Below are 55,961 nucleotides of genomic sequence, written 5' to 3' on the forward strand. Positions count from 1 at the left end.
CGCCTGGGCTGCTCGCTATGGAAGGCCCTGCGCGTGCGCTCCAAGTCCGATCTGGACCAGGCCCTGACCTACGTCGGCGCCGTTGATGCCTTGGTGCTCGATGCCTGGGCGCCGGATCAGCTGGGGGGCACGGGCCAGGCGATTCCGTTGGCCTGGCTGCGGGACTTCGCCCCGCCGTTGCCCTGGTGGTTGGCGGGGGGGGTTTCACCGGAGCGGCTGCCTGGGCTCCTGCGGGAGCTGCGACCCGACGGCTTCGATGCCTCCAGCGGCGTGGAGCGCTCCCCTGGGGACAAAGATCTATCCAGAGTGAAACTGTTGGTCAGCGGCCTGAGAGATGATGGAGGGTCAGGTTCGGGCGAAGATCAGCCCGGTTGACCCTCAAGCGATGATTGCCTTCCGCTTCCTGTCCGCTGGCGCCGTCGCTGGCTTCATGCTGCTGGCGTGCTCAGGCCATGCAGTTAGTGCCCAGACCATGCTTCCTGGCTGTCAATTGGTGGACGGAACGCTCCAGTGTGTGCCCGGTCTCACCGCTGATCCCCAACAGCAGATCAATGTGCTGCGCAAGACGATTGCCAGCGATCAGAAGCTGGAAGGAGCGATCCAACAGACGGTCACCGGGCTTGATGGGCTGGTGCTGACCGGTCAAGCGGTTGAGGGGAATTTGATCTGGGCGAGCCTGCGGGCCAGCTCGCTCGCGGGCCTTCCCCCCAGCGCCTACCACTGGTATCGGATCGCCCCAGGTGAGAGCCGTTGGAGCCTGATCCCTGGGGCCACCGGGACCGCCTACACCCCCGGCTCCGCCGATGTGGGACGTCAACTGATGGTGGTGGTCGTCGTTCCTCAGGACGGCGGCGTCAGACGGGTCTCCGCGGCTCCGATTGGGCCGGTGCTCAAGACCAACTGAGGGGAGCAGGCCGCCATCTCAATGGCGGAGTCTTCATGTTGCAGCGCCTTCGCCGCTATCTGAGTTAATCGAGGCGGGTGAGTCTCAGGTGGTGAGCAGGGCTTCCTGCTGGCGTACGAGCTCGAAAAACTCCTGCTTGAGGCTGGGGTCGTGGCGGAAATCGCCGCGCATCACCGAATTCACCATGCTCGTCTGGGGTTCTTTCACCCCTCGCCACTTCATACAGTAGTGCTGAGCCTTCACCAGGATCGCCAGACCCTGGGGCTGGCACAGGCGCTCGATCTCATCGGCCAGAATCATCACGGCCTCTTCCTGGATGTGGGGGCGGGAGAACACCCAGTCGGCCACCCGGGCAAACTTGGAGAGGCCAATCACCCGATCACCGGGCTTGATGCCGATCCAGCAATTTCCCAAGATCGGGACCAGGTGGTGCGAGCAGGCGGAGCGGACGCTGATGGGGCCAACGGTATAGATCTCATCGAGCTGTTTGACGTTGGGGAAACTGGCGATCTTGGGCTGCTTGTGGTAGCGGCCCTTGAACACCTCATGGAGGTACATGCGGGCCACCCGCTCCGCTGTCTCCTCGGTGTTGTGGTCGTTGTCAATGTCAATCACAAGGCTGCGCAGGAGCTCGCGCACCTTGCCGGCCACCTCGATTTCCAACTGATCGAGTTCACCGTCTTGGAGGTAATCGGCGACGTTGTCGTTGGCGAGATAGGGAACGCCTGCCCCATCAAGCCGTTGGCGGATGCGCAGGCTGATCGGAGCAGCTACTGAGCCCGGGGAACTGACCGGCTGGGGCGCGGCAGTTTTGAGACTCCTGCTGGAGGGAAGGGTGGACGTCATGGAGATCAAAGAGTTCCGGTGGCGGGCATGAGGGTGATGTCTTCCACCACCTGGGACGGAGGCTGTTGGGCCAGAAACAACAGGGCTTCTGCCGCTTGATCTACTGAAAGCATGGCATGGCGATCGAAGTCAGCTTGGACGGTTTCCGTCCCCCAAAGAGGGGTGTCGACCGCCCCCAAGGTGAGCGTGCTGACGCGGATGCCGTGGCTGCGTTCCTCTTCGGCCAGACAACGGCTGAACGATTCAAGGGCGGCTTTGCTGGCGCAGTAGGCCCCCCATTCAGGGAAGGCCTTACGGGAGGCGTGACTGTTCACATTGATGATCAGCCCATTGACCGTCCGCAAGCGGGGGAGGAGCGCCTGGGTGACCTGGAACACACTGGTGACATTGAGCTGAAAGAGCCATTGCCAGTGGCTCAGCGTCATGTCGGCAAGAGTTCCATTGTAAGCAGCGCCGGCATTGTTGATGAGCACCGAGGGCAGTAGACCCCTGCCGAGCAGATCATCGAGAGCGGGTTGCACCGTCTCTGGATGGCTGAGGTCAACGGTGATCGTTTCCACCCTGCGACCTAGGGCGGAACTGGCTTGGGCCACCGCTTCGAGGTCAGAAGAGGTGCGGGCAAGGAGCATGAGATCGAAACCGGCTTGGGCGAAGCGGTGGGCGGCTGCGGCTCCGATTCCCCTTGATGCGCCTGTGATGAGTACGGCAGGCAAAGGTCACTGTGACTGTCTTGAAAGACTAGGCAGGGAACGGGATTTCCGTGGCGTCGGCATCGTTGACCCAAGCCTGGGAGCTGCTTGGTCGCGCCGCTGGCTCCAACGTTGACGATCGACTCAAGACCCAGCGTCGCTGGCGCCGAGTGAGATGTCCCCCAGGGCAGGATCAGCCCCCGAGGGCTGTGCGTCGGAGGCGTCAGCGGCCGACTCCGGCACGGACGATCCCGCTGATTCCAGGAAACGGCCCATTCGCCTGAACTTCGTGTAGCGCTCCTCAAGGAGCTGGCTCTGGCTGCGCGCCTTGAGCTCGTCCAGGTTCTGGAGCAAGGCCTGCTGAAGGGCGCCTGCGGCCTCCAGGGGTGCCCAGTGGTTGCCGCCGGAGGGTTCACGGATCACCGCATCGATCACCCCGAGCTTGAGCAGGTCGGGGGCCGTGATCTTGAGGGCGGCGGCGGCAGCAGGGGCCTTGGCGGCGTCGCGCCAGAGGATTGAGGCGCAGGCTTCTGGACTGGCCACGGTGTAGACGCTGTGCTCGAACATCAATAGTCGGTCGGCCACACCGATGCCCAGGGCGCCGCCGGAGCCCCCCTCGCCAATGACCGTGGCGATGATCGGCACGCGAAGCCGGAACATCTCACGCAGGTTCACGGCGATGGCTTCCCCTTGCCCCTGCTCCTCTGCCAGCACCCCGGCGTAGGCGCCGGGGGTGTCGATGAAGCTCAGGATGGGCAAGCGAAAGCGGTCGGCGTGTTCCATCAGGCGGAGGGCCTTGCGGTAGCCCCCTGGTGAGGCCATGCCGAAATTGCGCGCCACATTTTCCTTGGTGTCGCGTCCCTTCTGGTGGCCGATCAGCACCACGGCCTGATCGCCGAGGCGCCCCACGCCACCGATCAGGGCTTGGTCGTCGGAGCCCCGCCGGTCGCCATGGAGCTCGTACCACTCCTCGGTGATCAGCTGGATGTAGTCGAGGGTGCTGGGCCGCTGAGGATGGCGCGCGACCTGGATCTTCTGGGCTGGGGTCAGGGCACTGAAGATGTCCTCGCGGCGGCGGGCCGCCAGGGTTTCCAGCTGCACCAGTTGCTGGCTCACATCCACTTCAGAATCCTTCGCCAGTTGTCGGATCTGCTCGATCTGCTCCTCGAGCTCCACCAGGGGTTTCTCGAACGCGAGCAGGGGGCGGCGGGCCATGGGTCGGGGGAGAGAGAACGGCGCTGGGCGAGACGGTTGGCGAAACGGAATCAGACGGTCGCCAGGGAACCAAGTTGGGCGGGAGTGAGTCCCAGGGCCTGGAAGCCGTGGCGCACCGAGGCCTTGCCGATCTTCTCCATGTTGGCCAGGGTGATGTTGTTGCGGCCCCAGCTGAAGTTGGTGTGCCAGTTTTCGAAGTCAAGCAACATCGCTTCGGCGAAGCACGCGAAGAGTTGGCGCTGGGGATTGGCCATTTCGGCCACTTCCATCATCTGCCAGCCGATGTCCTGCCAGAACTCGACGATGCCACCCTTGAGCACGTGCACCCCGTTGCCGGCCACCTTGGTGTCCAGGTTCTTGGGGTAGCCGCCGTCGATCATCAGGCAGGGTTTCGGCAGGCGGGCGGCGTCGATTTCCAGGGTCTGGGGCAGGCTGGCCACCCACACCACCACATCGGCTTCGGCAAGGGCCGGTGCCAGCTCGAGGATGCGGCCGCCACCGAGCTCGCCCTGCAGATCCAGAAGGGGTAGAGCCTGACGCGCCACCAGCAGAAGTTCCGCCACCCCGGTGTGCTGTTGCAGCCAGCGGCAGACGGCGCTGCCGATGTCACCGGTGGCACCGACCACGGCCACCTTGGCGCGGTTGAGCTCAATGCCCACCAGGGGAGCGTTGGTTTCGACCTGGCGGCAGATCACCCAGGCGGTGTGGGTGTTGCCGGTGGTGAAGCGCGACCACTCAAGCATCGTGGAGCGAATCTGCTGGAACTGAAGCAGCTTGAAATTCTCAAAGATGATCGAGGTGAAGCCCCCCAGGGCAGTGATGTCGATGCCGCTTTTCTGGGCCAGCTCCATGGCGTTGAGGACCTTGCGCCGAGCCGTTTTGAAGCGGCTGAGCATCTCCGGCACGAAGCAGGAGTCGATGTAGGAGCCTTGGATCGTGGCGCCCGTGGGGCTGGTGACCTGGATGGTTTCCAGCAGCTGGGGCGGGGCACTGCACCACATGTCCAGATCGCCATCGGCATAGTCGTCGTAGCCGAGGGTGCGGGCCTTGTGGCGTGCTTCCTCAAAACTGCTGGAGTGACCGATCAGACCAAACATGCGCGGCGAATGAACGGAGGCGGGACATGGAACCAGTGGAGCATGCGGCGTTACCGACCTCGCCTGGGGGCAAGGATCCATTCGGCCGGGGAGCTCAGACCAGGGCCGCCGCTGCCATCCGGGCAATTTCGCGGGTGCTGAACCCGATGTGGGTGAGCGCTTCTTGGTAGGCGATCAGGAAATCTTCGATGAGGTCTTCCTTGTCCATCTGAAGCACGGCCGCGTCGGAGGCCACGCGATCGAGCATCGTGCGAACCAGGGGCAGGTTGGCCCGATTGGCCTGCTCAAGTTCAGCGCGGCTGGCCTCGAAATTGGCCTTCAACCACTCCTGGCCGTAGTTGAGATGGGTGTATTCGTCCTTGACGACCCCTTCTGTGATTTTGCGGGCGAAGGGATCGGCGACGGGAATGTAGATATGATAAGCCGCGATGGCGAAGGCCTCGATCAGCAAGGCCTGGATCAGCAGGCACGTAACCACTTTGCCTTCGCTGAGGGCACTCTGAAAATTGTTGCGCAGGGGTGAGAAGAATTCCCGGCCGAAGTCCATGTCTGCTTCCACCGCAAGGTTCTTGCCGCAGGCGGTGAAGCCCTTCATGTGCTTGAGCTCCATGCGTGCCAGACGATCGAGCTCTTCGGCCTGATCGGGGAGCAAGGTGCCGAGGGAGATGTAGTTGTCGTGGGCTTCCTGTTCGCCCTCGATCACGATGGCGTTAATCCGGCTGTAGGCGTCCTTGTAGGAGGCACTGCCGAAATCTGGCAAATTCGTGCCGGAAACCCCGAGGGAGGCGGTATCCAGGCCCGCGTCTGATTCGAGGATCGGCATGGCGTCCTTGCATCGCTAGAGAAGTCTCGACTTTAGCCATCACCGCCAGGCCCCGCCTGACGGGTCTCCACCTGACTCAGGGGGCAGGGGCCTCCGCTGATGGGGCCGACGGACCTCCGCTCGGCCGTGGCGGCCAGGTGCTGGTCAGCAGATTGGTGAGCAGGCGGCTCCAGCCCTCCACCAAAGCCTCGTTCAAGGACGCTCCCAGGGCCTGGCTGGCGCCGGAGGCATCGCCAACAACGCCAGAGTTGGAGAGATCGCCCGTGAGCCAGGCCTCGGGTACTGGCCCCTCCAGGCTCCAACCGGGGGGGGGCGGGCTGCTGAGCTGACCGTCCCGTGGTCGGTCGGGCCCAACGTGTTTCGGGTCCAGATGGAGCATCAGGCTGGTTTCCGCCAGGCCCGCATGCAGGCCTTCGCTGCGCTCGGGTTCCGGGAGCTGGGCGCTGACACCCTCTGGGCCACTCCACAGAAAGCAAGGCAGCACCGCCAGCTCAGGATGCAAGGCCCGCAGTTGCCGGGCCGCCGCCTGCAGCAGGCCGATCTGGCCGCCATGGCCGTTGAACAGCACCAGACGCTCGAAGCCCGTTCGCGCCAGATCCGCTCCCACCTGCAGCACCAGCGCGATCAGCAGCTCCGCCGGCAGGCTCACGGTGCCGGGGAAAGCCTGGTGTTCGGGGGAGAAGCCGAACGGGCAAAGGGGCAGCCGCCAGATCGGCAACTGCGGTTCCAGCCGTTCCAGCACGGCGCTGGCGATCCGCTCGGCGAACAGCCCGTCGGTGCCAAGCGGCAGATGGGGGCCGTGCTGCTCGAAGGCGCCCAGGGGCCAGAGCACCGTGCTGCCCTCCCGGCGGGCGGCCCCCTGCACATCGGGCCAGGCCATGTGAGCCAGGGAGCGTTTCATCCGAGGGGTCGTCTCTAGAGTGGAAGGCTGTCACCTTTTCCAGGCCATGGCCGGATCCGGCAACCCGCAGCCGCCTCAACCGGCCCGTTCACCCCGGCCCCTCCCGCCCCAGGCGGCCCGGCCGCCGGCCGCTCCACCCGTGGCGGGAGCCCCCTCCCGTCAACCCCTTCAGGTGCTGCACATCAGCAAGCGCGAAGAGCAGCAACAGCTTGAGCAACAGGCCGCTGCCGCCCGGGCCGAAGCCGAGGTGGCCCTCCAGCGCGCTGCCGACCTTGAGAACGCTGCCCGGGTGGCCCGCGGTGAGGCGCCTCTGCAGGCCCCCGTTCGGCCAGCTGCCTCCACCAGGTCGGTGGCAAGAAAGCTCGACTCCCCCGGTGATGACGCCCTGTTCGATCTGGGTGAGCTTGAGGGGCTCACGATGGCCGACCTGCTGGGTCCCGCCGACAAGCGCTCGAAGGGGGGGCGTTCCGCCCCCGCCTCGGCGCCCGCCCCAGCGGTCAGCACCGCCCGCAGTGTCGATGATTTCGACTTCGACGAGGAGGCCTTCCTGGCCGCCCTCGACGAGAACGAGCCCGTGGGGACCACCGGAGAGGTGGTCAGCGGTGTCGTGATCGGCCCGGAGAGTGATGGGGTCTACGTGGACATCGGAGGCAAGGCCCCTGCGTTCATGCCCAAGGGCGAATGCGGTCTCGGGGTGATCACCAACCTCAAGGAGCGTTTCCCCAAGGGACTGACGATCGAGGTGTTGGTCACGCGTGAGCAGAACGCTGACGGGATGGTCACGGTCAGTTGCCGGGCCCTGGCGCTTCGACAGAGCTGGGACAAGGTCAAGCAGCTGGAAAAGGACGGCAAGGTTGTGCAGGTGAAGATCACCGGCTTCAACAGGGGTGGTGTCACCGGCGATCTCGAGGGCCTACGGGCCTTCATTCCCCGCTCCCAGCTGCAGGAGGGGGAGAACCACGAAGCCCTGGTGGGCCGAACGCTCGGCCTGGCCTTCCTCGAGGTCAACGGTGACACCCGCAAGCTGGTCCTCTCGGAAAAGCGCGCCGCCATTTCCGCCCGCTTCTCCGATCTGGAAGTGGGTCAGTTGGTGGAGGGCCAGGTGGTTTCGGTGAAGCCCTACGGCTTCTTCGTCGATCTGGGCGGAGTGAGCGGACTGTTGCACCACTCCGCTGTCACCGGCGGAAGCCTGCGGGAGCTGCGGGAGGTGTTCGACCAAGGGGATCGGGTCAAGGCCCTGATCACCGAGCTGGATCCTGGCCGCGGACGCATCGCTTTGAACACCGCCCTGCTGGAGGGCCAACCTGGAGAACTGCTGGTCGAGAAGGAGAAGGTGATGGCTGAAGCGGTCGATCGGGCCAACCGAGCCCGCAGCGTGCTGCGCCAGCAGGAGCAGAACGCCGGATGATCACGGCCGTCCTCGCCGACTGGGAACTCGATTACTACTCCAGGCCGGTGCTTGAGCCGGATGGAAAAAAGCGCTGGGAGCTGTTGATCTGCTCAAGCCCCGCCCTGGATCGAGCTGAACCGTTTTTTCGCTGGCACCTCACCTGCCCCGCCGGCAGCGTTAACTCGGCCTGGCTCAAGGGGGCCCTCGATCAGGCCCTGGCCGAGGCCAGCGCCCAGGGCTTTGCTCCCCCCCGCCGCCTGCGCTGCTGGCGCGGTTCGATGCGCACCATGGTGCAGCGGGCTGCGGAGCAACTGGGCCTCGATGTGATTCCCTCCCGCCGCTGCTATGCCCTGGTGGAGTGGCTGCAGGAGCGCCAGCGCTCGGTGTATCCCCAGGAGCCTGGTTTCCTGGCCGGGCCCCTGGCGCCGCCCCCCACCGCCATTCAGCCCCTGGCGTTGCCCCTGCCCGAGACGGTGCGCGGGGACAGTTGGGATTGGGCCACGATTCCCCTGGGCGATCTGCGCGACGCCGCCCAGTGGCCGATCGGATTCTCTGGTTTGGTGGCCCTGCCGGAAGGGCTTGATCCCGCCGCCCCCGTCCAGGGGGTGCGCCTGTTCAGCCGCACCCGAGCCCTGGCCATCGCCGGTTGGCTGGCGGGGTTGGAGCCGGTGCGACTGGAGATCACGGGAGAACAGCTGGTGCTGGAGGCGGGGATCGAATCCCGCTGGCTGCTGGCCAACCTTGGGGCCGATGAGGCTGCGGCAGCGACGCAGGCCTTTCGTTCCGCCCGCGAGCAGGCTGGCGGGGTGCAGTTCATCGCTGTGCAGGCCAGCGTCAGCGAGCCGCGGTTGGAGGGGTTCTGGCTGCTGCGGGACCTGCCCGATCCCTGAGTTCAGCCATGGCTGAGGCCATCGATCCTCCCTTTGATCGCCCCGATGTGGGCTTCAACGCCCTGGAGGGCTGGAGCTGGATTGGCTGTTATGGGGGCTACTACCTGCAGTGCGATCGGCTCGCTGAATTCGAGCACGGCTTCTTCACCCGCCAGTGGTCGGGCAGGGGACCCGAGGTCCTCGCCGGTGTCATCAGTGCCGGCGTGAGTGTGCACCGACCCAGCCAGATCCATGGCGCCGTGGTTCTTCCGGCCTCCCAGGCCCCTTCAGCCCCCTGGCCGGAGGCGGATGGGCTGGTGAGTGATCAAGGCGGCCAGAGTCTTTGGGTTTGTGGCGCCGACTGTCCGCCGGTGCTGATCGCTGATCCCGCCAGTGGCCGGGTGGCGGCTTGCCACGCCGGTTGGCGGGGGATGGCCGCGCGGATTCTCCCAGCGGCGATCGAGCAGTTGGTGCGCTCAGGCAGCCTCCGCGAGCACCTGCAGGTGGCCTTGGGTCCGGCGATCAGCGGCACCAACTACCAGGTGGAGCGACGGGTCAGCGAGCAGGTGGCCCTGGCCCTCGGCGGTGATGACCTTTCCGAGCGGTTCGCGGCCCTCGAAGCGGTTTCTGCAATTGTCCCTGACGGGGAACCAGGTCGCGATCGGCTCGATCTTCGTTTGGCGATTCGGCTGCAACTGGAGCGCGAGGGGATTACCGCGGACGCGATCAGTGCCTGTCCGCTCTGCACGTTTGAGGAGCCTCTGCTGTTCCATTCCTGGCGGCGGGATCAGGTCAAGGCCGTTCAGTGGAGTGGCATCGTTGCCCAGTCTTAATAGTCCAATATTGGGTCAAGGTGTTCCATGCGAACGTATGGCCGTTGTGGGCAGGCCCCCAGGGGAGAGGGGGAGAATGTTGATCCGCCGAGTATCACCTTTGGACGCAACGCAAGCTGCCGATGAGGTGAGAAGATGGGGCTGTTCGCACACATTCGACCATGCTCACAGGTGCTGATCTTCTGGCAAAGGTCAAGGAATTAGGAGACTCTGGCAAATCGGAGATCGTGCGGGCCTGCGGTTACGTCTCTAGCAAGAAAGACGGCAGTGAGCGGCTGAATTTCACGGCCTTCTATGAAGCGCTTCTGGCAGCGAAAGGCGTTGATTTTGCCGCAGGGAGCAAGACCTCCAAAGGGGGGCGCAAGCTCAGCTACACCACCAAGGTTCAATTCAACGGTAACCTCATGGTTGGTAAGGCCTACACCTCCATCCTCGATCTTTCCCCCGGCGATGAGTTCGAGATCAAGCTGGGTCGCAAGCAGATTCGTCTGGTGCCCCTGGGAAGTGACGACGATGAAGAGTGAGCGCCACGGCCTCGGCCACCTCGATCCCATCGATCGCCGCTGAGAGGATGCCGCCGGCATAGCCTGCTCCCTCACCCGCTGGATAGAGCCCGGCAGTGTTGGTGCTCTCGAATGTCTCACTCCGCGGCAAGCGCAGCGGTGACGAGGTGCGGGTTTCCACGCCTGTCAGCACGGCACCAGCCATGGCGAATCCTGGGATCCTTCGCTCGAAGGCAGGCAAGGCCTCCCGGATCGCCGTGATCACTTCGCCCGGCAAGCTTGCACCCAGATCCGTGAACCGCACCCCAGGGGCATAGGAGGGTCGCACCGCTCCGCAGCCCTCCGAGGGCTGGCCGGCGAGGAAATCCTCAAGCCGCTGGCCCGGTGCCTGGTAGGTACCTCCACCCAGGGCAAAGGCTTTGGCTTCCCAATGGCGCTGAAACGCCACTCCCGCCAGGGGGTCCCCGGGACCGATGCCGAAGGGAGCCACGTCGTCTGGGGTGATGCCCACCACGATGGCGCTGTTGGCGTTGCGCTCGTTGCGGGAGTGCTGGCTCATCCCGTTGGTCACCACACCCCCGGCTTCGGAGGCGGCCCCCACCACCAGTCCCCCCGGGCACATGCAAAAGCTGTAGGCCGTTCGGCCATTGCTGGCGTGGTGCACGAGCTTGTACTCCGCTGCCCCAAGCAGCGGATGGCCGGCGCGGGCCCCCCAGCGGGCCTGATCGATCAGGGACTGGGGATGCTCAATGCGCAGCCCCACCGCAAACGGTTTGAGCTCCATGGCCACCCCCTGGCTGTGGAGGCCAGCGAAGGTGTCCCGGGCGCTGTGACCGATCGCCAGAACCACCTGTTCCGCCTCCAGGGAACGGCCATCGACGAGCTTCACGCCCACGACCCGGCGTCCGCTGCCCGCGCCCTCGATCAACAGCCGCTCCACCCGACTCGAGAAGCGCACCTCACCTCCGAGCGCTTCGATGCGGGCGCGCAGATTGCGCACCACCGTGGCCAGCTTGAAGGTGCCGATGTGGGGCCTGTGCAGGCTCAGGATCTCCGGGTTGGCTCCGCTAGCCACCAATTCCTCCAGCACCTTGCGGCCGATGTGGCGCGGATCACGCACCTGGCTGTAGAGCTTGCCGTCGGAAAAGGTGCCTGCTCCGCCCTCGCCGAACTGGGCATTGGATTCGGGGTCGAAGGGGCTGGTGCCGCGCCAGAACCCGAAGGTGTCCGCGCTGCGCTCCTTCACAGCTTTGCCGCGCTCCAGCAGCACCGGCCGAAAGCCCATCTGGGCCAGCAGCAGGGCAGCGAAGTAGCCGCAGGGACCGGCCCCGACCACGATCGGCCGCCGTTCGCCGCCTGATCCCCAGTGTTCCGGGGCCCTGGCGACGGGCCTGTAGCGCGTGTCGGGACTCGGCTGGATCTGGGGGTCGCCACTGAAGCGCCGCAGCACTGCCGCCTCACCCTTCACTTCAAGATCCAGCCCGTAGCTCAGCTGAATGGCCTGACGCTTGCGCGCGTCGATGCTGCGCTTGACGACCGTGTGGCTGAGCAGATCGGCGGCGGGGAGGCGCAGGCGCCGCAACACAGCCGCCACCAGGGCGTCCTCGTCATGGTCGAGGGGCAGCCTCAGCGCGTTCAGCCGCAGCACCTGAGCCCCTGGAGCGCAAGGGAACATTCCAGCATCCAACGGAACACCGGCGACGCCAGGGGATCGATGCCACCCTTGGGCCACGGTCCTCCCTTGTCATGTCGCTGACCCACTGCCCGCTCTGTGTTGCCCTGGCGGTGCTCAGCCTTCTGCGCTCGGGGGCCCATCTGCTCCTGCTGTGGCAGCGCTACCAGCCAGCTCCGCTTCAATCGCCGCCACCGACAGGCGCGTGGCCAGGAGCACATCCGGGTTGAGGCTGATCGAGTCGATGCCCTCCTCGATCAAGAAGCGCGCGAACTCCGGGTAGTCGCTCGGAGCCTGGCCGCAGATGCCGATTTTGCGGCCGTTGCGCTTTGCCCCGCGGATCGCCAGGCGGATCAGCTCGGTGACGGCCTCCTGGCGTTCATCGAACAGCTCGGCCACCAGGGCCGAATCCCGATCCAGGCCGAGGGTCAGCTGGGTAAGGTCGTTGGAGCCGATCGAGAAACCATCGAAGCGCTGGGCAAAAGCATCGATCGCGATCACATTGCTGGGCAGTTCGCACATCACGTACACCTGCAGGCCGGCTCGGCCACGCTCCAGCCCGTGGCAGGCCATTTCCGCCAGCACCCGATCGGCCTCCTCGGGGGTGCGGCAGAAGGGCACCATCGGGATCACCTGATCGAGCCCCATCGTTTCGCGCACCCGCCGCAGGGCCTGGCATTCGAGGGCGAAGGCTTCTTTGAACCCGGGGGAGCCGTAGCGCGAGGCCCCCCGCCAGCCGAGCATCGGATTTTCCTCACTCGGCTCGAACCAGCGGCCCCCCAGCAGGTTGGCGTACTCGTTGCTCTTGAAGTCGGAGAAGCGCAGGATCACCGGCCGGGGGTGGAAGGCGGCGGCGATGCGGCCCATGCCCTGGCTGAGCAGATCGACGTAGTAGTCGGCGGGGTGGTCGTAGCCGACCGTGAGCTCAGCGATCGCCTGCCGTTCGCCTGGATCCTCCACCTGCTCCGGGGCCAGCAGCGCCATCGGATGAACGCGGATGTGGTTGGCGATGATGAATTCCAGCCGCGCCAGGCCCACGCCATCGCAGGGGATGGCCGCCAGCTTCAGGGCCTCCTCGGGGTTGCCCACGTTCATCAGGATCTGGGTGCGGGTTGCGGGTAGATCGTTCAGCGCCGTTTCCTCAAGCCGAAAATCAAGCGCCCCGCGGTAGATCTGGCCCTCATCCCCTTCGCAGCAGCTGGCGGTGATCGTTGCGCCGTCGGGGATGGTCCTGCTGCCGTCGCCGGTGCCGACGATGGCGGTGATCCCCATCTCCCGGGCGATGATCGCGGCATGGCACGTGCGGCCCCCCTGGTCGGTGATCACGCCGCTGGCACGCTTGAGAATTGGCTCCCAGTCGGGGTCGGTGCGGACAGTGACGAGCAGATCGCCGCTCTCGAACTGATCGATCTGGCTGGGGTTGTCGATCACCTTGGCGCGGCCGCTGCTCACGGAGGCGCCGATGGCGCGGCCATGGCTGAGGCGCTCTGCGTGGTGCGGCTCCAGGTGCCAGCGACGCAGCACCGCCCCTGAGCGGCGCGACTCGACGGTTTCCGGCCTGGCCTGGAGGATGAACAACTCGCCGGTGAGGCCGTCTTTGCCCCACTCGATGTCCATGGGAGTGGCGGTGCCGTGCACTTCGGAGTAGTGGGCCTCGATGCGGCAGGCCCAGGTCGCCAGGGTGAGGGCCTCATCGTCGCTGAGGGCAAAGCACAGGCGCTCCGCCTCAGGCACGCTCCTGTTGAGGGTGGTGGCAGCTTCCAGGGCTGAACTGTGGCCTTGGTCGGTGGAGGTGGCGTAGACCATGCGAATAGCCTTGCTGCCCAGCCGGCGGCTGAGGATCGGCCGGTGCCCCGTCAGCAGGGTGGGCTTGAAGATCAGCCATTCATCGGGGTTCACAGCCCCTTGCACCACGTTTTCCCCCAGGCCGTAGGCGGCGGTGAGCAGCACCGCGTCCCGGAAGCCGGTTTCGGTGTCGAGGGTGAAGAGCACGCCGGAGCTGGCCAGGTCGGAGCGCACCATGCGCTGAACACCGATCGAGAGGGCCACCTCGTCGTGGCGGTAGCCGTGCAGTTGGCGGTACGAGATCGCCCGGTCCGTGAACAGGGAGGCGAAGCAGCGGTGGCAGGCCTTCAGCAGGGCCTCCTCCCCCTGGATGTTCAGGTACGTCTCCTGCTGGCCGGCAAAGCTGGCCTCGGGCAGGTCTTCGGCCGTGGCGCTGGAGCGCACTGCCACCACGGGAGACTCGGGTGTTCGCCGGCCCGCCGGCATGGCTTCCGCCAATCGCCTGTAGCCCGCGCGGATCGCCGCCACGAGCTCGTCGGGCAGCGGTGCCGCCAGAAGCAGGTGCCGAGCCCCCAGACCGGCGGCCTGCAGGGCGCGCAAATCTGCGACGTCGAGGTTCCCCAGCAGGGCTTCCAGCGGCTCGACCAGGCCGTTGCGCCCCAGGAACAGGCGGTAGGCCGCAGCGGTGGTGGCAAATCCACCCGGCACCATGACTCCGGCCGGAGCGAGTTTCTGGATCAATTCCCCCAGGGAGGCATTCTTTCCACCCACCTGAGAGATGTCCGCCAGACCCACCCGTTCGAGGGGGACCACCAGAGGCGCTGGAGCATTGACAACGGGGCGGATCGCCATGGCACTTCAGGGGCGGGTAGGTCGGTCGCTGAGCTGCAGCTCGGCGTTGGGGGAACCAGCGGGGACCAGATCCAGCTTGCTGGCGGCGCCCTTCAAAGCAAGCTGTTGTCCCGCGCGTCGTAATGCCAGAGAAGAGCAGAGATCCGTGGCGCTCAAACGCGCATTCAGCCAGCGCAGATCCCAGCCCAGCCGGCCCGTGGCCTGAACCGGAACAGCCGCCACCACGGTGAGTTGACCGGCGTCGTATCCGGCGGCCTCCACCAGCCCTGGCGGGTAGCCCCAGCGCCGACGAAAAGCCTGCTCGAACGGCCCCCAGCCGGGCCCCTGGCTGGTGGTGCCAATGCCCAACTGTGGTCGCGCCAGGTCGCGCCAGGTCGCGAAGGGCCACACCAGGGCCAGCGCTTCGGGCCACTGGGCCGCCGCCGCCGCCCGGGCCAGGGGGCTGCCGGGGCGGGTGATCACCATCAGGGCCTGGGGCCTATACCAGCTCACGTCATCGAGAAGCTGGGCCCAGTCCTTGGTCTGGGCGGGATCGACGCGGATCGGTTCCTCCGCGGCGCCGATGGAGCTTCCCCCCGCCAGCTGCAGCGTGCCCACGAAGCGTTCGGCCCATTGCCCCGCTTCGGCGGAGCCATCACGGATCACCATGACCCGCTTCCAACCCCTCGATACCGCTGCGCGAGCCAGTTGGTCCGCGGCCTCGCTGCGCGCAGGCGTGAGCGGCCAGAGCCGCTCCGAGCCTCGCAGGGAGGCAAGCTGCCGCAGGGAAAGTCCCCGTTGCAGAGGCAACAGCACCGTCGCCTCCAGGCGTTCCGCCAGCTGGCCGTAGGCGGCCAAGGGGGCCGCTGGCGGAGCGATCAGCAGCGACAGGGGAGGGCCGGCCTCCAAGGCCCTGAGGGGGTTGGACGCCGGTGGCACCCAGCCCAGGCCCAGCTCCGGGGGCAGCCCTCCACAGACCTCGCTCTGCTCCTGGGCCAGCCGGTAGCCGCGCCGAAGGCCATCCCCCACTCCCGCCAACCGCTGCTCGGAGGGCAACAGCATCACCACAGGCCGGGGCAGCGGTGTGCTCCCGGCCAGGGTTTGCATCCCCAGGAGCGAGGCCAGCACCCCGAGGACCCCAAGAACCCTGCTGCCAGTGGTCATGCCTTGCACCGTCCAGCCAGAGAAAGCTAGGACCGATCCCTTGCTTAGGCTGCTTTGATCCAGCCTTGGACGCATGCGGGCTCGCCTTTCTTCATCCAGCTTTGGCTTGGTCTCCCTTTGGGGACGCCTGGGTGTGGCTTTCGCCGTCGCTTCCCAGCTCAGCTTGGCGACGGGTGGCCTGTTGATGGTCCCTCACCCCGCCCAGGCGATCACCGAAGCGGTGGCGGCCAAGAAGTTGGCGGTGATCCCTGTGTTCGTGCTCACCGACGAGAAGGGCACACCCCTGCCCATTCCCCGGGACAAGGATCTGATCCTTCCCCTCTATCTGGATCGCACCAAGGCCGAGAGCGAACTGGCGGCTTTCAAGAAGGCCAATCCTGCTGTGAAGGCCAAACTGCTGCCGATTCCCCTCAACGTCGCCAACGACAAGATCCTCGAGCTCAACAAGCAACTCAAGGATAAGAAGCTTCTGGGCGCCGTGATCCCCCGTCCCCAGGACCGGGCCGAAGCGGTGAAGCTGCTCAAGCAGCAGGGGCTCACAGATAAAGCCATCGCTGAAGGCCTCAGCGTGCCGGTGTTCTTCACAAGGCCCTTCCTGACGCTCAACACCCCCCAGGGACCCCGGGGGGTGTTTTTCTTCTCCTTTGACGCCCTTGAAAATGCCTTGGCCAAGATTCCCGATCGCCAGAAGCTGATGCCCCAGGCGGCTGATCTTTCCGCCGTGCTGCGCGAGATCATCAAACAGAAGGATGACCTCTACGTGTTCTTCCCCACCCCCGAATACTTCAAACTGGTCCAACAGCAGGGTGGAGCGGCGAAGACCCCTTCGCCCGTGGCCCCGAAGTAGGTCGCTGGGCAAGCAGTAGACGGTGACGGCTCTTAAACTTTCCATCCTCTTGGATGGGGAGCTCAAAAGCCGACCCATGCCAGAGCAGCTCTCGGGAGTGAGTACGGCAGCTGTTCAATCCTGCGGGCGTTCAATCCAGAGGTGTGGGCCGGGATTCGGGCAGCAACTGGATCAACAGCCCGGCGCCCATCAGTACCCCACCGATCGCCAGGGCGACGGGCCGGTTCACGGCAGCCTCCCCTTGCAGCCAAAGACCGGCCGAGAGGAAGGCGCCCCCCAGCAGGAGGCTGGGCACCAGCACAATGCCCTTGGCTGTGCGGTTCAAGCTCATCCTTCAGGGCTGAAGGATGGGTCCGCAGAGCTGAGAGCCCTTGCATTCAGGCAGGCACCCTGGCTGTCTCCCAGCTCCAGGGGCTCTGCGAGGCCCGCCGCCACCAGGACATGGCCGAGGTCTTCTCCTCCGCTGAGAACCGTCACCCTGGCCAGTAGCTCACCGTCGCTCGTCCCCACGGGCCGGAGGTTGACACGGCTGTGGCGGGGCAGCTTTTGGCGGACCAGATTGATGGCTGCGGCCTCTTGGGGCGGACTCACCCGCACGCAGGGCAGACGCACGCCATAGACGCGGTTACGGTCGCCCACCTGGAGCCGCGTCGGGCCCCGTACGGAAAGCACTTCCGCGGCCCAGGAAGCCGAGGGGGAGAGGAGAAGGGAGCTGATCATGATCGCACTCAGTAAGAGAGCGAGCAGGGGGCGGCCAGGGCTCAGAGTTTCGCCCCGCAGCTGGGGCAGAACAGGTGGGCGCTGGCGGTGCTGCTGCCGCAGCTGCCGCATTGCCGAATCGTGTCGATCGCCAGCTCTGGGTGGCTCGGGAGACCCACCATCTGGGCGTTGCTGGCGCCTGGAGGCACCATCGGATAGCAATTTTCGTTGCGGCGCACGACCACATCGATGAACACCGGACCGGGGTGGGCCAGGGCTTCGGCCAGGTCAGCGTGGAGATTCTCACGCTCGCTGATCGTCATGCCCCGGACCCCGAAGGCCTCCGCCAGGGCGGCGAAGTTGGGCATCCCGCCGCTCATTTCTGAGTTGGAATAGCGCTCGCCATAGAAGCTCTCCTGCCATTGGCGCACCATGCCCTGCCAGCCGTTGTTGATCACCACAACCTTCACAGGCAGCCCGTACTGGTTGAGGGTGCCCAGTTCCTGGATGTTCATCAGGATGCTGGCGTCACCGGCCACGCAGATCACCTGTGCCTTGGGGTAGGCCACCTGCACGCCCATGGCCGCCGGCAGGCCGAATCCCATGGTGCCCAGTCCACTGCTGCTGATCCAGTGGCGGGGTCCGTTATGGAGGAACTGGGCCGCCCACATCTGGTGTTGGCCCACATCGGTCGTGATGAAGGCGTGGGGGGCCAGCTCCTGCAGAGCCACCACCACCTCCTGGGGGGCAATGGCGCCTTCAGGGGCGGGCACCACGAGCGGGTAGTGGCGCTTCCAGCTGTCGATGCGCTCCAGCCAGGCCTCGGTGCGGTGACTGGCCGGTTCCCCTTCAGAGGCCGCGAGCAGGGCTTCAAGGGCGTCGCGCACATCGGCGACGATCGGCACCTCCGGCACGCGCACCTTGCCCACCTCGGCGGCGTCGATGTCGATGTGGATCACCTGGGCGCGGGGGGCGAAGCTGTCGACCCGGCCCGTGACTCGGTCATCGAAGCGGGCGCCGACGGCGATCAACAGATCGCACTCCGTCACGGCGAAGTTCGCGTAGGCGGTGCCGTGCATGCCGAGCATCCCGACCGCCAGCGCGGCCTGTTCGTCGAAGGCACCCTTGCCCATCAAGGTGGTGGTGACGGGAAGCCGGAAGCGTTCGGCGAGCGTCTTGACCGCAGCATGGGCCCCCGAGCTGATGGCACCGCCACCCACATAGAGCAGGGGCCTGCGGGCCTGGCGAATCAGCTCCAGGGCCTTGGTGATGGCGGCGGCCTTGGGGGGAGCCGGCAGCTGGTAGCCGGCGGGTTTGGCGCTTCCGGGCGCCACGGGCACGTAGTCGAATTCTTCGAGGCCCACATCCTTGGGCACATCGATCAGCACCGGGCCAGGCCGGCCGCTGGAGGCGATCAGAAAGGCCTCGGCCACAATCCTGCCGATGTCCGCGGGGTCGCGCACCACCCAGGAGTGCTTCACGATCGGCAGGGTGATGCCGAAGATGTCCGTTTCCTGGAAGGCGTCGGTGCCGATCGCCGCACGGCTCACCTGGCCTGTGATCACGACCAGGGGCACCGAGTCCATCTGGGCGGTGGCGATGCCGGTCACCAGGTTGGTGGCACCGGGGCCGGAGGTGCCGAAGCAGACCCCCACCTGGCCGGTGGCGCGGGCGTAGGCGTCGGCGGCATGGGTGCCGCCCTGCTCGTGGCGCACGAGGATGTGGTTGAACCAGCCCCGGCTCTCGGCCTTGTGCAGTTCGTCGTAGATGGGAAGGATCGCCCCGCCGGGGTACCCGAAGATGTGCTTGACCCCATGGCGGTGCAGGGCATCCATCAGGGCGTAGGCCCCGCTGACGCGGCCAGGGACGGGCAGGACGGCGGCTTCCGCCGCAGGGGAAACGGACGTGAGGGTCACGGCTGCGGCAGAACCCAGTCGGTGAGATCGGCTCACCCTAAGGCGTGGTCAAGGCACCGGGGTATGGCGGTCTTGTTTTTCGCTACCCGACCCCGGCTCAACGGCGTCGGCTGAGCACCATCGCCTTGAGGATCACCCCGGGGTTGAGCCATTCGCCCCGGTAACGGATGCCCCAGTGGAGGTGGGGGCCCGTGGTGCGCCCGCTCATGCCCACGTGGGCGATCACCTCGCCGGCACGCACCCTCTGACCCTGGTGGATCGCCAGGGGACCACTGCGGTACCAGCTCCCATTCACTGTGCCGGAGAGATGGCAGTAGATGTGCTCGTAATCCCCTGAACGGATGATCAGGCCGGTGCCGCAGGCCCCATCGCTGAACACATCGCTGACCACTCCGCTCCACCAGTTGCGGATCGGTGAGCCCATCGGAGCGGCGATGTCGAGGCCGTTGTGGGGTTGAGCTGACCCGCCCGGCCCAATCCTTGTGCCGTAGTGGCTGGTGTAACCAAGGAAGGCGGTGACCGGAAACACGCCCCGACTCCAGCCGCCGTTGGCACCAGCCGGCGCCACGGCCAGCGGCAGCGGGGCCAGGGCCAGGGCCAGCATCAGAGCCAGGGGGCGTCGGCGCAGCATGGGCTTCAGAGCAGCCCCAGGGCGTGGAGGGGGCCTTTCCCACTGAGGAGTTCCAGCAGAAAGGCCGAGAAGCCCACCATGGCCAGCCGTCCGTTCCAGACCTCGGAGCTGTTGTTCCAGCCCCAGGACCACTTCTCCTGGGGGTAGAGCTTCACGCGCTTGGGCAATTGGGAGGCCTGGTCGAGGTTGACCTCCGGGCCTGCAATCGACTCCTGGACCAGATCCGCCAGGCCGCTGATAAAGCTGGGAGTGACATCGAGGGCCGGAACCCGTTGGAAGTTGGTGATCCCTGCTTCGGTGGCGATCTCCCGATACTCGATGTCGATCTCCTCGAGCGTTTCGATGTGCTCGCTCACGAAGCTGATCGGCACTACCACCAGCTCCTTGACCCCTTCTTCCCCCAGGCGCACCAGGGCTTCATCGGTATAGGGCTTGAGCCATTCGACCGGTCCCACTCTGCTCTGGTAGGCGAGGGTGAAGGGGTTGCGGTGGCCCAGATCGGCTTCGAGCCTGGCCATGATCAGATCGGCGCAGCTCTCGATCTCCGTTTGATAGGGATCGCCGGCCTCTTCCACGTAGCTCTTGGGCACTCCGTGGGCACTGAAGAAGATGTGGGCGTTGGCTGGATCGGCGCAGGATTGCAGTTGACGGGTGATCAGTTCAGCCATCGCCCCGATGTAGCCAGGGTGGTCATACCAGCTGCGGATGCAGCGGATCGGCAGGTGCGCGAAGGCCGGATCCGCCTGGCGCAGCCGTTGCAGCTCCCGGAAGCTGGAGCCGCTGGTGCTGATCGAGAAGTGGGGGTAGAGGGGCAGCACCACCACTTCGTCCACATGATCGGCTTTGATGTCCGCCACGGCCGATTCGGTGAACGGGTGCCAGTAGCGCATCGCCACGTAGGTGGTGGCCTCCACAGAGCGGGAGCGCAGCTCGCTCTGGAGTTCCCGCGCCTGCTGGTCGGTGATGCGGCGCAGGGGGGAACCGCCGCCGATGGCCTTGTAGGCCTCCTGGGACTTGCTGCTGCGCAGGCTGCTGATCAACCAGGCGAGAGGCTTCTGCAGCAGCGGCGTGGGCAGCCGGATGATCTCCGGGTCGGAGAACAGGTTGTAGAGGAACGGCCCCACGTCCTGGATGCGCTCAGGTCCGCCGAGGTTCAGCAGCAGCACGCCGACCTTGGCCATGCCTGGGGGGGTGGGGAGTGGGCCGAGCGTAACGCTGCCTCAGCACCCCTGGCCGTCGCCGATTCGGCTCGATAGGGTCGGCGCGCCCTTTCGATGCGCCCGTGTCCGCCTCGATCGAGCCCCTGATCCGTGAGCAGAACGCCCTGTTGGCGGCGGGGGGGCTGTCCTTGCGCCTGGAGCTGCGGGGCCAGCGGCTGGGCCTGCGCGGCCCGCTGCCCTGCCGCAGGGGCAGCGGCCGCCACCCGGTGCAACGGATCAGCCTGGGCCTGCCTGCCGATGAGAGCGGCCTGCGCCAGGCCCAGCAGCAGCTGCGCAAGTTGGTGCAGCAGTTGCAGCAGCAACGGTTCCACTGGGCTGATTGGGGATCGGCGCGCCCTGCGGCGCCAGCTGCTTCAGGTGGGATCAGCCCAACAACCCTCCCGGAGCCTCCACCACTTCACTCACGGGCGCGGCTTGACCATGGGGCCCCTTGGCTGGCCGCTTTCGAGCGCAGCTTCCATGGCGAGGCCCGCCGTCGCCACAACCGCGCCGGTACGCTCACCACGTGGCGCAGCGCCTACTTGCCCTACCTGAGGCGGCTGGAGGCCCAGGCCCTGGCGGGTGGTGGGCCGCCTGACGGGGACCTGTTGCTCCAGGTGCTGGAGAGCTATGGCCCCGCCAGCCGCAGCCGCCAGCAGTGCGGCCTTGTGCTGGCGGCCCTGGCCCGTTTTCTCGAGCTGGAGCTGCCGCCCGACTGGGGCCAGCGGGCCGGGGGCTACGGCCTGCACCGGGCCCAGTTCCGCCAGTTGCCCAGTGATGCCGTGATCCTGGAGCTTCTGGAGCGCATCCCCAACCCCCAGTGGCGTCTGGCCTATGGGCTGATGGCCACCTACGGCTTGCGCAACCACGAAGTTTTTTTTTGTGATCTCTCCTCCCTGGCGCCCGGCGGCGATCGGGTCCTGCGGGTGCTTCCCACCAGCAAGACCGGTGAACACCAGGTGTGGCCGTTCCAGCCCGCCTGGGTGGAGCACTTCGACCTCCCCCGCCTCGGGGCGGAGGTCGCCGCCCTGCCCCCCGTCTGCACCGACCTCGGCCGCACCACCCTGCAGCAGGTGGGGCGGCGGGTGGCCGAGCAGTTCCGTCGCTACGGCCTGCCGATCACCCCCTACGACCTGCGCCATGCCTGGGCCGTGCGCACCATCCACATCGGCCTGCCGGACACCGTGGCGGCGCGGATGATGGGCCACTCGGTGACGATCCACACGCGCACCTACCACCACTGGATCACCCGCCGGGATCAACAGCAGGCGGTGGACGCGGCCCTCTCCCGTCAGCGCCAGAGTGCGGCGACCGCCTGACGCCAGCCGATGAGCGCAACGCCCCCCGATCTCGACAAGCTCGCCGGTGAGATCGGCCCCGGTGGATCCCTGGCCCCCGAAGCCGATGCGGAGGGCTATCGCCGCCGCATGGAACGCCGCCGCGCCGTGCAGAGCCAGCGGGTGGGGGAGCGCAACCTCGAAAAGGGGCTGGTGCTGGTCTTCACCGGGGAGGGCAAGGGCAAGACCACCGCGGCCCTGGGGTTGGTGCTGCGCACCCTGGGCCATGGGGAGCGGGTAGCGGTGATTCAGTTCATCAAGGGGGGCTGGCAGCCGGGCGAGGCCCGAGCCCTGCAAGTGTTCGGTGAGGCCCTGCACTGGCAGGCCCTGGGGGAGGGCTTCACCTGGGAGACCCAGGACCGGGAGCGGGACCGCCAGCGGGTGCAGGAGGCGTGGCATGAATCCCTGCGGCACCTGTCCGATCCGGCGCGCAAGTTGGTGGTGCTCGATGAGGTGAATGTGGCCCTCAAACTCGGCTACCTGGAGCTGGAGCAGTTGCTGGAGGGTCTCGACCAACGGCCGCCCCTCACCCATGTCGCACTGACGGGCCGGGGGGCGCCGCCGGCCCTGGTGGAGCGGGCCGATCTGGTGACGGAGATGAAATTGCTGCGCCACCCGTTCCGGGAACAGGGGGTGAAGGCCCAGGCCGGAATCGAGTTCTAGGGCACCGAATCGTGGGCGCCATGGAGGTCGGCAGCGGGGGAATCGCTGCTGGGGTCTGGCCTGGGCCCCTTGCTACTCTGCGGCCGAACGCAGGAGCCGAGCGCTGAACCGGATGGCTTACCAGCGTGTTCTTCTCAAACTCAGCGGCGAGGCGCTGATGGGCGAGCAGGGCTACGGCATTGATCCCGCCATCGTCCAGTGGATCGCCGCCGACGTGGCCGCGGTGGTCGCCGCCGGCACCCAGGTGGCGATCGTGGTGGGGGGCGGCAACATCTTTCGGGGCCTCAAGGGATCCGCCGCCGGCATGGACCGCGCCACCGCCGATTACGTCGGCATGCTGGCCACGGTGATGAACGCCATCAGCCTCCAGGACGCCCTGGAACGCGCTGGGGTGCCCACCCGGGTGCAGACCGCCATCGCCATGCAGGAGGTGGCCGAGCCCTACATCCGCCGCAAGGCGATACGGCACCTGGAAAAGGGCCGCGTGGTGGTCTTCGGGGCCGGCTGCGGCAACCCCTTCTTCACCACCGACACCACCGCTGCCCTGCGAGCCGCAGAGATCAACGCCGAGGTGGTCTTCAAGGCCACCAAAGTGGACGGGGTCTACGACAAGGACCCCGCCAAGTACAGCGATGCCGTGCGTTACGACACGCTCACCTTCCAACAGGTGCTGAGTGGTGAACTGGAAGTGATGGACAGCACCGCCATCGCCCTCTGCAAGGACAACGACATCCCGATCGTCGTGTTCGACCTGTTCGGTCCCGGCAACATCGGCCGCGTCGTGGCCGGTGAAGCGATCGGCACCCGTATCACCCCCTCCCCCTGAGCCTTCCTCTCTTTGGAGCCCCCTCCCATGGACATCGAAGCCAGCATGCAGAAGTCGGTGGAATCCACCCTTCGCACGTTCAATTCGATCCGCACCGGCCGCGCCAATCCCTCCCTGCTCGACAAGATCAGCGTCGAGTACTACGGAGCCGACACACCGCTGAAAGCCCTGGCCACCCTCTCCACCCCCGACGCCCAGACCCTGCAGATCCAGCCCTTCGATGCAGGCTCCATGGGGCTGATCGAAAAAGCGATCGCCACCAGTGACCTCGGACTCACCCCGAATAACGATGGCCGGGTGATCCGCATCAACATCCCGCCCCTCACCGAGGAGCGGCGCAAGGAGTTCTGCAAGCTGGCCGCGAAGTATGCCGAGGAGGGCAAGGTGGCCCTGCGCAACATCCGCCGCGACGCCATCGACAAGGTCAAGCGCAGCGAAAAAGACGCTGAGCTCTCGGAAGATCAGAGCCGCGATGAGCAGGACAAGGTGCAGAAGCTCACCGACCGTTTCATCGCCCTGGTTGAGAAGCACCTGGCCGAGAAGGAAGCCGACATCCTCAAGGTTTGACGCACACCGATGTGATCGTGATCGGCGCCGGAGCCGCTGGAGCCTCCACGGCCTTTCATCTGGCCCAACGGGGCCGAAAGGTGTTGATGCTGGAGCGCGCACGGCTGCCTCGGCCCAAGCCCTGTGGCGGTGGCATGGCGGCTTCGGTGCAGCGCTGGTTCCCCTTCGATCTCGGCCCGGCGGTGGATCGGGTGATCGAGAAGGTGCGCTTCACTTGGTGCCTGGAGGATCCGGTCACTGCAGAGCTGCCGGGTCGTTCCCCGTTCTGGATCGTGCGCCGTTCGGTGCTCGATGCCTTTTTAAGTGCCCAGGCCGTCGCGGCGGGGGCCGAGTTGGAGCAAGGCTGCGCTGTGGAGGCGGTGGAGCGCGATGGGGAGGGATGGCGCGTGCGCACCGCCGCAGGTCGCGATCTGACCGCCCGCGCCCTGGTGGTGGCCGACGGCTCCTCCTCCCGTTTCGCAGCCCCCCTCGGGTTGGGGCCAGCCCGACCCCGCTTCGCCCAGGCGGTCGCCCTGGATGTGGAGGGGGAACAATTGGAGCCGGACACCGCTCGCTTCGAATTTGGCCTGGTGCGCCATGGCTTCTGCTGGGCTTTCCCGCGCCTGGGGGGCACCAGCATCGGCGTGGGCTCCTTCATCGGTCGTGAGCCGCTGCAGGCGAAGCCAGCGCTGGAGCGGCTGTTGCCGACGTTGGGGTTGAACGCAGATGCCCACAACCTCCGCCCCGCGCCTTTGCGCATCTGGGATGGCCACCACGCGCTCCATGGCCCTGGGGCGTTGGCGGTGGGGGATGCGGCCTCGTTGGCGGATCCCTTCCTGGCCGAGGGGTTGCGCCCCGCGTTGCTCAGCGCGACCCGCGCCGCTGAGGCGCTTGACCACTGGCTGGGGGGCGAGGAGCGGGCTCTGGAGGGCTACAGCGCCACGATGCGCAGGGAATGGGGCGACTCCATGGCCTGGGGACGGCGGATCGCCCAGGTGTTCTACCGGTTCCCCAGCGTGGGCTATCAGCTCGGCATCAAGCGCCCCACGGCCCCCGAGCGCATCGCCCAGATCCTCTCGGGGGAGCTGGGCTACGGCGACATCGCCCAACGGGTGATCCGGCGGCTGTTGTTCAAGGGCGCCTGAGCGATCAACCCTTACCCGTCCTGGGCTCAGCCAACGCAGGTTCAGCCTCAGGTGGTGCCCTTGAGGCGGCGGAGGCGCTCGTCGATCGAACCGAGGAGTTCGATCGCGAACATTGGTGACTCTTGGACGGCGAAGAGGAACTTCTCGCGGTTCATCACCAGGATGCGGGAGGGGGTGAGGGCTCGGGCGTTGCCGTAGCGGCGGTGGTCGCCGATCACCAGGGCCCCGGCACCGAAGACATCGCCTTCGCTGATCTGCTCATGGCCTGCTTCGCCGTTCCAGGTCAATTCGACCGTGCCCTCCAATAGACCGAACATGCAGTCCCCGGACTCGCCGGAACGGAAGATCAGTTCGCCCGCCTCGAAATCACGCACCTCACTCTGGTTGGCGAGGGCACGCATGGTGTCGAGAGCATTCACAGGAACACGGTCAAAGAATCAGACCTACTTTCTCGCAGCCGGGTTAAGTCCAGGTGATGTGACGAGCAGATGGCAGGCCCAGCGGCTCAAGTGCTCTGGGCTAGAGCCAGGGCGGCCCCCAGGCCACCGCGCACGTCTTCGCACGCCAGGCGTCCGTCGTGGTCGGTGTCGAGGGCATCGAACACGGCATCGCTGCCCAGCCATTCCTCACGGGTGATGCAGCCGTCGCCATCGAGGTCGTTGAGCAGGAAGATCTCGTGGGCCGCATGGGTGAAGGCGGAGGCGCCCTCCAGTTCGGCCAGCCGATGGGCGAGCTGCGCTTCAAGGGTTTCAATTGCTTTGCTGAAGCCTCGGATCCCCTCGTCGAGTTTCTCGTGGGCCATGGCATCGGCGCCCATGGCGGCCTCAAAGCCGGCCTGATCGAGGTGCACGAGCGCTTCGCTGGCCGCGGGTTCGAGGGCGTTGAGCTTGCGCTCCAGAACTCCCTCGCTGTTGCGCAGCTGATCGAGCAGCTTCGGCGAGATCGTGAGGAGGTCACAGCCGGCGAGCTCGAGGATTTCCTCGATGTTGCGGAAGCTGGCCCCCATCACCTCGGTGTGGTAGCCGTGGGTTTTGAAGTAGTTGAAGATCCGGCTCACCGAGACCACGCCAGGATCTTCTGCCCCGGGATAGTGGTCCCGGCCGGTGGAGGCCTTGTACCAGTCGAGGATGCGCCCGACGAAAGGCGAGATCAAGGTGATGCCGGCCTCGGCGCAGGCCACCGCCTGGGCGAAGTTGAACAGCAGGGTGAGGTTGCAGTGGATGCCCTCCTGCTCCAATTGCTGGGCGGCCTTGATGCCCTCCCAGGTGGATGCCACCTTGATCAGCACGCGCTCGTTGCCGATGCCAGCCTCGTGGTACAGCCCGATCAACTTGCGGGCCTTGGTGATCGTCGCTTCGGTGTCGTAGCTGAGGCGGGCGTCCACTTCGGTGGAAACCCGGCCAGGGACGATCTTGAGGATTTCGCGGCCGAAGATCACACAGATTTCATCGAGGGCTTCGAGCACCACCGCATCGGCGGGGGCCTCGGGGCCGATCACGGCCCGGGCCGAGCGCAAGGCGGTGTCGATCAGGGGCTGGTAGGCAGGAATCTGGGCCGCCGCCAGGATCAAAGAGGGGTTGGTGGTGGCATCCCGGGGCGTGAACTGCTTGATCGCATCGAGATCACCGGTGTCGGCGACCACCACCGTGATGGCAGCGAGCTGGTCCAGCAGGTTGGCCATGGGGAGAGGGAATGGCGCGGATTGGCCCACCGTAGCCAGCTCATCTGGGCCTTTTCGACAGGCCTGGGGAGAGGTGGGGCTGTTTGTGCGTTCCCGCACCTGATCAGCGGGTGCGAGCCGGTCCGCCAACGTGGGTTCCATCGGCCTGTGGGATCAACCCGCGGTTCTGGCCTTGCCTGGTGCGGTTGTCTTGACGGCGCTCTGCGGGGGGCTGGGGGGAATTTTCTCGAGCACCAACAGGGCCTCGACAATCTGTTTGGCCACAGGCACGGCCACGGTGGAACCGTAGGCATTGCCGCCCTGGGGCTCATCCACCACCACCAGCACCACGAAACGGGGATCGTCGATCGGCAGGTGGGCGACAAAGCTGCAGATGCGCGCTCCGGGGATGTAGACCCCGTTGAGAGCTTTCTGGGCGGTGCCTGTTTTGCCGCCGATGCGGTAGCCGGGGATGCGGATGCCCTTGCCGCTGCCTTTCTGCACCACGGTCTCCATCCAGTGGAGCACCGTTTGCGCGACCTTGGGCTGAATCAACTGCAGGCCGCTACTGGCCTGTGCGCCCGCCAACCCATCACCGGAGCGCAGGCCACGGGTGATGTGGGGGCTCACCAGGCGACCGCCGTTGGCGAGCATGGCGTGGAGCTGCAGGAGTTTTAAGGGCGTAAGCGAAAAACCCTGGCCGAAGGCGGCGGTGGCGGGTTCGATCGGTTGGCTGACGAACTCCTGCTCACTCTTGAGCTGACCGGCCACAGCCCCCGGCAGATCGGTGTCGGGGACGGTGTCGATGCCGAATTTGTGCAGCCAGCTCCAGAAATGCCGTGGTTTCACGTGGCGCATGGCCTGCACCATGCCCACGTTGCTGGAGACCTGCAACACGGTGGGGAAGTCCATCACCCCGTTGGCACGCTTGTCGTGGTTGAAGATCGGCCACCCGCCGATGGTGAGCTCACCGTTGTCGACCACAGTGCCGCCCGGATCGATCGCTCCCTCCTGCAGGGCCAGGGCCAGGTTGATCGGCTTGAACGTCGAGCCGGGTTCATAGAGATCCTGGACCGACCACTCGCGAAACAGTGAAGGTGAGTAGGTCCAGAAACGGTTGGGGTTGTAACTGGGAACGGAAGCCAGGGCAAGGATCTCGCCGTTGCGGACGTCCATCACCAGGGCCGCCCCCTTCTTCGCACTCCACTTCTTGACCTGCTTGGCGAGGGCGGCTTGGGCCACCTGCTGCAGGCGGGCGTCCATGGTCAGCTGCAGCCGTAGATCGTCGCCGTAGAGCACCCCTGCCTGGAGCCCATCGGGCAAGGGGGTGCCATCGGCACCGCGGCGAAGGGACAGGGAGGCTTCATGGCGCTTGAGGTCGCTGTCGCGGCTCTGCTCCAGCCCCGCCTGGGGCACGCGCTCCTGGTTCAAGAATCCCACCACGTTGGCGAACAGGCCGCCCTGGGGGTAGATGCGCTGGGGGAAGGGCTCCAGGTCGAGGCCGCTGATGCCGAGGCTTCTCACCCGGTGGGCGGTCTCTGGATCCAGATCCGTCGCCAACTTGACCCCCGAACGGCGTGCCCCGATGGTGTGAAGCAGCTCTTCCTGGGGCAGGGCCAGCACGGTGGCCAACTTGGCACTCACCTCGCCAGGGGAGCGCACACCATTGGGGTCGTCGCCAGGGAAGTTGAAATAGCGAGGATGGGCCCAGAGAATGAAGCGCTCCTCGTCAAGGGCCACCAGGCGACCTTCACGATCGACGATCGTGCGGCGCTTGCCGATCGGAATGACCTTCTGGGTTTGGATGGAGCGGGCGCGCGCTTCCAGGCCTGGGCCTTGGACGATCTGTACCCAGGCCAAGCGCACGGCCAATCCGACGAGGCCCACTGCAAGCAGCACATAGACCGCCAACAGCCTGCCGGCAGGAACGCTGTGCAGGTTGACGACGCGTCGCTCGGCGTTGGTCAAGACTCAGTAACCGGGCAGCACTTGGCGGGTGGTGATGCCTGCCAGCAACGAGGACATGGGTCGGGGAAGAGGCGGTTCCGGTGAGTTCAAATAAACGAGTTTTTCACTGCTGGTGGGCACGAGCAACCCGGGGCGGTGGGCCGCTCCAAGATGGTGTTGCTCGAGCACAGCGGCTGATTCCTGCAGCCGGTGTTCGAGCACTTGGGCGGATTCCAGTCGTTGAAACGATTGGGTCCACTGGGTCTGCCAGTGCAGGGACAGAGCCGCCAGACCCACCATGCTGAGTCCGAGACCGGCCAAGGCTCCATCGGCGACCCGGTGCAGGTTCGCCAGCCAGGGGGCCTGGCGGGCCACCTTGTTGGCGGAAAGGGAGCCTTGGATCAGTTCCAGTGACCGGCGTCCCTTCGTGGGCGCCTGGCGGGGGAGCCGTTGGGAGGGGGCGGCGACCAAAGGACTTGGGGATGACTGGGCCAGTGAACCACGCCACCACTGGTGCAGCAAGGGTCAGGTTTGGATCCCAACGCCGCAGGAGTGGTGCCCGGGGGTGCATCTGAGCGAACCGGCCCACCGGCTCAGCTGCCCAGCACCACCAAGTTGGTGAAGGTGATGGCATTCCAGAGGCCGTGCATCAACACGCAGGCCCCGAGACGGCCACTGGACCAACGCAGCCAGCCCAGGCCCAGCCCAAGCACGAACAGGGGCGGCAGCTCCCCCAGGCTGAGGTGGGCAACGCCGAACACCAGGCTGCTGGCCATGATTCCCCAGCCCATACCGAATTCACGGCCCAGCACCGGCAACAGGACCCCTCGGAAGATCGCTTCCTCGAACAGCGGGGCCAGCACCACCGCCGTCAGGGCGAAGCAGAGCAGGGTGGGCAGGTTGTCGCTCTGGAGCACGAGTTCCAGCAGAGGGTTGCTGCCCCCGGGGTCCCCAAGCAGCAGACTTTGGAGCCAGCCCACCAGGCTCACCAGCGGCAGCACCATCAAAAAACCCTTGAAGGCTCGCCTGAGGTTCAGACCCAGGGGCTGCCAGCGAAACTGAAGCCACCCCCCCTCCGGGGGCACGCGCGAGCGAAGCATCAGGGCCAGGATCAACAGCGGGCAGCTCATCAGCCCCAGGTAGAAAATCACCACAGAGAGGCCTTCGGCCAGGGGCGAGCCGATCTGCAGGGCCCTGAGCAGGGCCTCGGCGGGCGGACGAATCACCAAGGGGGTGACCAGGTCCCCGAGCACAACGAAGCCGCCCGCCACGAGCAATGTGACATCCACCAGGGTGAGGGGGGGGGCCAGCAGGGCCGGTGCCGCCGGGGCCTTGCCCCGCCAGCGCTGCCACAGCTCCCGGACCAGCAAGGCCAGACCGAGCAGCAGGGCGAAGGCCGGCAGCACGTTCACCACCACCAACTGCACCGCCGCCGTGCGCTCGGCGGCCTCGTTGCGGCAGCTCGCTGCCGGTGCTCCAGGGCCCGGTTTGAGCAGCTGCTGGCAGGCCAGTTGGTGCAGGAGCTCCTGGTGGCTCACGGGCGCGCTGAGGAGCTCCGCCCGCTCGCTCGGGAGGCGATCCCCGCCCAGGAGCGCCTCCACCAGGGGGCGTTGGTCAAGCGGTGGGCCCGCCTGCTGGAGCTGGCGGTAGAGGTCTCGGGCGGCGTCGCTGCGCCCGAAGTTGGCCTCCAGAAGGGCTCGCTGCAGCAGGTTGGCGCTGGATTCAGGGGTGCCCGCCGTGCTCGTTTCCTTGGCCTGGCGGTTCAGTTCATCAAGCAGTTGTCGCTCCGGAACGGCGCCCACCAAGGCTTCTTTCAGTTGCACGGGCAGCTGAGGGGCGGCCAGGGCCGCCAGTTCAAGTTGCCGTTGGCTGAGGGCGTTCCCCACCGAGGGGCGCTGCAGGCTGTCGAGCAGCCCGCCGACCCAGAGCAGCAGGCTGAGGACCAGGCTAAGCAGAGCCAGGACAACCTTCCAGGACGGCGAACGGGGCCGGTTGCCGCTTGTTGTCACCCGTTTCGCTGTGCAATCTCCCGATTCTCCCTGCCGCTGGGTCCCGCCGGAGACCGTTGGGCCCGAGCCAGTCCCATACGATGGCGGCGCCAACGGTTGAGCCCCTGTGCCCCTGAGGATTGTGCTGGTCCGCCACGGGCTGAGCAGCTTCAACCTGGAGCACCGCATTCAGGGCCGTGACGATCTTTCCCAGCTCAGCGAGCTGGGGGTGATCCAAGCCAAGGCCGCTGGGACCGCCCTCAAAGATCTTCCCCTGACAGCTGTCTATGCCTCTCCCCTGAGCCGGGCCGCTGACACGGCCCGCCACCTGTTGGCCGCCCGGGGCAGCGCCCAAGCGATCGTCTTCGATGACGATCTGCTGGAGGTGGATCTGTCCCCCTGGAGTGGGCTGCGCAGCTCAGAGGTTCGGGAGCGATTCCCCGAGAAGGCCCGGCAGTGGCTCCATGCCCCCGCAGAGCTGGAACTTGAGGGGGCCGATGGGCGTCTCTACCGACCGATTCCTGAACTGCTGGAGCAGGCGCAACGGTTCATCGATCGCTTGCTGGAGCGCCATGGCGCCGATTCCTCGACCATGGGCACCGTGCTGCTGGTGGCCCACAACGCGATCCTGCGCTGCTTGATCCTCCAGCTGCTGGGGCGCTCTGCGAACGACCTCCGCCGCTTGCGGATCGACAACGGCTCCATCTCCGTGCTGAACCTGGAGCGCGGGTCCGAGGGGACGCTGCAGGTGCAGATCGAGTCGCTCAATGGCATCGCTCACCTGGGGGCCGGACTTCCCGCCAAGGGAGCCGGCCAGCGCCTGCTGCTGGTGCGCCACGGCGAAACCGATTGGAACCGTCAGGGTCGCTTCCAGGGGCAGATCGACATTCCCCTCAACGCCAACGGACGGGCCCAGGCCCAGGCCGCCGCCGCCTTCCTGGAGGTGGTCACCTTCCAGCGCGCCTATACCAGTTCAATGGCCCGGCCGCGTCAGACCGCCGAGATGATTCTGGCGGCCCATCCGGGGGTGCCGCTCACCAGCGTGCCGGCGTTGGTGGAAATCGGCCACGGCCTCTGGGAGGGGTGTCTGGAGGAGGAGATTGCCGAGGGATGGCCCCAGCTCCTGGCCGACTGGAAACGGGCCCCCCACACCGTGCAGATGCCTGAGGGCGAAAACCTCCAGGACGTGTGGGACCGTTCCTTGGAGGGTTGGAACCGCATCGTCGCCGCCCTTGATCCGAGCGAAACGGCCCTGGTGGTGGCCCACGACGCCGTCAACAAGACCATCCTCTGCGCCCTGCTGGGCCTGACACCAGCCGACATCTGGACGGTGAAGCAGGGAAACGGTGGGGTGACCGTGATCGATTACCCCCACGGCCCCGAGGGGATGCCCCTGGTGGCCGCCCTCAACCTCACGACCCATCTTGGGGGGGTGATCGATCGCACCGCCGCCGGTGCGCTTTAGTTCCCCGCCGCCGGTGCCTCGATGATCGATCGCTTCCTGCGCCAGGTCCAGTTGCTGGAGGGGGCCCAACGGCCCCTGCGCTCCGAGGACGTGCTGGTGCGGGACGGGGCCATAGCCGCCTACGGCGCCGAAGCTCGTGCCCTGGCGGCCGCAGGGGGCGTGCCTGGGCTGGAAGCCCAGGGCTGGCTGTTGGCCCCTGTGCTGGTGGATCCGCACAGCGTGCTCGAAGATCCGATCTGCGGCCGGGCCGAAACGCTCGCGAGCCTGGTGCGCTCGGCCAGTGCCGCGGGCTACGGCACCGTTGCCCTCCTGCCCCGGGCCCGTAGCTGGCGTGATCGTCCCGAGCGACTGCAGCTCAACGCGCCGGCCCCTTTCGAGTTGTTGCTCTGGGGGAGCTTCAGCGCTGGCGGCCGCGGCGAGGAACTGGCCCCCCATGGCGATCAGTTGGAGGCCGGAGCGATCGGGTTGGCCGATGACGCCGACCTGCCGCCCCTGGCGCTGCTGGAGCGGGGCCTGCGCCTGGCCGAGGCTGGTGGGCGGCCGCTGCTGGTGGCGCCCCGGGATCCTTCGCTCACCCAACAGGGTTTCGTGCGCGAAGGCGTGGAGGCCCTGCGGGCCGGCTGGCCCCTTGATCCTGTGGTGAGCGAGACGTTGGCCCTCCAGTGCCTGCTCACCCTCGCCGCCCAGGCGCCGGAACCGACCGGCCCCCTGCGTTTGATGAACCTTTCCACCGCCGCCGGAGTGCAGTTGCTGCGGCGGGCCGCTGCCGTTTCCACCCGCGTGCCCTTGGCCAGCGTGGGCTGGTGGCACCTGCTGGCCGACAGCGGCAGCCTTGATCCGGTGGCCGAGGGCTGGCATGTGGTGCCCTCCCTCGGGACGCCCACCGACCGGGAGGCGCTGATCGCCGCCCTGGCCGACGGGGTGCTGAGCGCGGTCGCTGTCAACCACCAGCCCCTCGATGGCGAGGAGCAACTGCTGCCGCTCGACCAGCGCCAGAGCGGTGTGGCGGGACACCGCTTCGTTCTGCCGGCCCTCTGGCGGGAGCTGGTGGTGGCGCGTGGCTGGAGCCCAGAGGCCCTCTGGCAGGCCTTGAGTTGGGGCCCCTCCCGGTTGCTGGGACGTCCTGAGGAGCGGCTGGCGCTGGGGAGTCGCCGCTGGCTGCTGTTCGATCCCGAGCAGGAATGGCTTCCAAAGGAGGATCCCGAGGCCCCCCTCGCGGCGAATGAACCCCTGCTGACCGAGCGTCAACGGGGTCAGGTGCTGGCCACGGGCCTCAGGGCTTCCCTGTGGCGGGGGGGCCAGCCTGGAGAGGATCAGCTGCTCCCAGATTCCCCAGGGAATTGAAGGGGAAGAAACGGTAGAAGGCTCGCCCGATGATTTCGCTTTGGGGGACGAACGGACCCCCGGGCCAGAAGCGTCCGTCCCAGCTGTTGGCACGGTTGTCCCCCAGCATCAGCACATGGCCTTTGGGCACGACCACGTTGAGGGAACGGCAGGGTCCCATGCCCTGGCCGTCCACCGGGCAGTAGGTCTTGACGTACGGCTCCTGGAGCCGGCGGCCATCGATGCTCACCTCGCCGCGGGGGTTGACGACCACGCGGTCACCGGGCACCGCGATCACCCGTTTGATGTATGCATCGCAGGCGGGTGCCTGGATCCCGGGCAGGGAGCCCACCAGAGGCAGGTTCACCAGCAGGCAGCGCAGGGGGCTGACCTTGTTGTCGGCGATCAGGGCTGGATCGAAGTGATACGGAGAGTGGAAGACCACGATTTCGCCTCGCCGTGGTTCCCGGCTGCGATAGCTGAGCTTTTCCACCAGCAGACGGTCCTGTATCTGCAGGCCCGGCAGCATCGAACCCGAGGGGATGAAGCGGGCCTCGAGCAGGAAATGGCGAATCCCGAGGGCGATCGCCAGGGTGATCACCACGCTGCGCCAGAACCCCCACGCGCTCTCCAATGGAGGCGTGGCAGGGGTTCCTTTGGGGGCGGGAACGGGGGAGGCTGGTGGAAGCGGGGCTTGGGGGTCCTGGGCGGTCAAGGGTTGGCGCTCCGGGGCGCGGTGTCGTCTGGAGATTAGGCAGAGGGACCTCCTTAGCCTGGAACCCGCTTCGCTGATGCCATGGTTCGGCCCCGCTGGCACGATCCTGTTCCACCGGAAGCGGCACCCTGGTGGCGCGGCTGGGACCGCTTCGTGGCGCTCTGGGCCACCCTCAATCTCCTCTGGGTTGGATTCGATCTCAGCTACGTGCCCCTGCGCACCTTCTGGTTGCAGCGCAATCTTTACCCCTTGCCGTCGGTGCCGCTGAAGCTGCCGCTCACGGCCCTGCCGGACGTCACGCCCCTCTACGACCGGGTGAAGGGGATCGAACCCCATCGGGAGACCCGCACCTACCTGCTGCGCTTCGAGGCCCTCGATCGCGCCCTGCAGCAGCCAGGCGCCGATGCCAGGCAGCAGGCGGACCTGCGTGCCCAGCAGCTGGAGCTCACCAGCGTCCTGATCGACACCAACCCGTTTGCCGCCTCGGGCGCCTCCGGCACCCTCGAGAAGATCAAGAACCGCCTGCGCGAGCGCGCCGACCTCGATTCCGCGAAGGCCTCGGCGGAGCGTCTGCTCAGTGACACTTGGCTCAGGCAGCACCCCTGGAGCCGCGAGCGGCTGTTCTGGCGCAAGGAGGTGCTGCCCCTTGTGGCGACCAACTACTGGCGTTCGATCGATGAGAACGGTCGCCCCACCGACCACTTCTGGCGCATCGACCTGCTGGTGTTCCAGTGGGTCTTCCTGCTGGACATCCTGTTGCGGCTGGTGCGGCTGCGCCGGCGACTACCGGGGCTGAGCTGGAGGCAGGCCTGCCTGCGCCGCTGGACCGACCTGCCGCTGCTGTTGCCCTTCTGGCGTCCCCTGCGCTTGGTGTCGGTGATTGAGCGTCTGCAGTCCAGTGGGTTGGTGAACTTCGAGCCGCTGCGGGCGGTGCTCAGCCGAGGAGTGGTGGCGCTGCTGGCTGTGGAACTGTTCGAAGTGCTGGCTCTGCAGCTCGTCGATGGGCTGCAGCAACTGATCCGCTCACCCCAGTGGCCCACGCGCATCCGCGCCCTGCGCAGCCATCAGAGCGTGCCGAGCCAGGGGGAATGGGAGGTGGTGGAGCTGTTGCGGATCTGGGGTCCCATGGTGCTGGCCCAGGTGGCGCCGCGGCTGGCGCCGGAGTTGCGCTCGATCGTTGGCCATGCCCTGCAGCAGAGCTTCCGCAGCGCGGTGCTTCCGCCCTCCTTGCGCAGCCTGCAGCCCGTGCTTCAGGTGGAGCAGGAGCTGAGTCGCCAGCTGGCCTCGGGGGTGGTCGACAATCTGCTGGGTCTCTCCCGCAGCACCGGCCAGCGCTTGGAGCTGGCCGATGACCAGCAGGTGCGCCAGGTCCAGGACCTGGTCGATCGATTCTGGGAAGAACTGGCGGGGGCTTTGGAGTCGGGCCAGGGTTTGGTGCGCAGCCAGCAACTGATCTGCGCGCTGCTGGAGAACCTCAAGCTCACCTACCTGGCCCAGATCAACAGGGCTGGGATCGAGCAGCTGATGCAGGAGCTCGATGCCCTCATGCTCACGGTGCCGACTGGCGAAGTGCCTCCGACCAGCGCTGGGGATCAAAGCCTGTGAGCGCCTCGCCACCTGGGGTGATCAAGAAGGGACGCTTGATCAGCTTGCCGTCGGCGGCAAGGGCCTCCAGGGCCTCCGCGTCGGTCAGGGCCTTCACCTGGGCTGAGCCGAGGGTGCGGTAACTGAGGCCGCTGGTGTTGAACAAGCGCTGGCGGTCGCCAAGGGAGGCGAGCGCCTGGCTCAATTCCTCCAGGGAGGGGGGCGCACTGGTGATGTCGACCACCTCGTAGGCAATGGCCTGATCCTGGAGCCATCGGAGGGCTTTGCGGCAGGTGCTGCACCCCGCGTAACAGTAGATCCGCTGGGCTCCTCCCGGCACTGGCAAGACCGCCATGGTCGCGTCGAGCGGGAGTTGGCTAAGCGGTTTCTTACTTGCCGACGAGGGCCTTCAGCGCACCGACCAGGCTGTTGGAGCCCTTACCCACGCCGGCTTGGGGACGGGTGCGAACGGTCACATCGCCGTTGACCGTTGTGCGGCAGCTGAGGCGGTAATTGGCGGGACGATCGGCCAGATACACCTGCTCCACGTCGCTGCGGGGGGAGAGGTTGCGCTCACCCTCAAGCACTTCCACCACGCAGGTGCCGCACTGGCCGAGACCACCGCAGTTGTTGAAGTTGTTCAGGCCCTTGTAGGGGTTGATGCCTGCGTCGAGGGCGGCCTTGCGCAGGTTGGCCCCCTCGATGCAGCCGACTTGCTGGCCTTCCTGTTCGAAACGGATGGTGGGCACTGTCGGTAGGGAACACGATGCCGTCCAACTTACCTGTCCACTGGCGGCCTCTTTTCGCCCTGAAACGGATGTTGTCGGAGGGGCTTCGTAGCATTGGTTCAACCGCCCGAGCTCCTTGGTCGAACAACCCCTTGATCCCCTGGCGCCGGCCGGTTATGACCTGGTCCTGCAGCAGTTAGTACCCGGATACGCCAGTCTGGCGCGTCTCGCAGTGGCCCTGCTGGCCGTCGGACCTCTGGCGGGAGAAACGGGAGCGGACGTGCTGGTGGCCGGATGCGGCACCGGCGCCGAACTGCTGGAAGCGGTGGCGCAACGCCCCGATTGGCGGCTCACCGCCATTGACCCCTCGGCGGCCATGCTCCAGGTGGCCCAGGGGCGGCTCCGCCATGCCCCGGCGATCGAATGGCGCTGCTCCACGGCCGAATCCCTCCAGGAGAGCGGGCGGTTCGCCGGAGCCCTCTCCGTGCTGGTCCTGCAGTCACTTCCCGACGACGGCAGCAAGTTGGCGTTTCTCACGGCGCTGGCCCAGAGCCTCAGGCCCGGTGGACAACTGGTGCTGGTGGACCTGATGCGCTCCTCCCTCAGCGGCTTGGGTGAGCAGGTGGAGAGGGCCTGGCTCGGGTTCCAGCGGGCCAGCGGACTCACGGCCACCGCAGAGCAACTGGCACCGCTCACCCAGGCGCTCCATCCGATCGGAGCGGCCCGTCTCACAGCCCTGGTGAATGCGGCCGGCTTCAGTGATCCGGCGCGGATCTTCCAGGCCCTTGATGTGGAGGGTTTCCTGCTGCAGCGTCGTCGTTGAGCGAAGGAGCTTCGATGGCGCCGCAGGCGAGCCGTTGGTCGGCCGCCTCGATGCACCGTTCCAGCAACGCCCCGACACGGTCCGCATCCTGCCAACCAAGGATCGTGGTGGTTCGACCCTCCAGATTTTTGTAAATCCTGAAGAACTCCGCTACCTCCTCCAGCTGGTTCGGGGCGATCTGACGAATGCTGCGGATCGAGTCCTGGCGTGGATCAGCCGCCGGCACGCAGAGCAGCTTGCCGTCGGGCAGGCCGCTGTCGATCATGTCGAGCACACCGATGGGCCGGGCGGCGATCAGACAGCCAGCGAAGGTGGGCTCCTCCATGATCACCATCGCGTCGAGGGGGGCCCCATCTTCGGCAAGGGTGTTCGGAACGAACCCGTAATCGAAGGGATAGCGCACCGACGAGTGCAGCACCCGGTCCAGGGCCATCACCCCGGCTGCGGGGATGTACTCGTATTTGTTACGGCTGCCGGCGGGAATCTCCACCACCAGGTTCACCAGTCCGGGGGCTGGGGAGGCGGCCAGGCGTTCGAGATCCATTGCTCAGGGAGGCCGGCAAAGTCAGCGCTGCACCACTGTCGCTTCCGCCACCTGCGGATTGCCCTCGATCGCTGCCGTGTCGGTCTCCCAGCACGCTGATCAGAGGCAATGCCAGGGCCATCAGGGCGATCAGGGGTCCCGCCAGGGCCGATCCAGTGGCCAGGAAGGGGTCGTAACTGAAGGGTTCCTCTCCGGAGTCCGCTGCCGAGGGTTCGTCGGTGAAGGGTTGACTGGCGGCGGTTCGGGGGGGGGGCTCGGAGTCCATGGACGAGGGTGAGGGGACAACCCCGCTTTCTGATGCTCGGATCGAAAAGCGAAGCGACCTGCCCGTGGGGCGGGGAGGGATCGCACCTCACACCGACGTAACGCTCAGGTTGATTAATTGTGACACTGAAAGCACCAGCCATCCAGCCGGAGTCTGAAGCCCAGTGATCTGAGTGCCGATGGGCTGATGGCCCCAGGGGTCTGGACCTTGGTTCGTTGGTTGATCCCAGCCCCCAAGGAAGGCTGCCCTCAGGACGCGGCCTTGAGGAAAGCAGCGCTCAGGCGGCGGGGCGGGCCTGCTCGCTCCGCTCCCGCATGGCGTTGAACTCGAGGGGCGGGCTTTCGCTGCCACCCAGGTGCTGGCGAATCGCACGCAATTCCTCGAGGATCGTGCTCAGCAGTTGCTGGGTGGCGGTGGAGGGTGAATTGAGCACCTCCACGGTGACTTCCTTGATCCTCAGCACATCCCGGGCGAATCGTGCCACCTCGTTGGGGTGGAAATGCAGGGGATCCTTTTGGTCGCTGCGGTATTCCGGGTTGAGTTTGCGCGGATTGAAGGGAGGGTTGAGGTTGCGGGGATCGGTGTTGGTGTAGCGGTACACCGAGGCGCGCGAGCGATTCAGCGCTTTTTGGACCTCGTCGATGCCGATCAAGGCCTCACCCTCGCCAGGATTTCCGTGCGTGCCCGCAGGTGACCCGCCCTGGGGTGGCACCGAAAACGGGCCTACCCCACCGGGAGGAATCGAAGGGGCGACCATGAGACGACTTTGCGACGGATGGGAGTTGAGCGGGGACCCTAGCAGAACTTTTCCGCCCTGCCGGTGACCAGGGCAGCCATTGGCGAAGCACGTGGGGACCAAGTGATAGCGTCCAGCCCCACCGCTTCAAGGTCCTTTCCATGCGCGTCTCCCGCCTGCTGCTGGTGACGCTGCGGGACGACCCCGCCGAAGCCGAAATCATCTCCCACAAGCTGCTGCTCCGGGCCGGCTTCATCCGCAGGGTGGGATCCGGCATCTACGCCTACTTGCCCCTGCTCTGGCGTGTGCTGCAGAAGATCTCGGCGATCGTGCGCGAGGAGGTGAACGCCGTTGGGGGCCTTGAAACACTGTTGCCCCAGCTGCAGCCCGCCGAACTCTGGGAGCGCAGCGGCCGCTGGGCGGGATACACCGCTGGTGAGGGGATCATGTTCCACCTGCTGGACCGCCAGGAGCGCGCCTTTGGCCTGGGCCCCACCCACGAAGAGGTGATCACGACCATCGCCGCTGACTTGTTGCGGTCTTACCGTCAGCTACCCGTCTGCCTTTATCAGATTCAGACCAAGTTCCGCGATGAGATCCGGCCCCGGTTCGGGCTGATGCGCGGACGCGAATTCATCATGAAGGACGCCTACTCCTTCCACGCCGATGAGGAGGATCTGCGCCGGACCTACCAGGATTTCGACGGTGCCTACCGGCGGATCTTCAGCCGCTGCGGCCTGCGGGCCGTGGCCGTGGAAGCCGACAGTGGGGCCATTGGCGGCTCCGCCAGCCAGGAGTTCATGGTCACGGCCGAGGCCGGCGAAGACCTCATTCTGGCTAGCCCCGATGGCCGCTATGCCGCCAACCAGGAGCGTGCTACTTCACGGGCGGGAGCGGCGGTGCCCTTGCCTGCCGGCCCCTTCCGGGTGCTGGCCACCCCGGGGCAGAGCACGATCCAGGGGTTGTGTTCTGCCCACGGTTTCGATCCCAGTCAGATCGTCAAAGTGCTGCTGCTGGTGGCGCGCTTTGCCGATGGCCCCGATCAGCCGCTGCTGATCAGCCTGCGCGGGGACCAGCAACTCAATGACGTGAAGCTGGCCAATGTCCTGACGGCCAGGCTTGGAGGTGAACGGGGAACCCTGCTGGAGGTCGAACCGATCAACCCTGAGCAGGTGCAGCGCCAGGGGCTCGCCCCCCTGCCCTTCGGCTACCTCGGCCCCCAGCTCGAGGATGCCGTTCTGGCCGGCGCCAGGGATTGGTCAACGCACTTTCTGCGGCTGGCCGATGCCACTGCCGCCGAACTCGAGCGATTCGTCTGCGGTGCCAACGGGGGCGAGGCCCATCGGGTGGGGGTCAGCTGGAGCGATCTGGGGCTCAAGCCGGAGGCCCTTGACCTGCGCGCCGCCCAACCGGGCGACCGCTGCCTCCATGACGTCAGCCAGGTGCTGGTGGCCAGCCGTGGCATCGAGGTGGGCCACATCTTTCAGCTCGGGCGCAAGTATTCCGAAGCGCTCGGGGCTCGCTTCACCAATGAGGCCGGCCAGGAGGAGGCCCTGTGGATGGGCTGTTACGGGATCGGGGTCTCCCGGCTGGCCCAGGCCGCCGTTGAGCAGCACCACGACGCCAACGGCCTGATCTGGCCCGTGGCGATCGCCCCCTTCGAGCTGATCATCGTGATCGCCAACGGGCAAGAGGCGGCCCAGGTGGCCCTGGCTGAGCAGCTTTATGGGGACCTCCAGGCGGCGGGCGTCGATGTGCTGCTGGATGACCGCTCCGAGCGGGCTGGCGTGAAGTTCAAGGACGCGGATTTGATCGGCATCCCCTGGCGGCTGGTGGTGGGCCGTGGCGCGGCCGGCGGCACGGTGGAGCTGGTGGAGCGCGCTGGGGGCGCCAAGCAGGAGCTTCCTGCCGCCGAGCTGGCGGCCACCCTGGTGCCCCTTTTGCTCGCCCAACGCCGGGGTTTGGCCTTGGATCTGCCCGCGCAGGGGGAGGGGGCCTGAACGGCTGGTGGGCACGGCCTGCCGCCGCTGTCTGTTCAAGGAGACAGCTCAAGGCAGCGGCTCAAGGCAGTAGCCCTCCCATCAGGCCCCACTGCAGGCCTTCATGGGGAGCTCTTCTAGAATCTCACTCTTGTCTTCCTGGTTGCGTTCCCCATGGCTGCTGTGCTCCTTCGTGCCAAGGCAGTCCTGATGGCGCTTTGCCTCTCGCTGGCGTTGGTGCTCTCCGCCTGCTCGTCGTCGGCCGGCCCGATCACGGGCAATTACGTCGATGACACCGTGGCGGTGGCCCAGTCTCTGATGATCACCATTGCCTTGCCCCAGGACGACCCCAGCCGTCGGGAGGCGGAGGTGGAGGCCCGCAGCTTGATCAACAGCTACACCGCCCGCTACCGGCCCCAGAGCCGCCTCAATGGCCTGAGCTCCTTCACCACCATGCAGACGGCGATGAATTCCTTGGCGGCCCACTACGCCGCCTATGCCAATCGCCCCCTGCCTGATGCCCTCAAGGCACGCCTTGACAAGGAACTGAAGAAGGCTGAAGCCAGTGCCTTGCGCGGTGCCTAAGGCCCGCGGCGCCGCCGCCCTGAAGCCCCTGTCTTTTGACGAAGGGCAGGGCGATCTGAGAGGCTCACAGATTGCGCTTTGAAGCGGCTTCGGGCCGCTGTCTCCTTGGCCAACGTTGTCGTCATCGGTGCACAGTGGGGCGACGAGGGGAAGGGCAAGATCACCGATCTGCTGAGCCGCTCCGCTGACGTCGTCGTCCGTTATCAGGGTGGTGTCAACGCCGGTCACACGATCGTCGTGGACGACAAGGTGCTCAAGCTGCACCTGATCCCCTCGGGCATCCTGTACCCCGAAACCATCTGCTTGATTGGTTCCGGCACAGTGGTGGACCCCAAGGTCATGCTCGGCGAGCTCGACATGCTCGCCGAGAACGGCATCGACATCGGCGGGTTGCGTCTGGCTTCCACGGCCCACGTGACCATGCCGTACCACCGCATGCTCGATCTGGCGATGGAGCAGCGCCGGGGGGACCGCCGCATCGGCACCACCGGCCGGGGCATCGGCCCCACCTACGCCGATAAGTCGGAGCGCAATGGCATCCGCGTGATTGATCTGCTCGATCAAGATCGCCTGCGCGATCGGTTGCTGGGGCCGCTCGGTGAGAAGAACCTGTTGCTTGAGCGGATCTATGGCCTCGAGCCCCTGGACCCTGAGATGGTGATCGAGGAGTACGCCGCCTACGGCCGACGCCTGGCCCCCCACGTGGTGGATTGCACCCGCACCATCCATCAGGCGGCTCGAGAACGGAAGAACATCCTGTTCGAGGGCGCCCAGGGCACCCTGCTCGATCTCGACCACGGCACCTACCCCTATGTCACCTCCTCCAATCCGGTGAGTGGCGGGGCCTGCATCGGTGCGGGCGTGGGCCCTACTTTGATCGACCGGGTGATCGGAGTGGCCAAGGCTTACACCACCCGGGTGGGGGAAGGGCCCTTCCCCACCGAACTGGAAGGCAGCCTCAACGACCATCTCTGCGATCGCGGCCATGAGTTCGGCACCACCACCGGCCGCCGGCGCCGCTGTGGCTGGTTCGATGGTGTGATCGGTCGCTATGCCGTGCAGGTGAATGGGCTTGATTGCCTGGCGATCACCAAGCTCGACGTACTCGATGAACTCGATGCGATCGAGGTCTGCGTCGCCTATGAGCTTGATGGCGAGCGGATTGATTACTTCCCCAGCAGCGCCGAGGATTTTGCCCGCTGCCGGCCGATCTTCGAGAGTCTGCCCGGTTGGCAGTGTTCCACCGCCGACTGCCGCCGTTTGGAGGATCTGCCCCCAACGGCGATGGCCTACCTGCGCTTTCTGGCCGAACTGATGGAGGTGCCGATCGCGATCGTTTCCCTGGGCGCCAACCGTGACCAGACGATCGTGGTGGAAGATCCCATCCACGGGCCCAAGCGCGCTCTGCTGAGCGTTTAAACCAACCGAAACGATGGGCGAAACCTTTGATGTGGTCGGCATCGGCAATGCGATCGTCGATGTGCTTGTTCAGGCCGATGATGCCTTCCTGGCCGATCACGACCTGAGCAAGGGAGCGATGGCCCTGGTGAATCAAGGGCAAGCCGAGCGGCTCTACGCCGCCTGTGGGGTGGGTCTGGAAACCTCGGGTGGATCGGCCGCCAACACCCTCGCCGGCATCGCCCAGCTCGGGGGCAGCGCGGGCTTCATCGGTCGGGTGCGCGACGACCAGCTCGGGGAGATCTTCGCCCACGACATCCGCGCCGCCGGTGCCCATTTCACGACACCCGCCGCCAGCCAAGGACCGTCCACGGCCCGCTGCCTGATCCTGGTCACCCCCGATGCCCAGCGCACCATGTGCACTTACCTCGGGGCCTCGGTGAATCTGGAGCCGGCGGACCTGGATCTGGAGCTGGTGCGGCGGGCCAAGGTGCTCTACCTCGAGGGCTATCTCTGGGACAGCGAGGCGGCCAAGCGCGCCTTCATCGCTGCCGCTGGCGTGATCCGCGCCGCGGGGGGCGAGGTGGCCCTGAGCCTGTCCGATGGCTTCTGCGTGGAGCGTCACCGCGAGAGTTTTCTGGACCTGGTGGATGGCCACGTGGATCTGCTCTTTGCCAATGAGAGCGAGATCACCGCGCTCTACGGCACCGACAGCTTCGAGACGGCCCTCGTGCAGGTGCGGGGCCGCTGCAAGGTGGCTGCCCTCACCCGCAGCGAGCGGGGGTCAGTGGTGCTGGCAGGTGAGGCCACGCATCTGATTGAACCGTTCCGCTTGGGTGAGCTCCTGGACACCACCGGTGCCGGGGATCTCTACGCGGCCGGCTTCCTCTACGGCTACACCCAGGGGCAACCGCTGGAACGCTGCGGCCAGCTCGGCTCGCTTTGCGCCGGTCAGGTGGTGACCCAACTGGGCCCCCGTCCCCAGGGCTCGCTCAAGGAGCTGGTGGCGCAACACCTGGGCTGAGGTCACAGCTCTCGGCCACCCAGGATCCGTAGGCGCCCCCGCTGCGGGCGCTCCAATGGATCCATTCGGGGGTCTCGTAGCTGTGCCGTTGGTGCAGGTGCGCTTTGAGCTCATCCAGCCGGGTGGGGTGGGTCTTGATCAGAAGCTGCACCTCCTCGCTGCATTCGAGCTGACCCTGCCAGCGGTAAAGGGAGGTGAGGGGCTGGAGGCTCACGCAGGCCACCAGACGCCGCTCCAACAAGTCTCGTGCCAGCGCTTCAGCCAGGGACTGGTTGGCTTCGCTGGTCAGAACCAGCTCCAGCGGCGGTTCATCGCTCATGGCGGCGTGGTGGGGAACCCCAGCTTCTCCAGCAGCGCCTCGAGGGGCAACCCAAGCACCGCGGCTGGCTCGGGGGGGCGCCGGATCAAGAGCAGCTTGAGGCCCTCTTCCCCGGCCAGCTGCCGCCAGGTTGCTTCGGTGGTCCCCCCTGACTGACGGGCGAGGACGGCGGTGATCCCCCACTGGCGGCACAGGGCGCGCTCCAAGGCCAGCGGCGGGAGCCCACCCCCGGGGGTGGGCCGGTGGCAGGCGATCTGAGCGTCGCTCAGCCCCACGGCCCGGGCTAGCCGGAGGGCGGCGGGGCTGGGTAACAGGCGGGCGCCGTGGCCGGCGGCATTGGAGGCCGCCAAGGCCTGCGCCAACCGGCGGGCGCCGATCGCCAGCAGCAGCCGATCGGCGCGCAGATCCACGGACCCGAGATCCGCCAGATCCGCCAGCAGCCTCAGGCCCGGTCCAGGCGGTCCAAGGGCCTCACCGCTGGTGTCATCGCCCTCGAGTGTTTCCCGGCGCAAGCGCAGCAGCGGCTGACCCAGCCGCTGGCAAACCCGGGCCAGCTCGGCGCTGATCACCTGGGCAAAGGGGTGGCTGGCATCCACCACCCAGTCGAAGGGGGCGTTTCGGCCGACCGCCGCCGCCAGCCGCGCTTCAATCGCCGCCTCACCGCCCAGGGCGCCGCTCTCCAGCTCCAGGCGTGGGTGAGGGGCATAGGCGCGGAGGGCGCTGGAGCTCACAAGGTTCACCCGCACCTGCCAGCCCCGATCCAGCAGCGTCGCCGCCAGCGGCGGGCCTTCGCCCGTGCCTGCCACCAGCCAGAGATGTTGCTGGGGCATCTGCTTGAGAGCGGGCGCGTGCATCAAGATGGGCCACCGCCGCCACGCCCAGGACCTTGAATCACGCCGTGCTGGAGGTGGAGGTGCTGGAGGCGCCCCAGCTCCGTTACACCCAGGACAATCAGACGCCGATCGCGGAGGTGGCGGTGCAGATCGATGGGCTCCGGCCCGAAGATCCCCCCGGCCAGCTGAAGCTGGTGGGCTGGGGAAACCTCGCCCAGGACCTGCAGAACCGCGTGCAGCCCGGCCAGCGGCTCGTGGTGGAGGGGCGCCTGCGCATGAATTCCTTCACCCGCCAGGATGGGATCAAAGAAAAGCGCGCTGAGTTCACCCTCTCGCGTCTGCATCCCATCGCCGCAGCGGCCTCCGGGGCGGCCAACCCGGGGTGGGCTCCATCGGGTTCCCAGCCAGCCGAAAGCGGGTACCCCCCGGCGGGAGGTGCGCCGTCGCGCCAGAGGCAGGGCGCCGCTCCCGCCCCGGTCCGACTGGGTGGTGTCAGCCCTGATGGGCCCACCGGCACCCCCAACCCCGCTCAACAACCTGCGCTGGTCCCACCGGTGCCCATGCCGGCCGCCGCCCCGGTTTGGAACACATCGCCCCTGGTGCCCGACTTTCCCGAGGACGAAGACGACATTCCCTTCTGATCGCGGGGTCACCGGGCCACTCCGCCCATCAGGCCTTCAGCCGCTGGGCGGCCTGATCCAGCAACTGACCAAGCTCCCGCTCCAGGGCCGCCAGGTCCAGCCGCAGGTCCGGCCAGGCGCCGGCATCGATCTGCTGCAGCAACCAGAGGCGGTCGGCGGAGAGTTGTTTGATCAGCTCTGAGCTGGAGGATTCGGCCGCCGCTCCGCTGGACTCTCCAGGTGGGGGGCTGGGTGGATCAGGGGCCATGGCCAGGACAGGGGCAACGTCGCCATCCTGCCCGGCCTTACCCGAAGATGGCGGCATGAACGACTTCACCTCCCCTGGAAGCCTGGTGACCATCGCCGGAGCCGCCCTTACCGTGATCGGTTCGATCGCCTACGTGACCGACAGTCCGAACCTCAGCCTGGCGGGGGTGTTTTACGGCGTGCCGGTGCTGCTGGGCGGCCTGGCGCTCAAGTCTTCCGAACTTCCCCCGGCGGAGAAGCTCGAGGCCGAACCGGGTGCCCGGGAGCTGGGTTCCCTTCCCGCCGCGGAGAGCTTGCGCAGGCTCTTCAAGGATGTGACCCGCTGGCGCTACGGGCAGAAGGCGCACCTGGAAACCTCCCTGGAGGCCCTGCGCCTCTGGGATGACGAGGCACCCCCCGAACTCGTCGCCGTGCGTGAGCTCGCCCGGGGTGGTCGCTACGGCCTCAGCCTGCGGTTTCGCATGGGGGGTGTGCCCCTTGGGCGCTGGCAGGATCGCAGCGATCGACTCGGACGTTTCTTTGCCCCTGGTCTGATGGCCGAGATCCACCCCAAGGGGGCCGATGGGCTCGACCTTGATTTGCTGCCCCTTCCCGATTCCCCACCTTCTGAGCCTTGAGCCACGATCCCATCATCAGCGCCGAGGACACCCTGCGGGTGTCCGTTCTCAGCGAGGCGCTCCCCTACATCCAGCGCTTTGCGGGCCGCCGGGTGGTGGTCAAGTACGGCGGCGCGGCCATGGTGCGCGAGGAGTTGCGCGAGGCGGTGTTTCGCGATCTGGCGCTCTTGGCCTGCGTGGGGGTCCAGCCCGTGGTCGTCCATGGAGGTGGACCTGAGATCAACCAGTGGCTGGGCCGCCTGGCGATCGAGCCCCGTTTCGAGGGGGGCCTGCGCGTCACCGACGCCGAGACCATGGATGTGGTGGAGATGGTGCTGGTGGGCCGGGTCAACAAACAGATCGTCAACGGCCTCAACCAGGTGGGAGGCAAGGCAGTGGGCCTCTCTGGCAGCGATGGAGGCCTGGTGGAGGCGCGGACCTGGGGGGATGGTTCCCACGGCCTGGTGGGGGACGTGGCGGCCGTCAACCCGGCGGTCCTCAAACCGCTTTTGGAGAGTGGCTACATCCCCGTGATCTCCAGCGTGGCGGCCGATCTAGAGGGCAGGGCCCACAACATCAATGCCGACACCGTGGCCGGTGAGGTGGCCGCAGCCCTGCAGGCCGAGAAGCTGATCCTGCTCACCGACACACCCGGGATCCTGACGGATCGCCACGATCCCGGTTCACTGGTGCGGGAGCTCTCGCTGGCGCAGGCCCGGGACCTGATCGCCACCGGCGTGGTGGAGGGGGGCATGACCCCAAAGACCGACTGCTGCATTCGCGCCCTGGCCCAGGGGGTGGCGGCGGCGCACATCATCGACGGTCGCATTCCCCATGCCCTGCTGCTGGAGGTGTTCAGCGATGCGGGCATCGGCACGATGGTGACGGGCCGCCATCGCCCCCATGGCTGAGGAACCGCTCGATCGGGCCCAAGGGGCCCTCGATCGGGGTGATTACGGCACTGCTTTGCGGTTGCTGGAACCCCTCGCCGGCCTCCACGGCCCGCGGACGGCGATCGGCGGTCGCCTGCGGCTGTTGATGGCCACGGCTTTGATGGGCCATGGGGATGGGGACCAGGCCCTGAAGTTGTGCCGCTCCCTGCGCCTCTGCGCGGATCCCGACCTTCGCCTGGAGGGCAAAGCCCTGGAGATGGTGCTGGAAGCTCCCGTGCTGGAGCGTCCCCGGAACTGGTCGTTGACCTTGCCGTCCATCGGGGAGGTGGAGGCACTCCAGGGACGTGTGAAGGGGCGCTCCTCTGGGCGCCAACGCGCCCGCGCAGAGCTTCCACCATCACCACCGGTGGGTCCCACCAAGGCGCCCTGGGGTTTTGCCGTCGTCTTGGGCGTGCTGCTCCTGCTGGCGGCGTTGCTGGGGGGGTGTATGCAGGTGAGCACCACCGTGCGCTTCCCCGCACCTGGCCGGCTTCAGTTGGAGCAAACCTTCTCCAGCACCACCGGCCAGAGGCTGCCTTGGCAGGACCAGTTCGCGCAGGCGATCCGTGGCCTGGCCCAGCGGCAGGTTCGCCGCGGCGGTGATCTGGCGGTGCTCAGCCCCGTGCTCTGTGCTGAGGAAGCCGCCGCTTGGCTTCAGGAGAGCGTGATGGTGGCGGCCCGGTTGGGGGGGGTGGCGCTGCCGCCGCCGGTGCTTTCCCTCCAGGAGCGCAATTGGTTGATTGGCGTCCGCCAGCAGTTGCTGCTCGAGCTCGATCTCAGCACGCTGCGCGTCTGGCCGGGGGTGGAGCTGCAGGTGCGCTTCGAGCCCTTGGCCCTCGCCTCGGTGCGGCGAGCCCAGCCCTTGCGGCCTCTGGCCGAAAGGGATTCCGGCCCGGGCACCAAGCGGGGGGCGGTGATCTGGTCCCTGAGCAGCGGCTCGCTCAATCGCCTGGAGCTGAGCGCCTGGCGCTGGAGCCGCCTGGGCCTGGGCTTCGTGGGGATTGTGCTTCTGCTGGTGCTTGCCTTGGTCCTCCAGCGGCTGCGCTGGCAGGCGGGCTTTCGCTTGCCAGAGCTGCCGGCCTAGAGCTCCAGGGGATCGGGATCGATCGCCAGGCCCACTCCCTGGGGCAGGCCCTGACGTAGCACCGTCTCAGGAGGTAGCGGCAGGGGGCTGCCGGCGGGGCCGTGGAGCAGCAGTTGCCAGCGGCTGCGGCCCGCCACCCGGGTGACGGGTGCCGGTGCCGGACCGATCAGCTGCCAGCCGGCGGCGGTGACCTGGGGGGCGATGCGCTCGGCCAGGGTGGTGGCCGCCGTTGCCGTGGCCGTGGCGGAGACCCCCACCAGCCGCAGCAGGGCAGCACGGCTGAAGGGCACCAGGGCCGCCTGGCGACGCAGCGCCAATTCCTCCTCCAGGAAGCGCTCGTAGCGTCCATCGACCAGATGGCGGATCACGGGATGGTCGGGGCAATAGGTCTGAACGATGACCTCCCCCGGCCGTTCGCCTCGGCCGGCCCGGCCCGCCAACTGCAACAGCAGCTGCAGGCTCTGTTCGCTGGAGCGCAGATCAGGCCGATGCAGCAGACCATCGGCCGCCAGCACTGCCGCCAGGGTGACCCCGGGCAGGTCCATGCCCTTGGCCAGCATCTGGGTCCCCACCAGCACGTCGGCTTCACCGGCGGCGAACTGCTCCAGCAGGCGCCGATGTCCCCCTTGGCTTCGGGTGGTGTCGCGGTCAAAACGCAGCACCCGCAAGCCTTCGAGCTCGATCCCCAGTTGCTCCATCACCCTTTGGGTACCAGCGCCGAAGGGCTTGAAGGCGCTGGAGCCACAGGCGCCACAGCGCTCCTCAATGGCCTGGCGGTGATCACACCAGTGGCAGCGCAGCCAGTCGCCGGAGCGGGCTGAGCGGTGCACCGTCAGGGCGACATCGCAGTGGGGGCATTGCACCACTTCACCGCAACTGCGGCAGCTCAAGAAGCTGCTGTACCCGCGTCGAGGCACCAGCACAACGGCCTGTTCGCCCAGGTCGCGCACGCGCTCCAGGCGCTCCATCAGCGGCCGGCTCAGGAGGCGTCGGTGCCCTTCCACCAGTTCCGCTCGCATGTCCACCACCCGCACCGGCGGCAGGGGGCGCTGGCCGATGCGCTCGCTCAGGCGCACCAGGCTGGTGGCCCCAGCGCCCTTCTGCTGGCAGGACAGCCAGGTTTCCAGTGACGGCGTGGCGCTCCCCAGCAAGAGGCGGGCGCCGCTGCGGTGGGCGCGCCTGCGGGCCACATCGCGGGCGTGGTAGCAGGGCATCGGTGCGTCCTGCTTGTAGGAACTGTCATGCTCCTCATCGAGAGCGATCAACCCCAGGCCACTCAGGGGCAGGAACACCGCCGAACGCGTACCCACGACCACCACGGGCTGGAGGGGGTCCGCCCCCAGGCAGCGGCGCCAGCTGGCGATGCGCTGGGCTTCGCTCAGACCACTGTGGTACTCGACGATCGCTCCAGCGAAGCGAGCCTTGAAGCGATCGAGCAGTTGCGGCACCAGCCCGATCTCTGGGGTGAGCACCAGCACGCTTTGACCTGCCGCCAGGATCCGGGCGCAGGCCTGCAGATACACCTCTGTTTTGCCGGAGCCAGTCACCCCCCAGAGCAGCAGGGCTCCCCCCGGCGGGGTGGCCGCCAGCCGGTCCAACGCCTGGCGCTGGGCTTCGTTGGGCGCCCGTGCGGGCTCGCTTGGCCTTGGGCTGCCTTGTGATCCTGCGGGCGCGGCGCCCCCCAATGCGAGCCATTCAGCACTGCCCTCAGCCACGGCCCTGCGACGCAGACGCCCCTGACGCTCGAGCCCTTCCACCACCGAGCGGCTGAACCGCCCCGCGCCGGTCAGTGTGCTGAGCCAGGCCCGCCCGCCCCGTTGTTCCAGTAGCTCGAGCAACTCCCCCTGGCGGGGGGTGATGCCAGGGGGCCTTTCGCCGGCTGGCTCAGGGTCGTTCTCCGGCTGGGGAGCTGGCCCGGCGGCGACCTTGGGCGGAGGTGGCAGCAGCTCCACCAGCCAGCGGTTACGGGACGGTCCAGACCGGCGCTCGCTCCGCTGGCCCAACCAGCCAGGGGGCAGCGCTGTTTTGAGAGTCTTGAACAGGCTGGTGTGGCAGTCCTCCGCCACCTCCGCCAGCAAGGCGCGCCAATGGGGGTCCACCGCGGCGCTTTGGTGCAGCGCCTCGACCGGTTGGAGGCGATGGGGCTCCAGCTCCGGCGGCAGTTGCTCAAGCCCCTCCACCACAAGGCCTATGTGGGGTCGACCCCTCAGTCGCACGCGTACCAGATCGCCACAGGCCAGGGGCAGACCCTGGGGATTGGCGTAGGTGAAGAGACGGCCTTCACGCCCCGCCTCCAGCCAAACGTGTAGCCAGGCGGGGCCAGGGGTCACCACCTCGGATCGCTCCAACCTTGCAAAGCCCACACCAGTTTCTTAGGATGGCGCTGTTGGGCAGCTCTCAAGGCTGCCGTCGGAAACCCGCAGAGTTCCGTCCAGAGGGAAGACCTGAAGCGAGCGCCTGGCGGAGTTTCACTCCCCATCGGCCTCCCGGTCTGCGAACACCCTGACAACACTGCTGGGCTTTGGCCCCTGACCACTGTGTTCGTTTTTCTCAGGTTGGCTTCGCTTTTTTTGTACGTTTAACGCCGCCGAGATCCTTTTGTTCCTGGTGGAGTTTCATTCGCCAGGTTTGTTTCGTGAGTCCTGCGTCCAGTGGCGCTCCTGACTTGATTTGACGACTTCGCCCCGTTGGGGCTCCTTTGTTTGGCGTGTTCACGCGCTCTCACCCCCCCTGCCTTCGCTCACCATGAGTCCTGTTGCCGCTGCCAACGTCAAGAAGCCCATGCCTGAAATCCTTTTGGTTGCCAACGGCAACGGCGAGGAGATCCAGGTGACCAAGCCGAAGGCCAGCCGCAGAAGCAGCAAGGTGGCCACCGTCGATCCAGTCCCTTCCGATCAGGCCGCGTCCAACCCAGCCACTGAGTTGCTCCACGAAGCCGCCAACAAGGTGACCCCCACCCGCTCACGCAAGGCGCCCACCTCCAAGGCTGCAGGGGAGAAGACCAGTACCGCCAAGACGAGCACGGCCAAGGCTGCCTCGGCTAAAACAGCCACTTCCAAGGCCTCTGGAGCCAAGGCTTCTGCAGCCAAGGCATCAGCCGCCAAAGCATCACTCCCCACAGGGAGCGGGGATGCTGCAGGAATCGATCAGGCCGCCGATCTTGATGGGGCCGCCGATGCGCTGCTGGCGGCCTCCGCCAGCGCCGCTGGAGAGCGCAAGGACCCTAAAGCCGCCAAGGCCCTGGCCAGCATCAAGGTGGGCCCCAAGGGTGTCTACACCGAGGATTCGATCCGGGTCTACCTCCAGGAGATTGGCCGCATCCGCTTGCTGCGGCCCGATGAGGAGATTGAGTTGGCGCGCAAGATTGCCGACCTGCTCCATCTCGAGGAGCTGGCTGCCCAGTTCGAACAGGACAACGGCCATGCCCCGGACAACAAGGAATGGGCCGTGCTGGTGGACATGCCCCTGGTCAAGTTCCGGCGCCGCCTGATGCTCGGTCGTCGGGCCAAGGAAAAGATGGTGCAGTCCAACCTGCGCCTGGTCGTGTCGATCGCGAAGAAATACATGAATCGCGGACTTTCGTTCCAGGATCTGATCCAGGAGGGTTCTCTGGGTCTGATTCGCGCCGCCGAGAAGTTCGACCACGAGAAGGGTTACAAGTTTTCGACCTATGCCACCTGGTGGATTCGTCAGGCGATCACCCGCGCCATTGCCGACCAGAGCCGCACCATCCGCTTGCCGGTGCACCTCTATGAAACGATTTCCCGGATCAAGAAGACCACCAAGGTGCTCAGCCAGGAGTTTGGTCGCAAGCCCACCGAGGAGGAGATCGCCGAGTCGATGGAGATGACGATCGAGAAGCTGCGCTTCATCGCCAAGTCGGCCCAGCTTCCCATCTCCCTTGAAACCCCGATTGGCAAGGAGGAGGATTCGCGCCTCGGCGACTTCATCGAAGCTGACATCGAGAACCCCGAGCAGGATGTGGCCAAGAACCTGTTGCGCGAAGACCTCGAAGGTGTACTCGCCACCTTGAGTCCCCGTGAGCGTGATGTGCTTCGCCTACGTTATGGCCTCGATGACGGCCGCATGAAGACCCTTGAGGAGATCGGCCAGATCTTCGATGTCACCCGCGAGCGCATCCGCCAGATCGAGGCCAAGGCCCTACGTAAGCTGCGCCACCCCAATCGCAATGGCGTACTGAAGGAATACATCAAGTAACCTCACATCGCCCAAGGCACCTTCCCTTTGCTTGAATCGGTCGTCGCGTCTGCCGGGCCCTCTCAGGCAGCGAGGGTCACCATTGTTCTGCCCACATTCAACGAGCGGCTGAACGTTCAGCCGATTCTGCAGCAGTTGCTTGCTCTTCGTGATCGGTTCCAGTTGGAACTGATCGTCGTTGACGACGACTCGGCGGATGGAACAGCCGACCTCGTGAAGCAGTTGGCGAACCAGCAGCCCTGTCTACGCTTGATCCGGCGGGTGGGGCGCTCCGGTTTGTCCAGTGCGATTAAAGAGGGTCTTCTCGATGCCACCGGGGATCTTGCTGTCGTCATGGACTGTGACGGCCAGCATGAGCCTGCCGCCGTTGCTGAAGCTCTCGACAGCCTGATGGCCAGAAATGTTGACCTTGTGATCGGTAGTCGCTTCCACCCCGAGGCCTCCATCAAGGGGTTGAGTACCAAGCGTGAGGGGGGTTCCGTGTTGGCCAATCAGTTGGCCCGCTTCACCCTGCCTCGCTACAGGCATCTCACTGACTACATGAGTGGCTTCTTTGCCCTGCGGCTCGACCGCTGCATGCCGATGATTCGACAGGTTGATGCGCAGGGTTTCAAGTTTCTTTATGAACTTCTTTCAATCAGTCGTGGGCACCTTGTTGCCATTGAAACTCCTCTGAGCTTTCAGTCCCGTAGTTTTGGCAGCTCCAAGCTGGATGCTTCCATTCTTTGGGACTTTGGTGTGTCGATCATCCATACGCTGCTGCTGCGCATGGTTCCCCGGCGTGCGGTCAGTTTCGCCTTGGTAGGTGTTTCAGGAATCGGAGTGCAATTGTTGGTTTCCAAGCTTTTGATGTTGCTTGGGTTGTCCTTCGTGGCCTCCCTTCCTCCTGCGGTGATTGCTTCTGCATGTAGCAATTATCTAGTGAACAACACTTTGACTTTCCGCCATTTACGCCTTGTTGGCTTCCCACTGTTGGCGGGCTTGATCAAGTTCTTGATCGTTGCTTCGCTGCCTATGCTCGCGAACATCGGCTTGGCAAGTATTTTCTATTCCAGCGTGGCTAAAGACACTCTCTTTGCTCAGATTGCTGGAATTGCTGTCGTGTTTGTATGGAATTATGCCGCTTCCTCCCGTTTTGTCTGGAACACCCCCTGAGCTGGATGATTCCTTCGACTGTTCATTGATGAACTTAAGTTTCTCTTTTTCAATTTCCTTCCCCGTGCATTGATTCGCATGGCCATGACCCCCATTCCGCAGGCACCCTCGGCCCGCCTGGCCTTGCTCTCTGCCGTCGGTCTGTTGTTGCTTTGCTGGGCGGCTTTCTTCAACCAGCTGGGCACGCTCAGCCTGATGGACAAGACCGAGGCCCTCTTTGTGGAGGTGGGCAGGGAGATGGTTCAGCGCAACGACTGGATAACGCCCCATTGGAACGGCGAACCGTTCTTTGACTATCCCGTTTGGGGCTATTGGATGGTGGCCCTGAGCTTTCGTGTCTTCGGTGTCAGCGCCTGGGCGGCGCGGCTGCCCGTGGCCCTGATGGCCAGCGCAGTGGTGGTGGCGGGGTTTGCTTTGCTTTGGCTGCTCTCTGAGGGAGAAGGGACGACGAACCGTTGGAGGCGCAGCTGGTTGGGAGCGGCTCTCCTGGCGCTCAACCCAGGCTGGGTGGGCTGGGGGAGAACTTCAGTCACCGACATGTTTCTCTCCAGCGCCATCACCTTGTCGCTGTTCGGATTCTTTTTGGCCTACAGCCAGGAGGGGCGGCCTGGCCTGCGCCGTTGGGGCTACGTCGCCATGCCTCTGTTCTGCGGCATCGCTGTACTGGCCAAGGGGCCCGTGGGCCTGGTGCTGCCTGGGGCTGTGATCGTCGTATTCCTCCTCTGCCAGGGCCAGCTGGCTTCGGTGCTGCGCCAGATGCCGATGCTGCCGATGGCGCTCGGTTTCCTGGCGGTCGCCAGCCCCTGGTACCTCCTGGCGGCTCGGGTGAACGGTGCCGATTTCCTTGGGGCCTTTTTCGGGTTCAGCAACCTGCAGCGGTACACCTCGGTGCTCTACGGCCATGCCGGCCCCTGGTACTTCTATCTGCCGTGGTGCCTGATCCTGCTCTTGCCATGGTCGTTGTTCCTGCCCCTGGCCGCCGTGGGTCTGCGCTACTGGCGGCTCGACCACTGGCGTCAGCAATCCCGTTCCGCGCAGTTCGCTCCCTTTGCTCTGATCTGGTTCGTGGTTGTGCTGCTGTTCTTCTCAGCGGCGAGTACCAAGTTGGCGGGTTACATTCTCCCGCTCGTTCCGGCCGGCGCCCTGCTGGTGGCCCTGTTCTGGCAGCCGCTGCAAGCTGCACAACCTCATGCTGCGCTGACGCTGCCCATGGTCGATCGCTGGGAGCGGTTCTGTGGCTGGTTGAACGTGTTGCTGTTGGCGGCCATGGCGGTCGCGGCGGCGATCGCACCGCGCTGGGCGGCTTCCGATCCGGCCTATCCAGGCTTTGCCATGGCTCTCTCCGGTTCCGGGCTGCCGCTGATTCTTTCAGCTGTGCTGGCGGCCGCCGCTCTGGCCCTGGTCCTGCTGCTGGTCCGCCCTGGCCCAGCGCAACGCCTCTGGCTTCCAGATCTGGCGGGCTTCGTCGGGGTGTTGTTGCTGGTGGTTCCTGGACTGACCCAGCTGATGGAGCGTGAACGGCAACAGCCCGTGCGTGAGGTAGCCGCCCTGGCCGGCCAGCTCATCCGTCCCGGCGAACAGCTCCTGGTGGTGGGCTACAAGCGCTACAGCGTGGTGTTCTACAGCGGCCATCCGGTGCGGTTCTTCGACAGCGCTGAAGGTGCCGAAGAGCAGCTGCGAGAGGAGATCAACCAGGGGGAACCCACGCCGAGATCGGTGCTCGTGGTTGGCGAGGATCGCAAGCTCCGGGAATTCTCCCTGCCGCCACAGCGGATCGAACGGCTGGCCAGCCGCGGCAGCCACGGTCTCTGGCGTTTCCGATTCGACCCCCAGCAGGCCGGA

Annotated in this window: 53 protein-coding genes and 2 pseudogenes (2 of these 55 cut by a window edge); 27 read left to right on the forward strand and 28 right to left on the reverse strand. The window is 66.4% G+C overall.

Annotated elements, in window-relative coordinates:
* Window positions 1-375 carry the 3' portion of a phosphoribosylanthranilate isomerase gene (locus tag KBY88_RS05705; protein WP_254938948.1) on the forward strand. The gene continues 303 nt to the left of window position 1, outside the view, so only the last 375 of its 678 coding nucleotides appear in the window; its start codon lies beyond the left edge, outside the window; its stop codon occupies window positions 373-375.
* Window positions 376-385: 10 nt separating this feature from the next.
* On the forward strand, window positions 386-904 hold the full coding sequence (locus tag KBY88_RS05710; RefSeq protein ID WP_254938949.1) for a hypothetical protein: 519 nt from the start codon (window positions 386-388) through the stop codon (window positions 902-904).
* 84 nt (window positions 905-988) lie between these two features.
* Here the strand turns inward: KBY88_RS05710 and folE are convergent, their stop codons facing one another.
* From folE to KBY88_RS05740, 6 genes and pseudogenes are all read right to left on the reverse strand, one after another.
* Window positions 989-1,750 (reverse strand): GTP cyclohydrolase I, encoded by a 762-nt coding sequence (gene folE / locus KBY88_RS05715; RefSeq protein WP_254938950.1) that lies wholly within the window; start codon window positions 1,748-1,750, stop codon window positions 989-991.
* A gap of 5 nt (window positions 1,751-1,755) precedes the next feature.
* Window positions 1,756-2,463, reverse strand: a complete 708-nt coding sequence (locus tag KBY88_RS05720; RefSeq protein ID WP_254938951.1) for an SDR family oxidoreductase — start codon at window positions 2,461-2,463, stop codon at window positions 1,756-1,758.
* Between the two features lie 222 nt (window positions 2,464-2,685).
* A pseudogene (locus KBY88_RS05725) lies at window positions 2,686-3,654 on the reverse strand (acetyl-CoA carboxylase carboxyltransferase subunit alpha); the annotation flags it as partial.
* A 50-nt stretch (window positions 3,655-3,704) separates the two neighbouring features.
* Complete coding sequence (locus tag KBY88_RS05730) at window positions 3,705-4,751, reverse strand: long-chain acyl-[acyl-carrier-protein] reductase (protein WP_254938952.1); 1,047 nt, start codon at window positions 4,749-4,751, stop codon at window positions 3,705-3,707.
* Window positions 4,752-4,845: 94 nt separating this feature from the next.
* The gene (locus tag KBY88_RS05735) at window positions 4,846-5,574 is read right to left on the reverse strand and encodes an aldehyde oxygenase (deformylating) (RefSeq protein ID WP_254938953.1); all 729 of its coding nucleotides are present in this window, start codon (window positions 5,572-5,574) and stop codon (window positions 4,846-4,848) included.
* Window positions 5,575-5,650: 76 nt separating this feature from the next.
* Entirely contained in the window at window positions 5,651-6,475 is an 825-nt protein-coding gene (locus KBY88_RS05740) for a creatininase family protein (protein ID WP_254938954.1), read from the reverse strand.
* Between the two features lie 46 nt (window positions 6,476-6,521).
* Here KBY88_RS05740 and KBY88_RS05745 point away from each other — a divergent pair, with 46 nt between their 5' ends.
* The 4 genes from KBY88_RS05745 to KBY88_RS05760 all read left to right on the forward strand — a co-directional run bounded on the left by KBY88_RS05745 (window position 6,522) and on the right by KBY88_RS05760 (window position 10,091).
* Entirely contained in the window at window positions 6,522-7,883 is a 1,362-nt protein-coding gene (locus KBY88_RS05745) for a S1 RNA-binding domain-containing protein (RefSeq protein WP_254938955.1), read from the forward strand.
* Window positions 7,880-8,755: a Tab2/Atab2 family RNA-binding protein gene (locus KBY88_RS05750; RefSeq protein WP_254938956.1), complete on the forward strand. Its 876-nt coding sequence runs from the start codon at window positions 7,880-7,882 to the stop codon at window positions 8,753-8,755. The genes KBY88_RS05745 and KBY88_RS05750 overlap by 4 nt, the downstream gene beginning before the upstream one ends.
* 8 nt (window positions 8,756-8,763) lie before the next feature.
* Window positions 8,764-9,567: a peptidoglycan editing factor PgeF gene (gene pgeF / locus KBY88_RS05755; RefSeq protein WP_254938957.1), complete on the forward strand. Its 804-nt coding sequence runs from the start codon at window positions 8,764-8,766 to the stop codon at window positions 9,565-9,567.
* A gap of 161 nt (window positions 9,568-9,728) precedes the next feature.
* Window positions 9,729-10,091 (forward strand): AbrB/MazE/SpoVT family DNA-binding domain-containing protein, encoded by a 363-nt coding sequence (locus tag KBY88_RS05760; RefSeq protein ID WP_254938958.1) that lies wholly within the window; start codon window positions 9,729-9,731, stop codon window positions 10,089-10,091.
* Here KBY88_RS05760 and KBY88_RS05765 read toward each other — a convergent pair.
* The 3 genes from KBY88_RS05765 to KBY88_RS05775 form a co-directional block, all read right to left on the reverse strand.
* Entirely contained in the window at window positions 10,030-11,718 is a 1,689-nt protein-coding gene (locus KBY88_RS05765) for an NAD(P)/FAD-dependent oxidoreductase (protein ID WP_254938959.1), read from the reverse strand. The two genes, KBY88_RS05760 and KBY88_RS05765, sit on opposite strands and share 62 nt — an antisense overlap.
* A 141-nt stretch (window positions 11,719-11,859) precedes the next feature.
* Window positions 11,860-14,379 (reverse strand): phosphoenolpyruvate synthase, encoded by a 2,520-nt coding sequence (gene ppsA / locus KBY88_RS05770; protein WP_254938960.1) that lies wholly within the window; start codon window positions 14,377-14,379, stop codon window positions 11,860-11,862.
* A gap of 6 nt (window positions 14,380-14,385) precedes the next feature.
* Window positions 14,386-15,522: an ABC transporter substrate-binding protein gene (locus KBY88_RS05775; protein WP_254938961.1), complete on the reverse strand. Its 1,137-nt coding sequence runs from the start codon at window positions 15,520-15,522 to the stop codon at window positions 14,386-14,388.
* 73 nt (window positions 15,523-15,595) lie between these two features.
* Between KBY88_RS05775 and KBY88_RS05780 the strand changes: the two genes are divergently transcribed.
* Complete coding sequence (locus KBY88_RS05780; RefSeq protein WP_254938962.1) at window positions 15,596-16,369, forward strand: Tic22 family protein; 774 nt, start codon at window positions 15,596-15,598, stop codon at window positions 16,367-16,369.
* Window positions 16,370-16,499: 130 nt separating this feature from the next.
* On the opposite strand, the gene KBY88_RS05785 is transcribed toward KBY88_RS05780, so the two are convergent.
* The 5 genes from KBY88_RS05785 to hemH form a co-directional block, all read right to left on the reverse strand.
* Window positions 16,500-16,700: a GIVxVP protein gene (locus KBY88_RS05785; protein ID WP_254938963.1), complete on the reverse strand. Its 201-nt coding sequence runs from the start codon at window positions 16,698-16,700 to the stop codon at window positions 16,500-16,502.
* Window positions 16,697-17,089: a hypothetical protein gene (locus KBY88_RS05790; protein WP_254938964.1), complete on the reverse strand. Its 393-nt coding sequence runs from the start codon at window positions 17,087-17,089 to the stop codon at window positions 16,697-16,699. Before KBY88_RS05790 ends, KBY88_RS05785 begins: the two co-directional genes overlap by 4 nt.
* Window positions 17,090-17,130: 41 nt before the next feature.
* Complete coding sequence (gene ilvB, locus KBY88_RS05795) at window positions 17,131-18,984, reverse strand: biosynthetic-type acetolactate synthase large subunit (RefSeq protein ID WP_254938965.1); 1,854 nt, start codon at window positions 18,982-18,984, stop codon at window positions 17,131-17,133.
* A gap of 97 nt (window positions 18,985-19,081) precedes the next feature.
* Window positions 19,082-19,615, reverse strand: a complete 534-nt coding sequence (locus tag KBY88_RS05800) for a M23 family metallopeptidase (protein WP_254938966.1) — start codon at window positions 19,613-19,615, stop codon at window positions 19,082-19,084.
* 5 nt (window positions 19,616-19,620) lie between these two features.
* Window positions 19,621-20,796: a ferrochelatase gene (gene hemH, locus KBY88_RS05805; protein WP_254938967.1), complete on the reverse strand. Its 1,176-nt coding sequence runs from the start codon at window positions 20,794-20,796 to the stop codon at window positions 19,621-19,623.
* Window positions 20,797-20,897: 101 nt separating this feature from the next.
* Between hemH and KBY88_RS05810 the strand changes: the two genes are divergently transcribed.
* The 5 genes from KBY88_RS05810 (at window position 20,898) to KBY88_RS05830 (ending at window position 25,331) form a co-directional block, all read left to right on the forward strand.
* Window positions 20,898-22,133, forward strand: coding sequence for a site-specific integrase (locus KBY88_RS05810; protein WP_254938968.1), 1,236 nt, complete (start codon window positions 20,898-20,900; stop codon window positions 22,131-22,133).
* 9 nt (window positions 22,134-22,142) lie between these two features.
* A complete protein-coding gene (cobO, locus tag KBY88_RS05815) occupies window positions 22,143-22,814 on the forward strand; it encodes a cob(I)yrinic acid a,c-diamide adenosyltransferase (RefSeq protein ID WP_254938969.1) in 672 nt (223 codons plus the stop codon).
* Window positions 22,815-22,926: 112 nt separating this feature from the next.
* The gene (gene pyrH, locus KBY88_RS05820; RefSeq protein WP_254938970.1) at window positions 22,927-23,640 is read left to right on the forward strand and encodes a UMP kinase; all 714 of its coding nucleotides are present in this window, start codon (window positions 22,927-22,929) and stop codon (window positions 23,638-23,640) included.
* Window positions 23,641-23,667: 27 nt separating this feature from the next.
* Complete coding sequence (gene frr / locus KBY88_RS05825) at window positions 23,668-24,207, forward strand: ribosome recycling factor (protein ID WP_254938971.1); 540 nt, start codon at window positions 23,668-23,670, stop codon at window positions 24,205-24,207.
* Entirely contained in the window at window positions 24,204-25,331 is a 1,128-nt protein-coding gene (locus tag KBY88_RS05830; RefSeq protein WP_254938972.1) for a geranylgeranyl reductase family protein, read from the forward strand. The genes frr and KBY88_RS05830 overlap by 4 nt, the downstream gene beginning before the upstream one ends.
* A gap of 47 nt (window positions 25,332-25,378) precedes the next feature.
* Here KBY88_RS05830 and KBY88_RS05835 read toward each other — a convergent pair whose 3' ends face one another.
* The 5 genes from KBY88_RS05835 to KBY88_RS05855 form a co-directional block, all read right to left on the reverse strand.
* Window positions 25,379-25,750 carry a Crp/Fnr family transcriptional regulator gene (locus KBY88_RS05835; protein ID WP_254938973.1) on the reverse strand — a complete coding sequence of 124 codons (372 nt, stop codon included), beginning with the start codon at window positions 25,748-25,750 and terminating at the stop codon, window positions 25,379-25,381.
* Window positions 25,751-25,836: 86 nt separating this feature from the next.
* Window positions 25,837-27,012 (reverse strand): transaldolase, encoded by a 1,176-nt coding sequence (locus KBY88_RS05840; protein ID WP_254938974.1) that lies wholly within the window; start codon window positions 27,010-27,012, stop codon window positions 25,837-25,839.
* 153 nt (window positions 27,013-27,165) lie between these two features.
* The gene (locus KBY88_RS05845) at window positions 27,166-28,959 is read right to left on the reverse strand and encodes a peptidoglycan D,D-transpeptidase FtsI family protein (RefSeq protein WP_254938975.1); all 1,794 of its coding nucleotides are present in this window, start codon (window positions 28,957-28,959) and stop codon (window positions 27,166-27,168) included.
* A 3-nt stretch (window positions 28,960-28,962) separates the two neighbouring features.
* The gene (locus KBY88_RS05850) at window positions 28,963-29,409 is read right to left on the reverse strand and encodes a hypothetical protein (protein WP_254938976.1); all 447 of its coding nucleotides are present in this window, start codon (window positions 29,407-29,409) and stop codon (window positions 28,963-28,965) included.
* Between the two features lie 122 nt (window positions 29,410-29,531).
* On the reverse strand, window positions 29,532-30,947 hold the full coding sequence (locus tag KBY88_RS05855) for a CPBP family intramembrane glutamic endopeptidase (RefSeq protein WP_254938977.1): 1,416 nt from the start codon (window positions 30,945-30,947) through the stop codon (window positions 29,532-29,534).
* A gap of 106 nt (window positions 30,948-31,053) precedes the next feature.
* Here KBY88_RS05855 and KBY88_RS05860 point away from each other — a divergent pair, with 106 nt between their 5' ends.
* Window positions 31,054-32,391, forward strand: a complete 1,338-nt coding sequence (locus KBY88_RS05860) for a histidine phosphatase family protein (protein ID WP_254938978.1) — start codon at window positions 31,054-31,056, stop codon at window positions 32,389-32,391.
* Between the two features lie 21 nt (window positions 32,392-32,412).
* A complete protein-coding gene (locus tag KBY88_RS05865) occupies window positions 32,413-33,735 on the forward strand; it encodes a dihydroorotase (RefSeq protein ID WP_254938979.1) in 1,323 nt (440 codons plus the stop codon).
* Here KBY88_RS05865 and lepB read toward each other — a convergent pair.
* Entirely contained in the window at window positions 33,665-34,429 is a 765-nt protein-coding gene (gene lepB / locus KBY88_RS05870) for a signal peptidase I (protein ID WP_396102639.1), read from the reverse strand. The two genes, KBY88_RS05865 and lepB, sit on opposite strands and share 71 nt — an antisense overlap.
* Before the next feature lie 81 nt (window positions 34,430-34,510).
* Between lepB and KBY88_RS05875 the strand changes: the two genes are divergently transcribed.
* On the forward strand, window positions 34,511-36,034 hold the full coding sequence (locus KBY88_RS05875) for a hypothetical protein (protein WP_254938980.1): 1,524 nt from the start codon (window positions 34,511-34,513) through the stop codon (window positions 36,032-36,034).
* Here KBY88_RS05875 and KBY88_RS05880 read toward each other — a convergent pair.
* Window positions 35,979-36,368 (reverse strand): Spx/MgsR family RNA polymerase-binding regulatory protein, encoded by a 390-nt coding sequence (locus tag KBY88_RS05880; RefSeq protein ID WP_254938981.1) that lies wholly within the window; start codon window positions 36,366-36,368, stop codon window positions 35,979-35,981. The genes KBY88_RS05875 and KBY88_RS05880 overlap by 56 nt on opposite strands.
* Window positions 36,369-36,402: 34 nt before the next feature.
* Window positions 36,403-36,762, reverse strand: coding sequence for a 2Fe-2S iron-sulfur cluster-binding protein (locus KBY88_RS05885; protein WP_254938982.1), 360 nt, complete (start codon window positions 36,760-36,762; stop codon window positions 36,403-36,405).
* Between the two features lie 115 nt (window positions 36,763-36,877).
* On the opposite strand from KBY88_RS05885, the gene KBY88_RS05890 reads away from it, so the two are divergent.
* On the forward strand, window positions 36,878-37,564 hold the full coding sequence (locus tag KBY88_RS05890) for a class I SAM-dependent methyltransferase (RefSeq protein ID WP_254938983.1): 687 nt from the start codon (window positions 36,878-36,880) through the stop codon (window positions 37,562-37,564).
* Between the two features lie 40 nt (window positions 37,565-37,604).
* Here KBY88_RS05890 and KBY88_RS05895 read toward each other — a convergent pair.
* Together KBY88_RS05895 and KBY88_RS05900 are read right to left on the reverse strand one after the other, a co-directional pair.
* Window positions 37,605-38,108 (reverse strand): annotated as a pseudogene (locus KBY88_RS05895) (inorganic diphosphatase); the annotation flags it as partial.
* Between the two features lie 542 nt (window positions 38,109-38,650).
* Entirely contained in the window at window positions 38,651-39,130 is a 480-nt protein-coding gene (locus KBY88_RS05900; RefSeq protein ID WP_254938985.1) for a DUF8631 domain-containing protein, read from the reverse strand.
* Between the two features lie 140 nt (window positions 39,131-39,270).
* On the opposite strand from KBY88_RS05900, the gene KBY88_RS05905 reads away from it, so the two are divergent.
* The 4 genes from KBY88_RS05905 to KBY88_RS05920 all read left to right on the forward strand — a co-directional run bounded on the left by KBY88_RS05905 (window position 39,271) and on the right by KBY88_RS05920 (window position 44,095).
* Window positions 39,271-41,109, forward strand: a complete 1,839-nt coding sequence (locus KBY88_RS05905) for a proline--tRNA ligase (protein ID WP_254938986.1) — start codon at window positions 39,271-39,273, stop codon at window positions 41,107-41,109.
* 153 nt (window positions 41,110-41,262) lie between these two features.
* A complete protein-coding gene (gene psb27, locus KBY88_RS05910) occupies window positions 41,263-41,673 on the forward strand; it encodes a photosystem II protein Psb27 (RefSeq protein ID WP_254938987.1) in 411 nt (136 codons plus the stop codon).
* Window positions 41,674-41,778: 105 nt separating this feature from the next.
* Window positions 41,779-43,092: an adenylosuccinate synthase gene (locus KBY88_RS05915; RefSeq protein WP_254938988.1), complete on the forward strand. Its 1,314-nt coding sequence runs from the start codon at window positions 41,779-41,781 to the stop codon at window positions 43,090-43,092.
* A 13-nt stretch (window positions 43,093-43,105) separates the two neighbouring features.
* Window positions 43,106-44,095: an adenosine kinase gene (locus KBY88_RS05920; protein ID WP_254938989.1), complete on the forward strand. Its 990-nt coding sequence runs from the start codon at window positions 43,106-43,108 to the stop codon at window positions 44,093-44,095.
* Here the strand turns inward: KBY88_RS05920 and cutA are convergent.
* Window positions 44,064-44,414, reverse strand: coding sequence for a divalent-cation tolerance protein CutA (gene cutA, locus KBY88_RS05925; RefSeq protein WP_254938990.1), 351 nt, complete (start codon window positions 44,412-44,414; stop codon window positions 44,064-44,066). The two genes, KBY88_RS05920 and cutA, sit on opposite strands and share 32 nt — an antisense overlap.
* Window positions 44,411-45,244 (reverse strand): precorrin-6A/cobalt-precorrin-6A reductase, encoded by an 834-nt coding sequence (locus KBY88_RS05930; protein ID WP_254938991.1) that lies wholly within the window; start codon window positions 45,242-45,244, stop codon window positions 44,411-44,413. The genes cutA and KBY88_RS05930 overlap by 4 nt, the downstream gene beginning before the upstream one ends.
* A 56-nt stretch (window positions 45,245-45,300) precedes the next feature.
* Here KBY88_RS05930 and KBY88_RS05935 point away from each other — a divergent pair, with 56 nt between their 5' ends.
* Window positions 45,301-45,888 (forward strand): single-stranded DNA-binding protein, encoded by a 588-nt coding sequence (locus KBY88_RS05935; RefSeq protein ID WP_254938992.1) that lies wholly within the window; start codon window positions 45,301-45,303, stop codon window positions 45,886-45,888.
* A gap of 28 nt (window positions 45,889-45,916) precedes the next feature.
* On the opposite strand, the gene KBY88_RS05940 is transcribed toward KBY88_RS05935, so the two are convergent.
* Window positions 45,917-46,135: a DUF8666 family protein gene (locus KBY88_RS05940; RefSeq protein ID WP_254938993.1), complete on the reverse strand. Its 219-nt coding sequence runs from the start codon at window positions 46,133-46,135 to the stop codon at window positions 45,917-45,919.
* A 55-nt stretch (window positions 46,136-46,190) separates the two neighbouring features.
* Between KBY88_RS05940 and KBY88_RS05945 the strand changes: the two genes are divergently transcribed.
* The 3 genes from KBY88_RS05945 to KBY88_RS05955 are packed head-to-tail and all read left to right on the forward strand — an operon-like array spanning window position 46,191 to window position 48,746.
* On the forward strand, window positions 46,191-46,751 hold the full coding sequence (locus KBY88_RS05945) for a DUF2854 domain-containing protein (RefSeq protein ID WP_254938994.1): 561 nt from the start codon (window positions 46,191-46,193) through the stop codon (window positions 46,749-46,751).
* Window positions 46,748-47,641 (forward strand): acetylglutamate kinase, encoded by an 894-nt coding sequence (argB, locus tag KBY88_RS05950; protein ID WP_254938995.1) that lies wholly within the window; start codon window positions 46,748-46,750, stop codon window positions 47,639-47,641. The genes KBY88_RS05945 and argB overlap by 4 nt, the downstream gene beginning before the upstream one ends.
* Window positions 47,634-48,746, forward strand: a complete 1,113-nt coding sequence (locus KBY88_RS05955; protein WP_254938996.1) for a DUF3153 domain-containing protein — start codon at window positions 47,634-47,636, stop codon at window positions 48,744-48,746. Before argB ends, KBY88_RS05955 begins: the two co-directional genes overlap by 8 nt.
* Here KBY88_RS05955 and priA read toward each other — a convergent pair.
* Window positions 48,743-51,094, reverse strand: coding sequence for a replication restart helicase PriA (gene priA / locus KBY88_RS05960; RefSeq protein WP_254938997.1), 2,352 nt, complete (start codon window positions 51,092-51,094; stop codon window positions 48,743-48,745). The genes KBY88_RS05955 and priA overlap by 4 nt on opposite strands.
* A 397-nt stretch (window positions 51,095-51,491) precedes the next feature.
* On the opposite strand from priA, the gene rpoD reads away from it, so the two are divergent.
* The 3 genes from rpoD to KBY88_RS05975 form a co-directional block, all read left to right on the forward strand.
* Window positions 51,492-52,964: an RNA polymerase sigma factor RpoD gene (gene rpoD / locus KBY88_RS05965; RefSeq protein ID WP_254938998.1), complete on the forward strand. Its 1,473-nt coding sequence runs from the start codon at window positions 51,492-51,494 to the stop codon at window positions 52,962-52,964.
* 27 nt (window positions 52,965-52,991) lie between these two features.
* A complete protein-coding gene (locus KBY88_RS05970) occupies window positions 52,992-54,119 on the forward strand; it encodes a glycosyltransferase (RefSeq protein WP_254938999.1) in 1,128 nt (375 codons plus the stop codon).
* Between the two features lie 84 nt (window positions 54,120-54,203).
* Window positions 54,204-55,961: the 5' portion of an ArnT family glycosyltransferase gene (locus KBY88_RS05975; RefSeq protein WP_254939000.1), read on the forward strand. 15 nt of this gene lie beyond the right edge of the window; 1,758 of the gene's 1,773 nt are visible here — the first part of the coding sequence; the start codon lies at window positions 54,204-54,206; its stop codon lies off the right edge, out of view.

It is taken from the genome of Cyanobium sp. Morenito 9A2 (assembly GCF_024345575.1).
In the GTDB taxonomy this organism is placed as follows: Bacteria; Cyanobacteriota; Cyanobacteriia; order PCC-6307; family Cyanobiaceae; genus ATX-6F1.

Excerpts from the sequence above, each read along its gene's own strand:
- KBY88_RS05710 (WP_254938949.1), top strand. The coding sequence starts at position 386 with ATGATTGCCTTCCGCTTCCTGTCCGCTGGCGCCGTCGCTGGCTTCATG.
- folE (WP_254938950.1), bottom strand. The coding sequence starts at position 1,750 with ATGACGTCCACCCTTCCCTCCAGCAGGAGTCTCAAAACTGCCGCGCCC.
- KBY88_RS05730 (WP_254938952.1), bottom strand. The coding sequence starts at position 4,751 with ATGTTTGGTCTGATCGGTCACTCCAGCAGTTTTGAGGAAGCACGCCAC.
- KBY88_RS05735 (WP_254938953.1), bottom strand. The coding sequence starts at position 5,574 with ATGCCGATCCTCGAATCAGACGCGGGCCTGGATACCGCCTCCCTCGGG.
- KBY88_RS05740 (WP_254938954.1), bottom strand. The coding sequence starts at position 6,475 with ATGAAACGCTCCCTGGCTCACATGGCCTGGCCCGATGTGCAGGGGGCC.
- KBY88_RS05745 (WP_254938955.1), top strand. The coding sequence starts at position 6,522 with ATGGCCGGATCCGGCAACCCGCAGCCGCCTCAACCGGCCCGTTCACCC.
- KBY88_RS05750 (WP_254938956.1), top strand. The coding sequence starts at position 7,880 with ATGATCACGGCCGTCCTCGCCGACTGGGAACTCGATTACTACTCCAGG.
- pgeF (WP_254938957.1), top strand. The coding sequence starts at position 8,764 with ATGGCTGAGGCCATCGATCCTCCCTTTGATCGCCCCGATGTGGGCTTC.
- KBY88_RS05760 (WP_254938958.1), top strand. The coding sequence starts at position 9,729 with ATGCTCACAGGTGCTGATCTTCTGGCAAAGGTCAAGGAATTAGGAGAC.
- ppsA (WP_254938960.1), bottom strand. The coding sequence starts at position 14,379 with ATGGCGATCCGCCCCGTTGTCAATGCTCCAGCGCCTCTGGTGGTCCCC.
- KBY88_RS05775 (WP_254938961.1), bottom strand. The coding sequence starts at position 15,522 with ATGACCACTGGCAGCAGGGTTCTTGGGGTCCTCGGGGTGCTGGCCTCG.
- KBY88_RS05780 (WP_254938962.1), top strand. The coding sequence starts at position 15,596 with ATGCGGGCTCGCCTTTCTTCATCCAGCTTTGGCTTGGTCTCCCTTTGG.
- KBY88_RS05785 (WP_254938963.1), bottom strand. The coding sequence starts at position 16,700 with ATGAGCTTGAACCGCACAGCCAAGGGCATTGTGCTGGTGCCCAGCCTC.
- KBY88_RS05790 (WP_254938964.1), bottom strand. The coding sequence starts at position 17,089 with ATGATCAGCTCCCTTCTCCTCTCCCCCTCGGCTTCCTGGGCCGCGGAA.
- KBY88_RS05800 (WP_254938966.1), bottom strand. The coding sequence starts at position 19,615 with ATGCTGCGCCGACGCCCCCTGGCTCTGATGCTGGCCCTGGCCCTGGCC.
- hemH (WP_254938967.1), bottom strand. The coding sequence starts at position 20,796 with ATGGCCAAGGTCGGCGTGCTGCTGCTGAACCTCGGCGGACCTGAGCGC.
- cobO (WP_254938969.1), top strand. The coding sequence starts at position 22,143 with ATGAGCGCAACGCCCCCCGATCTCGACAAGCTCGCCGGTGAGATCGGC.
- pyrH (WP_254938970.1), top strand. The coding sequence starts at position 22,927 with ATGGCTTACCAGCGTGTTCTTCTCAAACTCAGCGGCGAGGCGCTGATG.
- frr (WP_254938971.1), top strand. The coding sequence starts at position 23,668 with ATGGACATCGAAGCCAGCATGCAGAAGTCGGTGGAATCCACCCTTCGC.
- KBY88_RS05840 (WP_254938974.1), bottom strand. The coding sequence starts at position 27,012 with ATGGCCAACCTGCTGGACCAGCTCGCTGCCATCACGGTGGTGGTCGCC.
- KBY88_RS05865 (WP_254938979.1), top strand. The coding sequence starts at position 32,413 with ATGATCGATCGCTTCCTGCGCCAGGTCCAGTTGCTGGAGGGGGCCCAA.
- KBY88_RS05875 (WP_254938980.1), top strand. The coding sequence starts at position 34,511 with ATGGTTCGGCCCCGCTGGCACGATCCTGTTCCACCGGAAGCGGCACCC.
- KBY88_RS05880 (WP_254938981.1), bottom strand. The coding sequence starts at position 36,368 with ATGGCGGTCTTGCCAGTGCCGGGAGGAGCCCAGCGGATCTACTGTTAC.
- KBY88_RS05900 (WP_254938985.1), bottom strand. The coding sequence starts at position 39,130 with ATGGTCGCCCCTTCGATTCCTCCCGGTGGGGTAGGCCCGTTTTCGGTG.
- KBY88_RS05905 (WP_254938986.1), top strand. The coding sequence starts at position 39,271 with ATGCGCGTCTCCCGCCTGCTGCTGGTGACGCTGCGGGACGACCCCGCC.
- psb27 (WP_254938987.1), top strand. The coding sequence starts at position 41,263 with ATGGCTGCTGTGCTCCTTCGTGCCAAGGCAGTCCTGATGGCGCTTTGC.
- KBY88_RS05920 (WP_254938989.1), top strand. The coding sequence starts at position 43,106 with ATGGGCGAAACCTTTGATGTGGTCGGCATCGGCAATGCGATCGTCGAT.
- cutA (WP_254938990.1), bottom strand. The coding sequence starts at position 44,414 with ATGAGCGATGAACCGCCGCTGGAGCTGGTTCTGACCAGCGAAGCCAAC.
- KBY88_RS05930 (WP_254938991.1), bottom strand. The coding sequence starts at position 45,244 with ATGCCCCAGCAACATCTCTGGCTGGTGGCAGGCACGGGCGAAGGCCCG.
- KBY88_RS05940 (WP_254938993.1), bottom strand. The coding sequence starts at position 46,135 with ATGGCCCCTGATCCACCCAGCCCCCCACCTGGAGAGTCCAGCGGAGCG.
- KBY88_RS05945 (WP_254938994.1), top strand. The coding sequence starts at position 46,191 with ATGAACGACTTCACCTCCCCTGGAAGCCTGGTGACCATCGCCGGAGCC.
- KBY88_RS05955 (WP_254938996.1), top strand. The coding sequence starts at position 47,634 with ATGGCTGAGGAACCGCTCGATCGGGCCCAAGGGGCCCTCGATCGGGGT.
- rpoD (WP_254938998.1), top strand. The coding sequence starts at position 51,492 with ATGAGTCCTGTTGCCGCTGCCAACGTCAAGAAGCCCATGCCTGAAATC.